Genomic DNA, 53,503 nt, shown 5'->3' on the forward strand with positions numbered 1-53,503 from the left:
TCTCACCGGCGGGTCCGGTGGCCTGGCGGCGGGGCATGTCGGCGCGCAGGACGGACCAGTGCGCGGGGTCGAGATCGAGTTCGGCGGCGATCTCGGTGGGTGTGGGGAAGTGGGCGTCAGGACCCTGGTTCCACGACCACGGCGCGGTGGAGCCGTGGTCGACGATCAGCAACAGGCCGCCGGGGTGCAGGGCCCGTGCGGCGGTGCGCAGGACTCGGTCGCGGAGCATCGGGAACGGGGTGTGGAAGTACTGGGCCGAGACGAGATCGAACCGGCCGGCCGGGAAGCTGCCGGCCAGGTCGTGCTGTTCGGTGGTGACCCGGTCCGCGACGCCGAGCTCGCGGGCGCGTTCCCGCACCCGTTCGACGGCGGTGGTGGAGATGTCCACGGCGGTGACGTGCCAGCCCCGCCGGGCGAGCCAGATGGCGTCGCCGCCGGCGCCGCAGCCCAGGTCCAGGGCCGAGCCGGGGCGCAGCGGGGCGGCGGTCTCAGCGAGCAGCGGGTTGGCGCGCGCGTCCCAGGTGCGCCGGGCACGGTAGTGCCGCTCCCAGAACAGCTCGGCGTCCTCGTCCGCCGCGCCGTGTCCGTCCGCACTGTGTCCACCCGCGCCGTGTCCGTCCGCGCCGTCGGACGTGGGTCGCCGGTGTCCGGTGGGATCCATCTGAGTCGCCCCTTCGTCGGCCGGCGTGCCGTACGCGATCCGATGCGTACGTCCGGCGCCGGTGATGTACCGACAGCATCGCCACCCCCGTTTCCCACTTGCAAGAAAAGTTGCGGATCCGCATTATCGAGGCATGGACCACCCCGCAGGAGACGTTCTGGCCGGAGTCGGACCCCGCTTGCGTGCCCTGCGCCGGGCGCGGGGCGCCACGCTGGCCACGCTGGCGGACGAAACCGGCCTCACCGCGAGCACCCTGTCCCGGCTGGAGAACGGCAAGCTGCGCCCCACGCTGGAGCAGTTGCTGCCGCTGGCCCGCGCCCACGGCGTCCCGCTCGATGATCTCGTCGCGGCCCCGCCCACCGGCGACCCGCGCATCCACCTGCGGCCGGTACGGCGATCCGGGCTGGTGCTGGTGCCGCTGACCAGGCGGGCCGGCGGCATCCAGGCCTACAAGGTGATCTATCCCCCGGCCGGCCGGTCGCCCACGATGAACCTGCAGACCCACGAGGGATACGAGTGGTTCTACGTCCTCAACGGGCACGTCAGGTTCGTGCTCGGCGAGCAGGAGTTCCGGCTCGGCGTCGGCGAGGCCGCGGAGTTCGACACCCGCATCCCGCACTGGATCGGCAGCGCCGGCAGTCAGCCCGCGGAGCTGCTCACCCTGTTCGGCGCGCAGGGAGAGCGTGCCCATCTGGCGCCGCTCGAGCACTGACCGACCCGGCCCCCACCGGCCGACCCCGCCCGTTCGGGCGCCGAGCAGCCCGCTCGCTCAGCTCGGAGCCGCTGGGCGCGTAGGCCGCGCCGGGGTCGTGGCCGCTGCCGAAAGTGCGGGTCGTCCCACCGGATGCCGGAGAACCGCCGTCTTGACGTCGGCGGCCATCGGAGGCCCTACCTTCTCACCGCCGGCCCGCCCCCGCGCAGGTGCTGGAGCGCGCGCACCGCATCGCTGACGTCTGCGAGGCCCACGGCGTGACACCGCCCGAGGCCGCGATGGCCTTCCTCTGCGGCATTCGGACGGCACGATGAGGGCGGTGCTCACCTGGCCGGCTGCCATTGGGCTTCCATCCAGACCGTGTCGTCGTAGGTCAACGCTTCGACGCGGACACCCGGCGTGGCCGGCGCCGGCACGTCGATCTCGCCGCAGTCGGCGACCACGCTGACCGACACCAGCGCGGCGCTGCCCACGACCGTGACGCGTGCCCGGGTGGCCGAGGTGGCGAGGACGACGAGGACCGCCTCGGTGAGGTCCCGCCTGACCGCGACCGGCGGTGCCGGCCACTGGCCGCGCGCGTCCAGCTCCACCACGACGCCCTTGCGGTCCGCCACGTCAATGCAGTGGCGCAGCTCGTGCAGCAGGGGGTTGGCGACGGTGTCGGACTCGGCGAACAGCCTGCGCATGCGTGCCGCCTCGACGGCGCAGCTCCGCTGGACCAGCTGGTCCTCAGGGTGGAGCGATCCGTCGGCCAGCCCCTCCAGCAGCGGCACCGTGGTGGCCGACAGCTCGGCGAAGCGCTGTTGCCTGCGGCGGTGCGACTCGGCGGCGACGGCTTCCGCGACGCGTACCCGCTCGATCTCCCTGCGCGCGGCCACCGCCGCCGCGCCGAGGCTGCGCAGCACGGTCGCCACCACCGCCACGCACAGCGGGAAGCCGATCACGGTCACCGACCCGGTCGCGAACCGGGCCAGCTCCCCACGGGAGGCCCCTTCGAGCAGGAGCAGGTTGAGCAGCGCGGTGAGCTCGTGGGCCAGCAGGAACAGCACCGCGGTGCGCAGCGGGCGGTCCAGCACCACGACGAGGCCCGCCCAGTTGGCCGCGCCGAACATCCAGTCCGTGCCGGTAGAGGTGCGGCCGTCCGGCAGGGTCGCGTACGACAGCATGGACGCGGCGAGCACGACCACGATGGCCACGCCGCGCAGCCGGCCCCACGACCGCCCGCGGACGAGCAGCACGGCCTCCGCGATCAGCACGACGCCGAGCACGGCGAATGCGCCCAACTGCGTGAGCGGCGTGTCGTAGGAGCCGAGGTGGCGCACCAGGTTGGTGAGCCCGAGCCCGAACACGATCGCCATGGCGATGACCAGCGTCGCCACCCGCAGGCCGCGCCGTAACTGCGCCCGCGTGGACTCCTCGACGGCGTCACCCGCAACGGCCGCGCTCGCCCCCGGCACGCCGTCCGGCCTCGCGCCACTCTTCCCGGGGCCACTCACGGCGTCGCCCAGAAAGGCGTCGCTCAGGAAGGCGTCATTCGCGGCGGCCTCTCTCACGCCGGTACGACTCGCGTCGGCGTCACGCATCGGCGGCGTCACCCGCCAGTGCCCGCCATTCGAGCCGGACCCGAGTCCCCTCGCCGGCGGCGGAGGTGACCGTGGCCGTGCCGCCGACGCGCTCCATCCTGCCGCGTATGGACTCGCGCACCCCGCGCCGGGTCCCCGGCACGGCGTCCGGCGAGAACCCCTTCCCCTGGTCGGCGATGTCGAGGCGGAGCGCACGCGCGTCCCCCCGGAGCCGGACGGTCGCGCGGGCGGTGCCCGAGTGGCGGCGTACGTTGGTGAGAGCCTCGCCCGCCGCGTCGGTGATCGCCCTGGCGACGTCGAACGGAAGGCGGAGCCGCTCGGGGCCGTCGAAGTCCACGGTCAGGTGCGTGACGGCGAGATCAGCACGCAGCAGGTCGACGAGGTCGGCCTCCTCGGGTGCCCGCCCGCTGACGGAGCGCAGCCTGTCCAGGTCGCGCCGCGCCTGCGGGGCCAGCCAGCCGGCGTCCGAGCGCACCTGCCCCAGGCCCACCATCAGCAGGGTCGTCGCCGCCGTGTCGTGCAGGGAGTTGACCTGCTCGCGTTCCTCGGCGCGTACGGCCTCGGCCACCGTGGCCTCGCCGCGCGCCCGCAGGGCCTCGGCCGCCATCAGGTCGGCCCGTTTCGCCGCATGGCGGACGAGGATCCAGGCCGCTCTGGAGAGCGCGGCGGCCGGCACCGCCCACATCGTCCCGGTGACCAGGCTCACGTCCACCTCCCACGCCCCCGCCTCAAAGAGGATCGCCACCGCCCCGCCCCCGCCGACGAACGCCGCCGTGCCGCCCGCCGCCGGTGAGGTGTGCCACTGGTAGGTCACGCAGGCGAAGGTGACCAGCAGCCGCAGCCACCCGGTGTTCCTGGCCTCCACGGCGTCGGTCCAGAAGATGCTGCCGAACAGTCCCAGCAGGACGGCCACGTCGAGGGCGACGAGCGCGTTGCCCCGCCCCGCCCGCAACCACCACGCGAACACACAGGTCCACACCGCCGCGACGCCGACCACGGCCGCGGTGCTCACCAGTTGCTCGGCCGGGGCCCGGAAAAGGGCGATGGCGCAGATCGGCACCAGCGTTGCCAGACGTACCGCGCAGGCGTACCTGCGCCCGAAGCGCACCAGCAGCCCCGCAGCCTCCCCTGCCAACCGCCACCTCTCGGACCGCCCACGTCCCTGCCGTCACGGCAGCCTAACGTCTCCACCATCGGGAGATGTCGTGACTTGGGGAATTCGCGCGGATCGACGGGTGGGCGTCCGCCGCCCCGGATGAGCCACGCGCCGTCAGGTGGGGAGAGCAGGCCGAGCCCTCCGGCGTTGGCGGCGTCGGAGCGGGGTTCCGGCTAGGGCTAGGGGGAGGCCGGGCCGAGGCTCCAGCCGGTGACATTGCCCTTGACGTCGCCCGCGGCCAGCCACGACGCCCCGTCGTCCTCGGCGATCGCCACCGAATAGACGCGCCCACCGGCGGACTTCAGCGGGTCGCCGAGTTGCTTGCCGCTGCGCAGGTCCCAGACGCGGACTGTTCCGTCGAACCCGCCGGAGGCGACGACCGCGCGGCCCTTCACCCTGCCCACCGCCAGGCAGGCGATCTCGGCGGTGTGGCCGGAGAACGCCGCGAACTCCGCGCCGCTGCGCGCGTCCCAGACGCGGACCTTGCGGTCGGAGCCGCCGCTGATCCCCACCGGCGTGCCGTCCATCGCGGTGGTCGCCACGGCGAAGACGTCACCGCTGTGGCCGCGGAAGGTGGCGCCCGCAGAGCCGGTCTCCAGGTGCCACACCTGCGCGGTGTCGTCGGCCGACGCGGTCACCGCGAACGGACGCCCGTCGATCGTGCCGGTCGCGACGCCGAACACCGGGTCGCCACCCGCCGCCTTGGGCTGGGGCCCGGAGTCCTTGCCCGTTGTGGGGTCCCAAACGTGGACCTTTCCGGCCTCATCACCGCTGATCAGGACCGTCTTGCCCGACACCTGCGCGGAGGCGATCGTGTAGACCATCTTCTGGTGGCCTCGGTAGGTGGGGCCGACCGGCTCGGTGCTCCCCGCGCGGGAGACGATGACCCCGCCGTTCCGCAGCCGCCTGAACGCGGCCGCCTGCCCGTCCACCTCGCCCACGTCGATGGCGGCGCCCGTCTCCTCGCCGCCGGCGGTCCTCAGCTCGGCGAGCTCGCTGGGGCGCGTGCCGAACTTCCACGCTCTGGCCACCCCCTTGGTGCTGCCGGCCAGCACCGCGCGCTGTCCGACGTAGGTGCTCACCGCCAGGCTGTTGACCTCGCCGCCGAGGGTGACCCTCGCCATCCTCCGGCCGTACGGCCGAGCGGCGACGCCGGCCGTCGCCGACGGTGTGCCCGCCGTCGCCGAGGACACGGGCGTCGCCGGCGAGTCGCCCGCTCCCCCTCGCAGGACCACCACCAGCACGCTCACGAGCACCGCCACGGAGACGGCCGAGCCCACCACCAGGAGCCTGGACCGCTTGCCGCGTGCGTCCGTGATGAGGGCGGCAGGCGGCGCCCCCTCCGCGGACGGCGCACCGAGGCCGGACGGCGCGCCGAGACCGGGCGTCGCACCGAGACCGGACGGCGTACCGGGACCGGGCGTCGCGGCGGGTCCGGCGAGGGGCGGCCCGGCCGGCGGCATGCCGGTGGACGAGGTCCAGGCGTGTGCCGCTCCAGCCGGTGGAGCCGCGCCCGAGTCACCGCCGACGGGCCTGGTCACGCGCTGGTCGTGGCCGAGGAGGAGATGCAGGGCCTCGGCCGACGTGGGGCGTTCCCGCGGTGCCTTGGCCAGGCAGCGGAGGAGAAGGGCGCGCAGGGGCTCGGGGACGCCGTCCAGCCGCGGCCGGTCGTTGAGGATGCGGTACATCACCGCGGGCAACGTGTCCTGGCCGAACGCCGGGCGCCCGGTCGCGGCGAAGCCCACGGTCACCGCCCAGCTGAACACGTCGGACGCGGGCAGCGCCGGCTCGCCGTGGATCACCTCGGGAGCCATGTACGCCGGGGTGCCCACCGAGCCGGCGGTGGCGGTCACGTCGACGGCGCGCGCGATGCCGAAGTCGATCACCCGGGGGCCGTCGGAGCCCAGCAGGACGTTCGACGGCTTGAAGTCGCGGTGGACGATCCCGGCCCGGTGGATGGCCGCCAGCGCGGTGGCCGTGCTGACCGCGATGCGGTCGAGCGCGCCTCCGGACCTGGGGCCGTGCTCGCGGACGGAATCCTGCAGCGACGGGCCGTCGACGAACTCCGACACGATGTAGGGCCTGTCGCCGTCGACCGCCACGTCCAGCACGCGGGCCGTGCAGAACGCGGCCACCCGCATGGCCGCGTCGACCTCGCGTAAGAAGCGTTCGCGCGCCTCGCTCCTGCCCGCCAGCCGGGCGTGCAGCACCTTGATCGCCACCCGCTCGCCCGAGGCGTGCTCGGCCAGGTAGACCACGCCCTGCCCGCCCTCACCGAGGCCGCCGACGACGCGGTAGTCACCCAGCCGGGTGGGTTCGCCGGCCTGCAGGGGGCGGAACATGGTTCTCGACGATACACGTTCCGCAGATAGAGGGCGATCCTGCACTTCACGGCCGCTGGACAGGGTTCTTCGCCGGGTCCCGACCGGCCGGATCAGGGGAGAGCCGAGGTGCCGGACGACCGCAGTTCCTCGGCCGTGATCCGTTCGAGCCGCTTGTGCCGGGTCTCCGGGCCGAACGCGATCAGGGCGATCAGGGCCAGGGCCATCGGGACGACGCCGACAGCGGCGGTCACCCGTACCGAGGGGACCGCGACGGCGGTGATCACCAGGGCCAGGATCAGAACCCCGCCGGCCTTGGTCGCGCCCGCGGACAGACCGCTCGTGCGCGCGCGGACGACGGTCGGATAGATCTCGGCGGTGTACGCGGCGAGCACGGCGTTCAGGATGCTGATCCCCCACACCGGCACGACGAGCAGGACGTACAGCAGGCCGCGATTGGCGGCCACCTGGTCGCCCAGCGCGGCGAAGGTGGCGAGCGATCCGCCCATCAGCGCGATCAGCAGGATGATGGTCTTCTTGCTGCTCCAGAACCCGTACAGCAGCGCGATCGGCACGCTGAACGGGAAGCCGATGATCGCGGCGTTGCGGAGGATCTCGCTGGCGTCCACCTCGGAGAAGCCGAGCCGCTGGAGGTTGGACGGCATCCACTGCTGGAAGCCGAACTGGGTGGTGCCGATGCTCAGCCCCAGCAGGACGACGACGGCGGTCAGGCCGAGGAACGGCTTGCTGAACGCCAGCCGGGTGCCGCGGTCCAGGTCGCGCTCGACGGCGAGCTCCGACTGCGTCTCGACGATGGTGGCGCCGTACTTGCGCATGACGGCCCTGGCCTCCTCGTCCCGGCCATGCATGATCAGGAAGCGGGGCGACTCCGGGATCCAGCGGTTCAGCAGGAGCAGGATGAGACCGGTGGGCAGGCCGACGAGCCACAGCAGGCGCCAGCCGAACGCCTCGGGCGCGGCCCAGGTGGAGGCGAGCCAGCTCACGATGATGTACGCGCCGGCGATGTCGCTGCCGATGAGCACGATCATCCAGCCGCGATGCCTCCTGGGCACCGTCTCCGAGAGCAGCACGAAGGTGAGGGGGAGCATGCCGCCCACGCCGAGGCCCATGGCGAGGCAGGTGACCAGGTTCATCCAGAATTCGGGCATCGTGCCGCACGTCGACGTCGCGATGAAGATGATCGCCGCCAGCAGGATGGACGCGCGCCGCCCGATGCGGTCGCCCAGCCAGCCCCAGACGAACGAGCCGATCATGATGCCGGTGACGCCGGACAGCGGGTAGAGGGCGATCGGCAGCGCGTCGGCCGTGGGGTTCAGCGGCCCGCGCAGCCCGTACTCGGCCGCGGCGCCGGGAACGAGGAACGCGAAGGCGGTCGGCTTCATCACGTCGATCGTGATGGCGGCCGCCATGACCAGGAGCAGCCCGACGTGGGCGGGTCTGATCCGGGCGTCGTCGAGAGGGGCGATGCTCACCCTGCTCAGCTCGGGCCGCCTGCCACCCGACCGTGGGAACAGGCTGTAGGCGGTGACGCCGACGCCGACGAACAGCAGGATCATGCCGATGGCCATCTCGGTCGTCACCGGCATGCCGGCCATGTGATAGTGCATGTCACGGGCCATGAAGTAGCTCGGCAGCTGCAACAGCACGCCGACCGTCGTGATCGTCACGCCCGACCAGAACGCCGGCGTATGTCCATGCGAGGCGGCCCTCATGGTGCGCACCTTCCAGCCGTTTCCGGCAGGGAGTCGAGTACGGATGGCGGAGCCTGGAGCGCCAGGACCTCGAGGGCTGTCCGCATGTGGTCCTTCAGCCGCGTCCGATCCGTGCCGGCGGCCGGCGGCGCGTGCCAGGCCCGGCGGATCTCGCGAATCCGGTTCCACCTGTGCCGAGCCGCGGCGACGAGCTCGGCGACCTCCGGCGGCGGGTCCGCGTCCGGCCGGAGAAACCCCTGGACCACGCCCATCGCCCAATGGGGTGCGACCCAGTCGTGATAGGCGCGCATCATGACCGCTCGCTGGCCCGCGAAGTCGTCCGGGTCGCGGGCGATGGCCTCGGCCAGCAACTCCGCCTGGACGAGGCCGAGCCCCGCGCCTCGCGAGGTGAGCGGGTTCAGCGCCGCCAGCGCGTCTCCGATCTGGTGGAGCCCGCACGGTCCGGAGAACGCGGACAGGCGGATTCTGCTCCGCAGAAATCCGAAATCCTGGATCGGCGCGAGCGGGACCGCGTCCCGCAGGCACGATCGCAGCCGCTCGGACGCCAGAGCCGCGCGGTAGGACTCGAGCATGACCTGCCGGCCGGGCGGATGCCGGTCGCCGCGCAGGGCGACCAGGACCGAGGCGAAGGGCGGATCGTGCACGAACAGCCGGACGTGCACGACATCCCTGGACGGAGCGGGGCTCCACAGCGCGACGGCGTCCCGCGCGGCGGCGAATCCCGCGTCGGTCAGCCGGAAGGGCTGGGAGGTGTAGTAGAGGTGCGACCTCATGCTGACGTACGGCGCGGCGGAGGCGAGCCGCGCGTGGATGCCCGTCGCGTCGATGACCAGCCGGGCGGGAAGGACGGCCTTCGCCGTGCGCACGCCGCGCACCCGCGCCCCGGGCTCGTCCTCGGTCACCACGTCGAGCACCCGCTCGCCGAACCGGAGCGTCAGGCTGGGGAGATCCCGCGCGCAGGCGAGGAGGGCCCGCTCCAGCAGGGCACGGCGAAGGGCCATGAAGGCGGCCGGTGAATCGCCGGGATGTTCGACCGCGTCGCGGGCGCCCAGCTCGTAGACCTTGCGCGTCACGTCGGGCAGCGATCGCCACAGGATGTCACGCGCTCCCGCCATGAGCTGGTGGGGGCGCCGGGCGTGTGCCGCTCCGGCGCGAAGGGCGGGATAGCCCTCGCGCCGGCCGAACGCGGCGCACTCGTCACGTTCGATGACCGTCACGGGCAGGCCGTGCCGGGCGAGCATCATCGCGACCGACATGCCGGTTGTACCGGCGCCGACAACGACGATTCCTTTTTCGACTTCATTGGCAACCGAGATATCGACCACGAATTTCACATTAGCCGGTGCATCGGCCGGGCCACAGGTCCGGAAAATGACATGGCGCATGTCCGCTTGCTGACCGGAAAAACTCTTTCGCCGCGCACCGGCGCCGGTAATGATGACCGGGCAAGTTCCGTGAATCCAGGAAGCGGGCTCACGGTGACCATCGATCGAAAGGATCACAGCATGAACGACGTGCTGAAGCTGCAGATGCAGGCCACTGTCGACGCCGGCGACTCCGGCATCGAAGAGGACGCGCCCATCAGCACGCTGAGCTGGTCGCACTGCTCGAACGAGAACTAGGTCGTCCCGGGCGCGGGACTCGTCGATTCCCGCGCCCACCCTTCTCGAATTGCTGGTGCCGTACGAAGTCAAAAACAAAGAATGGCGAGCTCCGACCATGGTGCACTTCAGACGTGTTTCCGACCTCCGGCTTTATCTGACCGGGCAGGCCGCCTCGGTCTTCGGCAGTAGCCTCACCGCCACCGCCTCCTCCGTGGTCGCCGTGATCAACCTGCACGCCACCCCCCGGGAGATCTCCCTGATCGTGGTGAGCGCGACCCTGCCGGCCTTGCTGTTCGGGCCGATCTGCGGTGTCCTGGCGGATCGGATCGTCCGGCCGCGCCGCATGCTCGTGCTGATCGACCTGCTCTGCGGTGGCGTGGTGCTCGCCTGTGCCGCCGCGGCCTTCACCGGCGCGCTGACGATCGCCTGGCTGTGCGCGGTGGGTTTCCTGATCGGCCTGGCGGAGATCGTCGTCTTCGCTCTGTACTTCACCCATCTGCGCAGCCTCGACGATGTGGAGAACGTGGGAGCGGCCCGTGGGCGGCTGCAGTCCTCCGAGATGATCTCGCGTGCCGTCGCGGGCACGATCGCCGGTCCCCTGCTGGCGACGCTGGGTGCTCCGCTGCTGTTCCTCCTGGACTCGTTGACCTACGCCTTCAGCGCCTCCTGCCTGCGCGCCCTGCGATCACCGGATCGGCGGTCGAGCAAACCGGAACCCAAGGCCGGGATCCTGCGCGAGATGCGCGCCGGGGTGTCGGTGATCCGCGCGCACCCGCTGCTGTCCGCCTTCGCGGCCTACGCGTTCCTGCTCAACGTGGCGACCCAGGGCACGCTCGCCCAGCGCTCCCTGTTCCTGCTGGACACGTTGCACCTTCCCGTCGCCCTGTACAGCGCCCCCATGGTGGTCGCCACGCTCCTCGGCGCGGTGGGCTCGCTGGCGGCGCCCAAGCTGCTGGAGCGCGGCCACTCGCCGCGTCGCCTCCTGCTGGCGTGCTCGCTGGCGGCCGTGCTCGCGACCCTCGCGTTGCCGCTGGCCGGCGGGCCGCTCTGGGCGGTGCTGGCCCTGGTCACGATCGGCATCGGGCTGCCCGTGTTCTTCGGGGCAGCGGGCAACCTGGCGCTCATCACCATCCTGTCCGACGACATCGGGGACGAGTACTTCGGCCGGATGACCACGCTGCTCACCACGGTCGTGACGCTCGCGAGCGCCGCCGGCGCCCTCCTGGGCGGCGTGCTCGGGGAGCGGTTCGGCGTGCGCAACGGTATCTGGCTGTGCCAGGCCATCGCCCTCGTCGCGGTGACCATGCTCCTCATCTCCGTGCGGCGGGGCCGTGCGCGCGCGGCCGGCGCTCCCGCCGGTACGACCGCGGGAGTGCCCTCGTGAGATATCCGGATGCGCGGCGGGACCCGGTGACGGAGCGCCGTCACCGGCATCTCGTCGCGGACCCGTACCGCTGGCTGGAGGACCCGGACTCCGAGGACACCCGGCGATGGCTGCGCGAGCAGCAGGCGCTCAGCGTCGGCTGTCTGGAGCGCCTGCCGGGCAGGCGACGGCTGAGCGCGATGTTGCGCGACCTCGCCCCCCGGCCGTCCCCGTCCCCGGCCAGGACCGCGGGCTCCCGCGGGTTCCGGGCCGGTCCCTTCGGGCCGGACGAGCGCTGGACGCTACAGGTGCGGGAGCGGGCGGGGTGGCGGACGGTCGTGGGCGTGACCGACCTGCATCCCCACGCCACCGTCGCGAGCTGGCAGCCGTCTCCCGCCGGGAGCCTCGTCGCGATCCAGGTCCTCGTGGCCGGAGCCGAGGACCGGACCCCCCTGTCGCTGGTGGACGTGACCACCGGACGCGTCGTGGAGACCGTGTCCGGGACCCGGTACTCCCCGATCGAGTGGCGCGCGGACGAGCAGGCGTACTTCTGCGCGCGCGGCCACCTCGACCGGCCGGGTACGGGCGTCTACCACCACAAGATCGGCGGCGACGTCACCGCGGACGAACTGGTCGCCGGCGACGAGGCGGCGACCACCCGCTATCACGTGGCGCTCTGGCACGACCGCTGGCTGGTCGTCACAGTCCGGGACGGGACCGCGCGCGACACGCGGGTGAGCGTCGCCGACGTACGAGCGGGCGGCCCGCTCCGCCCGCTGCCGCCAGGGGCCGGAGCCTCGGCCGTCGTGGTGGTGGACGACGACGACCGGCTGGTGGCCTCGTCCTCGACGGCCGGCGGCTTCGGGCAGGTGCTCGTCGCGGACCGCGCCGGCGACGGCTGGGGGCCCTGGCGGGTCCTGCTCCCCGAGGACACCTCCGGGGTCCTGGCCGGCGTGACCCTCGCCCGCACCGAGCGCGGCCGCCGCCTGGTCGCGCTGCGCAACCGGGACGGCGTCAGCCGGATGACCGTGCACGACGCGACGACGGGCGCCGCGCTCACCGAGGTCGGGCTGCCCGGTGACGGGACGGTGAGCTCGATCAGGCCGACGGGCGATCCGGCCGTCCTGGCCCTCACCTATGCCGGGTGGGACACCCCGCCGTCGGCATGGCGGCTGGATGTGCGTTCCGGCCGCGTGACCCCGTGCGACGGGGCGCCGGCACGTCCGGACGTCGAGGTCAGCCGGCACGTCTACCACTCGGCCGACGGGACCGAGGTCCCGCTGACCATCCTGGCCGGGTGCGGCGCGGAGCGTCCCCGTCCCACCCTGCTGGCGGTCTACGGCGGCTTCGGCATCCCGGCCCGCCCCTCGTTCCAGCCCGACCTGCTGGCGTGGGTGCTCAACGGCGGGTACGTCGCGGTCGCCGGGATTCGCGGCGGCGGCGAGCGGGGCCGTCGATGGCACCAGGAGGGCAGCGGGGCGAACAAGGGCAACGCTCTCGCGGACCTGCACGCGGCCGGTGACTGGCTCGTCCGGCACGGTTGGACGCGGCGGGACCAGCTGGCCCTGCTCGGCGGCAGCAACGGCGGCCTGCTGGCCATGGCGGCCGCGGTACAGCGGCCCGAGGCGTACGCGGTCGTGGGGTGCGCGGGTGCGCCGTTCGACATGATCCGCTATGAACGCTGGGGATTGGGCGAGGCGTGGCGCGAGGAGTACGGTTCCCCGGACGAGCCGGCGGGGCTCGAGGCGCTGTTGAGCTACTCGCCCTACCACAACGTGTCCGCCGGGCGCCGCCACCCCGCGACGATCCTGATCACGGGGAGCAATGACACGCGCGTGGACCCCCTGCACTCCCGCAAGATGGCCGCCCAGTTGCAGCACGCGACGACGGGCGGACCGGTCCTGCACTACGTGGTGGAGGGCGCGGGCCATACGGGGGCCCGCGGCGAGCAGGGGATCTGGAAGACGGCCGCCGCTCTCGCGTTCATCGCCCGGCATACCGGACTGGCGCTCGCGGACGACGGGTGACGGGCGGTGGAACACGGTGGAACGGACGAGTCACGCCTATACCGACGAGGGGGCTCATCGTCAAATATGGGGGTTACGTGGGTAAGGCCAATGACACCGGCGTGATGACGTTACGTGATCTCGGCTTCGACGAACTGGCGGAACGAACGTACCGCGCGCTGCTGCAGAAGCCCGAGCACGACCTGACGGCCCTGGAGGCCCAGGTCGGCGCGGTGGAAGACGATCTCAGGACTGCCCTGGCTCACCTCGTCGACCTGGGCGTCGCCCGGACGCACCCGGCCGCGCCGTCCGGGGTCGTCGCCGTCGATCCCACCGCGTCGCTGAGGCAGCTCATCGAGCACAAGGAAGACGAGCTGCTGCGGAAGTACCGCAAGGTGGCGGGGCTGCGAACCGAACTGGGGGCGCTCTCGGTGCTGGACGCGCGGGGGATGGCGGGGCTGCGCGGCGGTGGACCGGGGGTGGAGTGGGTCGACGGCATGCGGGACGTCCGCGAGCGGCTTGCTGAGCTGTCGTCCCTGACCCGGGCGAGCATGTACTGCGTGCTGCACGGCCGGCCTCGACCGGAGGTCTGCCAGGCACTCGACCTGCGCCTGCGCAGGGGGATCGAGCTGCGGCTGGTCCACGAGCGATCGGCGCTGGACGACGAGCGGACCCGCACCTACCTGCACCGGCTCATGGCCGAGGGAGCGCGGATCCGCGTGAGCGACCGGCGGCTCGACCCGCTGATCGTCATGGACGAGCAGGTGGCCGTCGTCCCCATCGACCCGGAGGACCACGGACAGGGCGCGCTCGTCGTCCGGCAGGTCGGCTTGCTGACCGGCTTCCTGCGGCTGTTCGACCGGCTCTGGGACGAGGCCCGCGAGCTGTCCCCGGATCTCCAGGACATCTCCCGGGAACCGGGACTGACCGACGATGATCGCCGGCTGCTCGACCTTCTCGCGTCGGGCAACACCGACGAGGTGGCCGCTCGCCATCTCGGAGTGTCGGTCCGTCACCTGCGGCGGCGGATCGCCCGGCTGACCGCGCGGCTGGAGGCGTCCAGCAGGTTCGAGGCCGGCGTCGCGGCGGTTCGACGCGGCTGGCTCTGAGAGAGGAATGTCGCCATGCTGCAGCATCTCGCGTTCGCCCTGGCTCACGCGGACTACTACGAGCCACTCGACCTCGTCCCGCCGGGCGTCCCGTACCGGCCCGCCGGGATGCCGGCGACCTGGGAGCGATCGAGCAGGGACGTCTGGACGGAATGGACGCCGCCCGGCGTCGTGCTCCCTGACCAGGGGTGGAAGATCCACGTCTCCAGCGCCATCGAGAACGCGCAGCGGGTGCTGGACATCGTCGCCGCCGCCTGCGTCGCGTTCTCTGTGCCGTTCAAGCATGTGAGCGGAAAGTCGTTCTTCCTCTGGGTCCACAACAAGCACGGGAACCGCGCGCAGAGCGGGAAGTTCTGCGCGGTGTACCCGCCGACCACGGAGGCCGCCCGCGAGCTGCTCATCCGGCTGGAGCAGGATCTCGCCGGCTTCACCGGGCCGTACATCCGCAGCGACCGGCGTTTCGGCTCCTCGTCCTGCGTCTCCTACCGGTACGGCTCCTTCCGCGAACGATCCCGGCTGCAGGCCGACGGCACCCGGCAGCTCACCCTGCTCGACGCCGCCGGCCGGGAGATCCCGGACGAGCGGCGACCGGAGTTCGTGCTCCCGCCGGGCGTGACCGACCCGTTCGCGGCCCCGCGCCACGACGAGGACGCCGGCGGACCGGCCGGCTTCGGCGGCTACACCTTCCAGGCGGTCCTCCAGCACAGCAACGCGGGCGGCGCCTACCGTGCCCGCGCGGCGGACGGACGGCCGGTCTTCGTCAAGGAGGCATGGGCCCACACCGGGTACGACGCGGACGCGCGGGACGCGCAACAGCGGCTGGAACAGGAACACGACACTCTCAGGGCCCTGCACCGCAGGCACCCGGGGATATGCCCGGAGCCGATCGAGCTCTTCGCGCACTGGGAGAACACCTACCTGGTCACCGAGCTGGTTCCGGGCACGACGCTGAACAGGTGGGTCGTCGCGAACTCTCCGGTGATCAAGGTCGGCCGGCCCAGGGCAGCGTTCGACGGCTACTACCGGAAGTGCCTGGCCATCCTCGGCCAGGTCGAGCAGACCATCGCCACGCTGCACGAGCTCGGGTACGTCTTCGTCGACCTCAACCCGAGGAACATCCTCGTCGACGACGAGCAGAGGGTCAGGCTGGTGGACTTCGAGGCCGCCCGCCCGATCGTCGACCAGGCCGTCACGCCGCTGGGGGCACCGGGCTATCTGCCGCGCGAGGCGTACGAGGGCGAGCGGCCCACCGGCACGGCCTCGCGCTCCCTCGACGCGTACGCCCTGTCGGCCGTGGCGCAGATGCTGCTGTTCCCGCTGCACCAAGTGGTCACCCGCGCGCCAGAGGTCCTCGACCACATGCGCCACGACCTCGCGGCGCTCGCGCCGGTGCCGGACCGGCTCTGGGCCGAGGTGACGCGCGTCCACCGGCGCCCCGCCCGGCCGGGGCTGCCCGCGCCGGAGGAGGTGGAACGCGAGCCGCTGGAATCGCTGCGCTGGCTGCGCGACCGGACGGCCGACGCGATCGGGGCGATGGCGCAGCCGGGAAATCCGCGCTGGGTCTACCCGACGACACCGGCCGGGTTCTCCTCCAACACCCGGTGCGTGGCGCACGGGACAGCGGGCGTGCTGCACGCCCTGCACGTCGCAGGGCGCGGGGTCGACCCGGAGGTCGTCGTGCGGCTGCGGGACGAGTCGCTGGCGCAGCGCCACGCCACCCCGCCGGGCCTGCTGTACGGCAACGCCGGCATCGCCTGGGTGCTGGCCGAGCTGGGCGAGCTGGACGCCGCCGGGGAGCTGCTCGCGGCCGCCGACGGGCATCCGCTGAGCCGCACCTGCGCGACCTTCGGCGGCGGCGCGGCCGGACTCGCCATGACACACCTGTCCCTCTACGGCCACACCGGCGACGACCGTCGGCTCGCCCGGGCCGGGGAAATCCTCAGCGCGATCCCCGACGGCGAGGCGCTGACCGGGCAGCTCGCCGCCGGCGACGCCTCCGGCCTGGTCGGCGGCCGCCCCGGCATCGCGCTCGCCCTCTACTACCTGGCCCGCCTGACCGGCGACCGCGAGCCGCTGCGGCGCGGCCTCGGGCTGCTCCGCGACGAGCTGCGCCACCAGCTCCCGGTGGAGACGGGGGCACTGGGGTTCCGGGTGTCCGCCGCCGACTCGCGCAACATGCCCTACCTCTTCGCCGGAAGCGCGGGCTACGCGTCCGTCCTGTCCCGATACCTGACCGTCGTCGAGGACGCCGAGCTCGCCGGCGTGCTCGCTCGCTGCCTGCGTTACTGCACGGTCCGGTTCACCGTCGGCGTGGGCCTGTTCCAGGGCCTGGCCGGGCTGACGCTCGCTCTCTCGCAGTCGGCGGATCTCCGCGGCGACGCCGGCCTGCGTGGCGAGGCGATCAGGTCCGGTGCCGCGCTGTTCAAGTACGCGATCCCCGGCGACGACGGCGTCCGCTTCGTCGGTGACAGATTCCTGCAACTGAGCGCCGATCTGTGGAGCGGCTCAGCCGGCGTGCTGCTGGCGGTGCACCACCTCCTGGCCGGCACTCCGGACCCGCTGTTCACGCTCGACGATCGGTGCTGATCGGTACTGATCGGCATGGAGGGCCACTGCGACGACTCCTTCCCGCGAGTTGGGCCCTCCTGAGCGCTCGTCACACTCTGTGCCTATACGGTGCCGGAATGGAGTCGTTCACCCCGACGCTCGACTGGGGCTCCGAGGGCTGGACATCGCTGGTGTGGATCGCCGAAGCGTGGGCGATCGCCGCGGTGTGCACCTTGGTGGTCCTCGTGCTGATCGGCCTCTCCACGACGTGGGGCCGGCAATTCTGGCGTATCACCGGCGCGTACTTCACCGGCCCGGAGAGCCTCAAGGTCTGGCTCTGGCTCGGCGCCCTGCTGCTGTCGGTGGTCACCGGTGTCCGCCTGGACGTGCTGTTCAGTTACCAGGGCAACGACATGCTGTCCAGCCTCCAGGTCGCGGTCCAGGGCATCGCCGTCAACAACGCCGCGGTGAAGGGCTCCGGCGAACGCGGCTTCTGGATGTCCCTGTGGGTCTTCTGCGTCCTGGCGGCGATCCACATCGCCCGGCTGCTGCTGGACCTGTTCCTGTTCCAGCGGTTCGTGCTGGCCTGGCGCCGCTGGCTCACCGACCGGCTGACCGGGGACTGGCTCGACGGCAGGGCCTACTACCGGTCGCGATTCATCGACGACACCATCGACAACCCGGACCAGCGTATCCAGTCCGACATCGACGTGGTCACCGCCGGATTCGGACCCCTGCCGAACCTTCCGAGCAACGGGGGGACGTCCAACACGCTGCTGTTCGGCGCGATCTCCGCGGTCACCTCGATCGTGTCGTTCACGGCGATCCTGTGGAGTCTCTCGGGCACGCTCTCCATCTCCGGGGTCGAGATCCCCAGGGCGATGTTCTGGATCGGGCTGGTCTACGTCCTCATCGCCTCCGTCATCGCCTTCTGGATCGGCAGGCCGATCATCTGGCTGGCCTTCCGGAACGAGAAGTTCAACGCGGCGTTCCGTTACGCCCTGGTACGCCTGCGCGACGCGTCGGAGGCGGTCGCGTTCTACCGCGGCGAGGTCGCGGAGCGCACAGGCCTGCGGCGCCTGTTCGCCCCCGTCGTCAGCAACTACAGGCACTATCTGAACAGGACGATCGGCTTCAACGCCTGGAACTACGCGATCAGCCAGAGCATCGTGCCCCTGCCCTACCTCCTGCAGGCGCCGCGGCTGTTCACCGGCGAGATCCGCCTCGGCGACCTGACGCAGTCGGCCTCGGCGTTCAACCAGATCCAGAACGGCCTGTCGTTCTTCCGCAACGCCTACGACGCCTTCGCCGGCTACCGGGCGGCGATCATCCGGCTGCACGGGCTGGTCGTCGCCAACGAGGAGGCCAGGGCGCTGCCGGAGGTGACGACGCTGCCCTGCGCCGACAGTACGGTTCAGCTCGAGGCCGTCGAGGTCCGCACCCCCGATGGCCGGCAGCTGATCAGGCCGCTCGACATGCGGCTCGACGTGGGGGACACGCTGGTCGTGACCGGGCCGTCCGGCAGCGGTAAGACCACGCTGTTGCGCAGCCTCGCCGAGTTGTGGCCGTTCACCACGGGCACGCTGACCCGGCCGTGCGGACCCAACGAGACGATGTTCCTGTCGCAGCTGCCCTACGTACCGCTGGGCGACCTGCGCGCTGTCGTCACCTATCCCGGCAAAGAAGGCGACATCGATGACGAGACCCTGCGCCGCACGCTGCGGAAGGTGGCGCTGTCGCACCTCGTGGACCGGCTCGACGAGGTGCAGGACTGGGCCAAGGTGCTCTCCCCGGGCGAGCAGCAGCGGATCGCGTTCGCCCGGATTCTGCTGACGAGGCCGAAGGCGCTCTTCCTCGACGAGTCGACCTCGGCGCTGGACGAGAACCTGGAGTTCGTCCTCTATCAACTGGTGCGGTCAGAGCTGCCCGACACCATCGTCGTCAGCGTCAGCCACCGCTCGACGGTCGAGCAGCACCACACCCACGAGCTCAAGCTGCTCGGCGAGGGCGCATGGCGCTTCAGCCCGCTGGGAGGCGACGAAACGGAACCCGCTCCGGCGTGACGGGGACGGAGCCGTACGCGCCCATGGAGGACGTGGTGCTCCTCGCGGAAAGGCGATCATCATGTGCCCGCCAGGCGCTCGAACCGGGGGATGCGGGCCAGGTCGCAGGCCACCGTGACGCGCGCGGGCCCTTCGACGACGGTGCCGCCGTCGCCGCGCCAGCGCCCCGCCGGGACGGCGACGCTCCGTTCCGTGGCGCCTTTCGCCGTCACGGGCGCCACGATGAGGTCCGGGCCGAGGAAGAACTGGTCGGTGACCTCGTCCAGCCCGCTCGCGTGGTAGGCCATCGGGCGCACGACCGGCTCACCGGTGGTGGCGGCGTCGTCCACCAGGTCGAGGATGAGGGGCAGCAGCGAGGCTCGGACGGCCAACGCCTCGTTCACGGCGGCGAGATGGACGTCGTCCAGGACGCGGAAGGGCAGGACCGAGAACTGCATCATCGGGCTGAGCGCGGCGATCTGGGCATACCTGACGAAGAACTCCTGGTCGGTCGCGCCCTGTTCGGTCATCGCCTCGATCTCGCCCCCGCCGATCATGTCGGGACAGACGAAGGGGTGGCCGATCAGGCCCTGGGCCAGCATCTCGGGGACGAGTGACCCGATCCCGGCAGGCCCCCACAGCGGCGGCTTGTCCTGGAGCCGCTGGCCCAGGGGCCGGCCGCCCATCCGCCAGCAGGCGCGGAACTCGTTGAACGGATACCGCAGCCCCACCCGCGCCCACGCCTCGCACAGGTCGACCGGCTCGGCCCGCCCGGCGGTGCGGTCGTCCGCCCGGTAGTCACGGACGTCACCGGCGTCGAACTTGAAGCCGTCGACGCCCGTCTCCTCCCTGAGGGTGTCGAGCTGGTCCGTCATCCACTTGACGGCGGCGGGTGCGGTGAGGTCCAGCAGGGCGCTGAGCCCGTTCCACCACCGCCGGATCGCGGTGTCCCCGGCGCGGTCGCGGATGAGCAGGCCCCGCCCTTCGAGCTCGCGGAACGCGGCGGAGTCGGGGCTGACGAACGGGACGACCCACAACATGACCGAGCAGCCCCACTCGTGCAGCTGCCGGATCATGGCCGCGGGGTCGGGGAAGCGGGAGCGGTCGAACCGCCAGGTGCCGTAGTCGTACGCCCACAGGTCATCGATGAACACGACGCCCGGCGGCATTCCCGCGTCCAGGAGGTCGCGGACGAAGCGCAGGACCGCCTCCTGCGTGGGCGTGTAGGGGTGCTCGATCCAGGTGTTGTACTGCGGGCCCGAGAACAGCTCACGGGCCGGCGTGCGCCCGGACGGGGGGAAGAACCGGCGCGAGGCCGACAGGAACGCCTCCCGCAGCGAGCCGCCCGCACGGCTGACGGAGATGTCCCGTCCCGACAGCCGCAGCAGGCCGTCCTCGAACGCGAACGCGAAGGGCCGCTCCGACCAGATCACTCGCCCGCGGTTCGACAGCAGCACCGGGCTGCTCTGGTTGGACGGCGCGGCGTCGCCGGACCCGTGCCCTACCGGCGAGCCGAGGTCGCGGGCGAACGGCCGTACGCCGAACGGCATCGCCAGGCCGTCCTCCGCGGCGCCTCCCCACCAGCGCTCGTCCGCCTCCAGAGCCAGCTCCAGCGCATCCCCTGCCTGCTCCAGGAGCGGGTCCGGCGGCAGGGCGGGCAGAGCGTGGGAAATCATCATCGTGCCTCTTCAGCGGGGTGGATCGACGAGACGCCACTCGCGATACGTATCGATCAGTCGGTACCGAAGCTAGAGGACTCCGCGGGCGAATGGCAAACAGGCGACCTGGCGGCGTCACCGGGCGGGCGGCGAACGCGACCGCCGTCGCGAGGGGGTCGACTACTGTATGGGGTCATGGCACGAGGAGCGGGCAGCGGTCGGACGGCCCCCACCAGCCGGGATGTGGCCGCGCTCGCGGGGGTCGCGCAGAGCACGGTCTCCGCGGTGATGAGCGGCAACCGCGCCGTCTCCGCCGAGACGCGCCGGCGCGTGGAAGAGGCCATGCGCGCGCTGCGCTACCAGCCCAACGCCGGCGCCCGGACGCTGCGCACGGCGAAGACGAACGTGATCGCGCTGATCGTGTACCTGGGACCGCAGATCGACGCGTCGGAGACGGTGCCGTACATCGACACGATCATCGAGGAGGCGCGCCGGGTCGACTACGACGTCGTGCTGAGCACCGTGCGCGAAGGGCCGGCGGGCCTCACCCGCCTGGCCGCCCGCTCGATCTGCGACGCCTTCATCCTCATGGACATCCAGACGTACGACGATCGGATCCCGGCGGCGGCCGAGCTGGGGCTGCCCGTCGTCCTCGTCGGCCGCCCGACGGACCCGCGGGGTCTCGACGTGGTCGACTTCGACACCCGGCGCTCGGCCGAGCTGCTCGTGGACGAGCTCGCCGCCACCGGGCACCGGCACGTCGCGGTCCTGGGCGAGCCCTCGGAGGATCCCGAGCCCTACCGGTTCGTGCAGGACTTCTACGCCGGGGCGCGCGAGCGCGCGGCCGGCCACGGCATCGGGCTGAGCGTCGTCCCGCGCCGGTCCAACACCTGGGACGGAGTCGTCGCCTGCGCGGATCGGCTGCTCGCCCGCCGCGACGACCGGCTGGGCCTGATCGGGCGTACGCCGCGGGTCACCGAATGGCTGGCCCGGCTGCTGCGGGAGCGGGATCTCGTACCAGGGCGGGACGTGTCGCTCGTGGGCGTCTGCACCGACGTCACCGCGCTGTCGTATGCCCGGCCGATCACGAATGTCTCACCTCGGCCCCGCGCGGTGTCGAGATTGGCGATGCGCCTGCTCCTCGAACGCCTCCAGGGCGCTGACGGGCCACCTCGCCTGGAGCTCGTCGAGCCCGAGGACCTGGTGCGGCGCGCCACGACGACCCTGTTCACGGACGTGCCATAGCCCCGACACACGATCGATACGTATCGCATTGATCGTGTCCTCGGACGAGTGGAGCGACAAACGCGGCGAACGCCTCGGCTGTGCCGGCACGGATGGCAGAAAATTTCCGGCATGTCCGTACACGTGAAGAATATTTGAGCAGAAGGCGCAAAAGTCTGGACCAACGACTCCCCGGCGGCGACGATTCGATCATCGATCGAAGACCGCGGATATGCCCGGGTGCCCGAAGTCCAGGGCGTGATCCCGGCTCAGAACGGCCGAGTGGCGGATCGTGTACCGGACGTCGATCGCGTCACGGTGGCAGGGAAGGGCTGGTCGCACCGTCGAGATCGTCTCCTCACCCAGCGAGACCCCCTGGGTTTTCGCGCCTCCGTTGGCACGCTGAGCACCGCACGGCTCGCTCAGCCAGCCGCCCCGTAAGCCCCTGGAGAAGCTTAATGGATCTGCCGGATGAGTTAGACCTGCCCGAATCCCGATGGAACGGCCTTCGAGAAACGCCACAGGAGCCGGATCGCCCGGACACGTCGTGGAATCGTTTCGCGAAGGAAGAGGCAAAGCCCGAATCGCGCTGGCCACGCAGGCTGGCGCCTGTTCTCTCGATCGTCCTGATGGTGGAGATGGCGTACGCCGTGCCCGCCTACGCGGCCCCGCGCTCGGCGCCGGCCGTGCAGAAGGAGGCGCCGGTGACGGGCACGAGGGTGCCCGTCAAGCCGCCGCTGGAGGATCCGGCCGGCAAGCAGGCGTGGAAGGCGCCACCGGGCGTCACCTGGCCCAAGCCGCAGAAGGCGGAGCTGGGCGGCGCCGCCGCCAGGACCCTGGCGGCCGGCTTCCCGGTGCGGCTGGCGCCGGGGACGGCCAAGGCGGCCCAGGCGGCGGCCCCGATCGGTGTCGAGCTGCTCGACACCGACCTGCTCGGCCTGGCGATGCGGGTCACGCCGGGGCAGGGGGTGGCGGCGACGGCCGCGGCCAAGCCGGTCAAAACCCGCGTGGAGGTGGACTACTCCGGCTTCCGGTACGCCTACGGCGGTGACTACGGCTCCCGGCTGCGCATGGTGAAGCTGGAGGAGTGCGCGCTCACCGGCGCGGCCGGCTGCGCTCAGCCGCAGCCGGTGAAGAGCGACAACGACGTCACGAGCGGCACGGTGAGCGCCGAGGTCGAGACCGGCGGCCTGTACGCGCTGACCGCGGCGGCGTCCGGCCCGTCGGGCGACCATGCCGCCACCTCGCTGGCGGCCTCGTCCGACTGGAGTGTGGGCACTCAGTCGGGCGACTTCACCTGGGGCTACGAGATGCGCACGCCTCCGGCGCTGGGCGGTGAGGAGCCGGGCGTGTCGCTGGGCTACTCCTCCCAGAGCGTGGACGGCCGCACCGCCTCCACCAACAACCAGGCGTCCTGGGCGGGGGAGGGCTTCGAGCTCAACCCGGGCGGCTACATCGAGCGCCGCTACAAGTCCTGCATGATCGACGGCAAGAAGACCGGCGACCTGTGCTGGGACCAGGACAACGCCACCATGTCCCTGGGCGACTCCTCGGTGGAGCTGGTCAAGGACGCCACCACCAAGCAGTGGCGGCCCAAGCGGGACGACGGCACCAGGATCGAGGCGCTGACCGGCGCCACGAACGGGGACAACAACGGCGAGTACTGGCGGGTCACCACGCCGGACGGCACCCAGTACACCTTCGGCCTGAACCGGCTGCCCGGCTGGGTCACCGGCAAGGCGGAGACCAGGTCGGTGCAGACGGTGCCGGTGTTCGGCAACAACAGCGGCGAACCCTGCTACAACAGCACCCCGGCCAACGCCTGGTGCCAGCAGGGCTACCGGTGGAACCTCGACTACGAGGTGGACACGCACGGCAACGCCACCACCTACTGGTACGAGCGCGAGACGAACTACTACGGCCGCAACATGAAGCCGGAGCTGGGCACCCAGTACGTGCGCGGCGCGTACCTGACCCGGATCGACTACGGCTACCTGAAGAGCGAGCTGTTCACCAAGGCGCCCGCGGCCCGGGTGGTGTTCGAGGTGGCCGAGCGCTGCCTGCCCAGCGGGACCGTCACCTGCGCCGCCGACCAGCTGAAGAAGGAGACCGCCGGCCACTGGCCGGACGTGCCCTTCGACCAGATCTGCGCCGCGGGGGTGACGTGCACCGACCGCCTGGCGCCGACGTTCTTCACCCGCAAGCGCCTGGCCAAGGTCACCACCCAGATCAGCAACGGCGCCGGCGCGTACAAGCCGGTGGACTCGTGGGCGCTGGCGCACCAGTTCCCCGCCTCGGGTGACGGCATGAGCCCGGCGCTGTGGCTGGCCTCGGTCCAGCAGACCGGTCACGTGGGCGGCACGATCACGCTGCCCCCGGTGAAGTTCACCGGCGTGCAGCTGCCCAACCGGGTGGACGCCCTTGAAGGGCGCGCCCCGCTGGTCAAGTGGCGCGTCCAGGCGATCAACAACGAGTCCGGCGGCGAGCTGCGGATCAACTACTCGGCGGCCGACTGCAAGCCGGGCGACGTCCCCACGGCGGACAAGAACACCAGGCGCTGCTTCCCGCAGCGCTGGGCCCCGCCGAACGAGGCCGAGGTCACCGACTGGTTCCACAAGTACCTGGTCACCCAGACCATCGAGGTCGACCGGGTCGCCGGCTCGCCGAACGTGGTCACCGACTACGAGTACCTCGACGGCGCCGCCTGGCACTACGCCGACAACATCCTGGTCAAGCCCGAGCACCGCACCTGGGCCGACTACCGCGGCTTCGGCCGGGTCCGCGTCCGCCAGGGCGACGGGCAGGACGGCAAGCGCACGCTGACGGAGTTCCGGTTCTTCCGCGGCATGCACGGCGACAGGCTGGCCGACGGCACCAGGCGGGTGGCCCAGGTCGAGGACACGGAAGGCGTCAAGCTGGACGACCTCGACCAGCTCGCCGGGTTCGAGCGGGAGGAGATCCTCTTCGACGGCGACGGCGGGGCGCTCCTGACCGCGACCGCGCAGGAGCCGTGGTCGGTCAAGACGGCCGAGTCCACGCAGGGCGGCGTCACCAAGGCCGCGCACGTGGTCCAGCCCAAGTCCATGGTCACCCGCACCGCGCTGCCCGGGGCCAGGTGGCGGCGTACCGGCGAGGACCGCTCGTACGACGCCAAGGGCCTGCTGCTCCAGGTGGACGAGAAGGGCGACCTGGCCAGCACCGAAGACGACGAGTGCACCCGCTACAGCTACGCCCGCAACGACACCTCCTGGATGCTCGACTACCCCAGCAGGGTCCAGACGGTCGCCGCCGGCTGCGGCACCGCGGTCTCCACGCTGGCCGCCGGTGAGGTGATCTCCGACGAGAAGATCCAGTACGACGGCCAGGCGAACGGCCAGCCGCCGACCAAGGGCGACGTGACCACGGTCCAGGAGCTCGTCTCGGCCGACGGCCAGACGATCACCGGCACCACCCGCACCTACGACGCCTACGGCCGCGAGACCAGCGAGACGGACCCGGTCGGCACCAAGTCCGTCACCACCTACAGCCCGGCCGCCGGGGCCCCGGCGACGGAGACCACGGAGACGAACCAGCTCGGCCACGTCGAGCGCACCCAGCTCGAACCGGCCTGGGGCGAGCCCATCGCCGAGATCGACGCCAACAACCGCCGCGTCGACATGGAGTACGACGCGCTCGGCCGCCTGATCAAGGTCTGGCAGGCCGACCGCAGCAAGGCGGCCGGGCAGTCGCCCAGCACCGAGTTCTCCTACACGGTGCGTACCGACGGGCCCAGCGTCGTCACCACCAGGACGTTGCGCGCGGACGGCGGCTACACCACCAGCCACGAGCTGTACGACGGCCTGATGCGCGAGCGCCAGACCCAGGAACCCGCGCCCACGGACGACCAGACGCAGGACCCGGCGCTACGCGACGGGCGCACGATCACCGACACCTTCCACAACTCCCAGGGCGAGGAGTACAAGGCCAACACCGGCTACTTCGCCACGGGCACGCCGTCCACCGACCTGCTGGCGGTGGCCGACTCCGCCGTCCCCAACCAGGTCGTGTCGTTGTTCGACGGCGCGGGGGAGGTCAACGCCGAGATCCTCAAGGTGAAGGGCGTGGAGAAGTACCGGGTGACGGCCAAGGAGGAGGGCGACCGGCTCCACGTCACCCCGCCGCCGGGCGGCACGGCGACGACCCGGATCGGTGACGCGCAGGACCGGCTGATCGAGCTGCGCCAGTACAAGGGCGCCACCCCGACCGGCGAGTACGACTCCACCAAGTACACCTACGACCACGCCGGCCGGCTGTCCACGGTGACCGACCCGGCGGGCAACGTCTGGCGCCACCACTACGACCTGCGCGGCCGGGAGATCAGGACGGAGGACCCGGACAAGGGCGTCACGACCACCACGTACAACGACGCCGACGAGATCGTCACCACCACCGACTCGCGCGGCAAGACCCTGTGGTACGGCTACGACGCCCTGGGCCGCAAGACGCAGATGCGCGAAGGCTCGGCGAGCGGCCCGCTGCTGGCCGAGTGGAAGTACGACGCGCTGGCCAAGGGAGAGCTCAACGCCAGCATCCGGTACGTGGACGGCCAGGCGTACACGGCCGAGATCAACGCCATCGACGCCGAGTACCGCACCCTGCGCCAGACCGTGACCATCCCGGCACGGGAGGGCAAGCTGGCCGGCTCCTACCAGCTCAACACCCGCTACACGCTCGACGACCAGGTCCAGTCGATCAGCTTCCCGGCCGCCGGCGGGCTGGCGGAGGAGCAGGTCGTCTACAGCTACGACGGGCTCAGCCAGCCGACCAAGGTCACCGGCCTGTCGGCGTACGTGAGCGCGGCCCGCTACTCCAAGCTGGGCGAGACCCTCCAGTACGAGCTGGGCGAGGGCACCAGGAAGACCTGGCTCACCTACACCCACGACGAGGGCACCCGCAGGCTGAGCAGCATGCGCCTGGACCGGGCCGGTGCCGCCGCCAGCGATCTGGACCTCAACTACACCTACGACGCGGCCGGCAACGTCACCAAGATCGCCGACAGGGCCGGCCAGGACACGCAGTGCTTCCAGCACGACCATCTGCGCCGGCTGACCTCGGCGTGGACGGCCACCGACGACTGCGCCAGTGGCAGCCCGCAGTCCGGCACGATCGGCGGCGTGGCCCCGTACGCGGTCAGCTACGCCTATGACGTCACCGGCAACCGTACCCAGGAGACCAAGCACGCCTGGGGCGGCACCGCGGGGAGCGTCCGCACCTTCACCTATCCCGCGGCGGGCGGCAAGCAGCCGCACGCGCTGCAGACCGTCGGGTCGGACCTGTTCGAGTACGACGCCGCGGGCAACACCACCAGGCGCAAGGTCGGCACCTCCGACCAGAGCCTGGTCTGGGACGCCGAGGGCAACCTGGAGTCGGTGACCGAGGCCGGCAAGACGACCTCGTTCCTCTACGACGCCGACGGCGACCGGTTGCTCCGCAAGACCCCCACCGACGCCACCCTCTACATCGACGACATGGAGCTGCGCCTCGACTACGCCAAGGACGCCGTCGAGCAGACCCGCTACTACACCATCGGCGGCGAGGCCATCGCGGTGCGCACGCCGGACAACCAGGTCTTCTTCATGGCCAACGACCACCAGGGCACCGCACAGGCCATGGTGAACGCCGGCACCGGAGACGTGGCCATCCGCCGGCAGACCCCGTTCGGCGAGGACCGCGGGACACCACCGTCCTGGTGGCCGGGACAACGCGGCTTCGTCGGCGGCACCAAGGACGCGACCACCGGGCTCGTCCACCTCGGCGCCCGCGAGTACGACGCCACGAACGGCCGCTTCCTGTCGGTCGACCCGATCATCGACGAGAGCGATCCGCAACAGCTCAACGCCTACGCCTACGCCAGCAACAGCCCCGTCACCATGAGCGACCCCGACGGTCAGCTGGTCTGGTTCGTCGTCGGCATCGCGGCGCGGCTCGCGGCGCGCGCCATCGCCAGGAAGCTGGCCCAGGCGGCGGCCAGGCGGGCCGCGCAGGCCGCCGCCAGGCGGGCGGCGCTCGCCGCGGCGCGGCGCAGGGCCGCGGAAGCGGCCAGGAGGCGGGCCCTGGAGGCGGCCAGGCGCAGGGCCGCCGAAGCGGCCAGGAAGAAGGCGGCTGAAGCGGCGAGGAAGAGAGCCGCGGAAGCCGCCAAGAAGAGGGCGGCGCAGGCGGCCAGGAAGAAGGCCGCGCTGGCCAGGCAGCGGGCGGCCGCCGCGGCGGCCAGGCGGCGGGCCGCGGCGGCAGCGCGCCGGGCGGCGGCGGCCAGGCGACGGGCCGCGGCCGCGCGCAGGGCGGTGACCAGGCGTGCGAGCAGGCCCCGGAGCACGGTCAGGCATCGGCCCGCCGTCCGTCCGACCAGCCGCAGGGCGGTCCAACGGCAGTCCCCGCCCAAGGCACAGCGGAACCCGCCGAACACCGGCCAGAGCCAGTCGCGCGGGCTGACCGACGCGCAGAGACGCTCGGTCGACGAGCAGTTGGGGAGGGTCCATCCCACAGGCTCCCACCAGGGGAGCGCCCGGAAATACACGGAAACGATAGCTGACCAGGGCACCGGGCACGGCCCGGCCTCCAAGCCGTACACGTCGGACACCCCGTCCTCGAAGACGCCGACGATCCTCTGGCGCCTCTGGCAGGTCCTCAGGCCGCTGGAGCCCCCGGGGTAGCCACGCCGGGTGGCCAGGCGTGATGAGGAGCGGAGCTCCCGCCCGGACGGTGTCGACAAGACCACCGTCCGGTGCGGGAGCTCCGTTGCCGTACGGCTCAGTCCACGAGATCCACGGGGGTGCCGTCATCGCGCAGGCCGGCGACGAACTCCGCCGCCCGGGTACTTGGCGCCGTAGTCGTCGCCGGGGAACAGGTAGGGGGCGAAGCCCTTCAGCGGCCGCCCCACCGGCGTGGGGGCGTAGGGGTAGGTGTGGGTGGTCAGCGTCGTGTCGGATATGATTAGGCCTTGACAAAATATCGATAGCTCGCATCATTATTACCGACGACCGGCCCCATGGAACGCCGGCGAGTGGCTGTCGACAGGGAGCGCCCATGCAAGCGGTTGGGACACGACTCGATGCCGGGACCGACCGGCGTCAAGGGTTTCTCGGCCGCCAGGGCCGCCAGGGCCGCCCGCGGCGACGGCGGGACGATCGCCGGGTCGCGTGGTTGTTCCTGCTGCCGGTGATCTTCGGTTTCGCGGTCTTCTACGCCTACCCGACGGTCCGGGGCGTCTGGTACTCGCTCACGGACTACAGCCTGCTGGCCGACCCGAAGTACGTCGGCGCGGACAACTACCGGCAACTGGTCAGCGACGGGCAGTTCTGGAACGCGCTCAAGGTCACGGGCTACTACGTGGTCGTGAACATCGTCTCGCAGACGCTGCTCGCGCTCGGGCTGGCCGCGCTGATGCACCGGCTGACCCGGTCGGTCGTCCTGCGCGCGACGCTGCTGGTGCCCTGGCTGGTGCCGAACGTGACGATCGGCCTGCTGTGGGCCTGGCTGCTGGATCCCGAGCTCGGGTTCGTCAACCACCTCGTCGGCCTGACCGGGCTCGACACGACCCTCTCCTTCAACTCGCCGGACTGGGCGATGCCCCTGGTGGCTCTGGTCAACACCTGGACCTACACGGGCTACACCGCGCTGCTGCTCTACGCGGGGATGCTGCAGATACCGCCACACCTGTACGAGGGCGCGGCGATCGACGGCGCGGGCGAATGGCGCATGTTCCGCTCGATCACGCTGCCGCTCCTGCGGCCGATCCTGGCGCTGGTGCTGGTGGTGTCGCTGATCGGCTCGTTCCAGATCTTCGACACGGTCGCGGTCGTGTACGGCGGCAAACCGCCCATCCCGGAGGCCCGGGTCATCTACTACTACATCTACCAGCGGGCGTTCACCTACTTCGACATGGGATACGCCTCCGCCCTGGCGATGGTCCTCGTGGTCATCCTCGGCGTGCTGACGACCATGCAGTTGCGGATGCTGCGCGCGTCGCGTTCGGACCTGGGTTAAGGAGCCTTCGGATGTTCTCCGGAATGAGAGTCGGCAGGAGGGCCGCCTGGCTCGCCCTCATCGTCGCGGTCGTGCTCACCGTCTTCCCCTTCTACTGGATGGTCCGCACGGCCCTGACCCCGGCGGGCGACCTCTACACCAACTCGACCGCGCTGTGGCCGGACAACCCCACGCTGATCAACTTCGCGCGGGTGCTGGGTCTGGTGGACGCCGAGACGGCCAGGGCCGCGGGCGGGTCGGGCGCGCAGCTGAACTTCCTGCTGTACACGATGAACTCGATCATCTACAGCGGGCTGATCGCCGCCGTGCAGACCTTCTGCTGCGCCATGGCGGGCTACGCCTTCGCCCGGCTGCGCTTCCCGGGCAGGGACCTGGCCTTCGCCGTCATCATCGCCGCGCTGATGGTGCCGCCGATCTTCACGATCCTGCCCAACTTCGTGCTGGTCAAGCAGCTGGACCTGCTGAACACCCTTCCGGGGCTGGTCCTGCCCAGCCTGCTGATGACGCCGTTCGCGGTGTTCTTCCTGCGCCAGTTCTTCCTGTCCATCCCCCGGGACGTGGAGGAGGCCGCGACGCTGGAGGGCATCAGCCGGTGGGGGATGTTCTGGAAGATCGTCCTGCCCATGAGCCGCGGCCCGCTGATCACCATCGGGCTCACCACGATCGTGTGGAGCTGGAAGGACTACCTGTGGCCGCTGCTGGTGGGCAAGGGTGAGGACACCCGGGTGCTCACCGTCGGGCTGGGCGTGTTCCTCCAGCAGTCGCCGAACCGGGGGCCGGACTGGACCGGGCTCATGGCCGGATCGGTGCTGTCCGTCATCCCGGTGCTCATCCTGCTCGTCTTCCTGGGCAAGCGGCTGGTGCAGTCGATGAACTTCTCCGGCATCAAGTGACGAAGCGGGGTGCGGCCGGCGCCGCACCCCTTTCGTGGTGACGTCAGGAGGCCCGGATCCGCCCGAGGGTCAGCCAGCCGGGAACGGTCGTGTCCTGGCCGGCGTTGGCGAAGCGCAGCGGCATGCCGTTCTGCAGCGGGTTGGCGGCCCGCAGGACCAGCGTGTACTCGCCCTTCCGCAACCCGTCGGCCGGTCCGTCGAAGGGCAGGGCGGCGGTGAGCTCGGCCGGCTCGCCGGGCATGACGCGGGTCAGCTTCCAGGACGTCGTCCAGGTGCGGGCGATCCGCCCGTCCCGGCCGACCGCGGCCACCTGGACGGGCCAGTCGTAGGAGAACGGGGCGACGCCGTCGTTGCGGATCCGAACGGCGACGTCGAGGCCGCCGCGCCGCTGCTCGGTCCGCACCGCGGTGACCCTGAGCTCGTAACCCAGTGACTTCGCGCCCTTCAGCGCCTGGTCGTAGGCGGCGCCGGTGTACCCGGGGCTGAAGGCGTAGTGGTTGAGCAGCCAGGTGGCGTGGGTCTGGGCGACGCTCGTAGCGAAGTCCTTGTCCCCGTCGCCGGGACAGTCCATCGGCGTGTTGAACAGGCAGCCCTGGAGCTCGGGCCGCAGCTCGCCGGCGACCGTGTTGGTCCGCCACTTGTCGGTGGTGCCGGCCTGCCGCATCAGGTCCATGAAGTGCCAGCCGGGGCCCGGCAGGGTGGAGTAGGCGAAGGAGTCGTCGTGGTAGCCCAGGTCGTGTTCCTTGTTGTCGGCACCGGGGTAGCGGACCATGAGCCTGGTCCGGTCGAACGCCTTGTCGTAGGCGTCCAGCACCCTGAGCTGCTCGGCCGGGGACGCGAACCAGTTCTCCGTGCCGGGGTCCCCGTTGTGCGGCCAGGTGTGCCACTCGCCCCAGAAGCCCAGCAGGCCGAGCTGGACGAACCCGATCCGCGGGTCACCGTCGTAGCGGCGGCCGAGCGCGGCGATGAACCGATCGAGCGCGGCGGTCAGATTCGGGTCGTCGTAGTCGGGCGACACGCTCTGCCCGTTGTTGCCGAAGTCGTCGTACGGCCGGGTCAGCAGGTTCTGGTCGAGCAGGAACTGCGGGATGCCGCTGGGCTTGCCCGGATAGTCCAGGTAGAAGCGGAAGGCCGCCTGGTGGCCACGGGCGGCGATGGCGTCCAGCTGCTCCTCCAGCGCCCGCCAGTCGAACCGGTGCGCACCGGTCATCACCGCGTTCAGCGGTAGGTAGAACCACTCCATCGAGTGGGGGAACGTCGTATAGGCGCCGGCGTAGGGGATGAAGCCCTCCAGCGGGTTGGCGTCCGGGGCCTCCGCCGCCGCCAGGTTCCGCCAGCCCGGCTGGGCGGCCGAGGCCGAGCTCGGGGTGGGCAGCGCCGTGACGGCCGCGGCCAGGAGGGCGACGAGCGCCATCCGGGCAGGTCGGCCGGTCGGAGAGTGGACCATCGAAGCCTCCACGTGACGATTGCCAAGGCATTATGAGCTGGCCTTGACAAATTTTCGATGAGCCACATCATTATTCGAGAGAGCCAACAAGGCAAGAGGGAACTTCTCGGGCCCTCGGCCCCATCCCCCAGGAAGAGGCACCTCGATGATCAATAGGAAGCGGGTCGGAGCGGCGCTGCTGTGCGCGCTGCTGGCGGGCACCACGCTCACCGCGTGCGGCGGTTCCGAGACGGGCGAGCCGGCGGGCGGTGACGGGGGCGGCAAGGTCACGCTCGACTACTGGCTGTGGGACGACAACCAGATGGCCTCCTACCAGGCCTGCGCCGACGCCTTCCAGAAGGCGAACCCGAACATCACCATCAAGATCACCCAGACGGCCTGGGCGCAGTACTGGCAGAACCTGACCACGCAGCTGGCGGCCGGCGAGGCCCCGGACGTGTGGACCAACCAGGTGTCGTACTACCCGCAGTTCGTCTCCAGCCAGCAGATCCTCGACATCCAGCCCTACGTCGACGCCGACAAGGTCGACCTGACCCAGTACCAGGACGGGCTCGCCGACCTGTGGACCAAGGACGGCAAGCGGTACGGGCTGCCCAAGGACTGGGACACCGAGGCGGTCGTCTACAACGCGGAGATGCTCGACAAGGCCGGCGTCAAGCCCGCGGAGCTGGCCGACCTGACCTGGAACCCCACCGACGGCGGCACCTTCGGGGAGATCATCGCCAAGCTCACCGTCGACGAGAAGGGCCGCAACGGCCTGGACCCGGCCTTCGACAAGGACAACGTCGCGGTCTACGGGTACCAGCCGGAGTGGAACGACGGCTCCCAGGGCCAGAACGGCTGGGGCGAGCTGGCCGCCGCCAACGGCTTCACCTACCTCGACAAGAACCCGTGGGGCACCCAGTACAAGTACGACGACCCCAAGCTGATCGAGACCATCAGCTGGTACAAGGCACTGACCGACAAGGGGTACGCGCCCCGCTTCGACAAGCAGTCGACGCTCGGCATCGACGCCGTGATGAACTCCGGGAAGGCCGCGCTCACCATCGCCGGCTCCTGGACCATCAACACGTACCTGGGTGACGGCGCCAAGCAGAAGTTCGCGCTCGCGCCGCTGCCCGTCGGGCCGGTCGGGACCCGCAAGAGCGCCATCAACGGCCTCTCGGACGCCATCTGGGCGGGCACCGAGAACAAGGACGCCGCGTGGAAGTGGGTGAAGTACCTCGGCTCGACCGACTGCCAGGACGTGGTGGCCGGCAACGCCGTCGTGTTCCCCGCGATCAAGACCTCGGCGGAGAAGGCGCTGGCCGCCCACAAGGCCAAGGGCCGGGACGTGCAGGTGTACGTGGACTACACCAAGACCCCCGGCGGCACGTTCCTCCTGCCGATCACCGAGCACGGCACCGAGATCAGCCAGATCGTGCAGGACGCCCTGCAGGCGGTCATCCTCGGCCAGATCGAGCCCGCCGAGGCGCTGAAGAAGGCCAACCAGCAGGTCAACAGCCTGTTCGCCTGATCGTTCCGTCCTCTGCCCCGTCCGGCGGGATCCGCGCCGCACTTCCGCCGGACGGGCACTGCTGCTCGAAGGAGAACCATGCCCCTGCTCGTCGACCTGGCCGGTCGTGAATTCGCGGTCGAGCTCACGGGTTCCGAGCCCCCCACGCCCGTCGCCGGCGGTCTCGTCCTGCCGCCCGGCCGGGTCGCGATCCTGCACGGCCTCGCCGACGCCCTGTTCTACCGGCACGGCCAGAACTCCTGGAGCCCGTGCGGGTGGCGCCGCCTCAGCGAGCCCCCCTTGCGGATCGCCGACCCCCAGCGGCGCCTGACCGCGGACGACACGGTCTGGGACGACCCGGCCCGCCACCACTCCTCGGCCGTGGCCGCGCTGCAGGGCGCAGACGGGCAGGTGCTGCTGCTGGGCTCACTCGGGCTGGGCACCCCGCGCCTGGCCGCCGACCACGACACCCTGGCCGGCTGGTGCGAGGACGACGGGGCCCCCTGGTTCCTCGCCTACGGTCCCGAGCAGGAGGTCTTCGCCCACTACACCGACCAGCTCGCGGCCCGGCTGGGCAGCAGCGACCGGCAGGCCGGCAACGTGTGGTGCACCTGGTACGCGTACTACGAAGGCATCAGCGAGGAGGCGCTGAACAAGGACATCGCCGCGCTGGCGGGCCTCCCGTTCGACGTCGTCCAGATCGACGACGGCTGGGAGCTGGCCGTCGGTGACTGGGAGCCCAACCACAAGTTCCCCTCCGGCATGCGCGCCCTGACCGAGCGGATCAGCGCCGCCGGTATGAAGGCGGGCCTGTGGCTGGCGCCGTTCATCGTGCTGCCCACGTCGGCGACGGCCCACGAGCACCCCGAGTTCCTGCTGCGGGACGCCGACGGGCAGCCGGTCGTCGCCGGGCACAACTGGGGCACCTCCTACTGGGCCCTGGACCTCACCCACCCCGGCGTCCAGGAGCATCTCAGCCGGATGATCCACCGGGTCGTGCACGAGTGGGGTTTCACCTACCTCAAGCTCGACTTCGTCAACGCCGGCGCGGTCCCCGGCGTCCGGCACTCCGGGGCGCCCCGCGAGCAGGCCTACCGGGACGCGCTCGCCCTGATCCGGCGCGTCGCGGGCCCGGAGGTCTACCTGCTCGGCAGCGGCGCCCTGCTGCTGCCCTCGCTCGGGCTGGCCGACGGGCTGCGCAGCGGCCCCGACGTCGCCCCGCTGTGGACCAACTACGCCAGCGACGACCCCTCGGACGCCATGGCCTACAACGCCGTCGTGAACACGCTGCACCGGCTGTGGCAGTCGCGCCTGCTCCAGGTCGACCCGGACATCGTGTACTTCCGCAGCCGGCTCAACCTGCTCACCGAGACGCAGAAGGGCTGGCTGCAGGACCTGGCCACGATCTGCGGCTTCAAGGCCGTCTCCGACCCGCCGTCGTGGCTCAACGCCGACGAGCTCGAACACCTGTCGGCCTACCTGGCCGAGCAGCCGGAAATCGTCCCGACCGGCCGGTACAGTTTCGCCATCGACGGCCGTGCCGTCGATTTCGCCACTGCGCTGGACCCGGGACAGCAGTATCCGATCACGTGACAGGGCCGTTAGAATTACGCTATAACGAAGCATAATTGGGGGGTTGGGGTGCCCGAGGCGGCCGGAGCCGACGTCAGCAGACTCCGCGAGATCAACTCGCTCAGCATCGTCCGGGCGATGCGGGGTCAGCCACCCGCCACCGTCACCGAGCTCGCCACCCGCACCGGCCTGTCCCGGCCCGGCACCGACGTCGTGGTCCGCGGGCTGGTCACCGACGGATGGGTGCAGGTCGTCGAGCCCGACGGCAGCAGCGTCGGCCGCCCCGCCCGCCGCTACCGCTTCAACGCCGGCGCCGGGCACGTGCTCGGCGTCGACGTCGGCGGCCACAAGATCCTTGTCCTGCTCGCCGACCTCGAAGGGCAGGCAGGTGCTGCACAGCCACCGGCTCCCGGTCGAGCCCGACGCCGACCCCGCCGCGCGGCTCCGGGCCGTCGACGCCGCCATCACCCAGTGCCTGTCGGACGCCGGGATGCGGCCCGACCAGATCTGGGCGGTGACGGTCGGCGTGACCGGCCCGGTCGACGCCACCGGTCGCACCACGCTGTTCACCCCGCTGCCGGGCTGGGCGAGCGTCTCACCCGCCGAGCACCTCTCGGCCCGCTTCAGCTGCCCGATCCTGGTCGAGAACGACTGCAAGCTCGCCGCCGTCGCCGAGCGGTGGAAGGGCGCCGCGCAGGACGCCGACGACATCGTCTACCTGCTGGCGGGCATGCGGACCGGCGCGGGCCTCATCCTCGACGGCACCCTGCGGCGCGGGTACGGGGGAGCGGCCGGCGAGATCGGCGCCCTCAAGGCGGTCCGCTGGCTCGCCGCCCCCTCCCACATCGAGAACTGCCCGGGGGTGCCCGAGGACATCCACCCCAATGACAAGGCCGCCTGGGTCTTCGAACGCGCCCGCGAGGGCGACCAGCACGCCCGCACCGCGCTCCGCCGCTACGTCAAGGACCTGGCGGTGGGCGCCGCGGCCCTCGTGCTGACCCTCGATCCGCAGGTCGTCATCCTCGGCGGCGGCTACTCCCGCTCCGCGGACCTCCTCATCGAGCCCTTCGAGCGCGAGCTGGGCCGCCTCTGCCTGCGCGTCCCCGAGATCCGGGCGTCAAATCTCGGCGCGGACAGCGTCGCCCTCGGCGCGCTGCGCGTCGCCCTGGACCAGGTCGACGCGCGACTGTTCACCGACGGGATGCCCGCCCCGATCACCCTCCAGGCCTGACTCGCACGTCCCGATCGCCGGATACCTGGCCTGGACCTCCTGCTCGGATCATGCCCGCCCGGCGCCGGGCCCGACCGGCTCGGCAGCGGCCGCGTCGGGCCGGAACAGCGCCCCGAGCGCCAGGCGGCCGGCCCGGCGACGACCGGCGCGCCGGTCCACAGCTCGGGCACGGCAGGCAGGCCGCCGCCGGTGGCCGAGGCGATGCCGATGCACAGCGACCAGGTGGCGAAGGCCGACAGCCCGGCGAAGGTCCAGTAGGCGGCGCGCCGCTCACCGACGGCCGCAGCAGTCGGATCAGCAGGTCGCTCACGAACCCGGATGAGGTCTCCGCGGGGTGGTGGGGGCCCGGCCCGCTGGGCGCCACCGCTGCCGACGCCTGCTGGGCGGGGCCGATCACGCTGTCTCGGCGCTGAGGGCCTGCGCCACCGGCCGGCGCGCCGCCAGGCGTGCGGGCAGGGCGGTGAGCACCGCCGTGGCCAGGAGGATCGCGAGCGCGGCGCCGCACATCCAGGAGAAGGGCGGTGCGGTCGCGTTCCTCGCGCTGAAAAGCCAGAACACGGCGATGCCCATGGGGATGCCGACGATGGCGCCGGGCAGGGCGGGCAGCAGCTGGGCGGCGGACAGCCCCGCGGAGATCTGCCCCGGGGTGGCGCCGAGCGTACGCGCGATGGCCATGTTCGCCCGGGCCTCCATGGCAGTGGTCCAGGTGAACGTGATGGTGTTCACGACGGCGAGTGCGATCAGCAGGATGGTGACGGCCAGCATCAGCCGGCGGTCGAGCTCGCCCCGCAGGTTGGGCAGGGCGGAGGAGCCGTGCAGGCCGTAGCCCCGCTCCGCCTGGGCGTAGAGGGCCAGCAGGGCGATGATCGCGATCACCGTCGTGGCGGTGGAGCACGCCTGCAGTACGGCGCGGCCCGGCCGGCGGGCGGTCAGCCGCAGCCCGAGCAGAAGCGGCGTGGGCAGCAGCGCGGACAGCGCGGTGAGCCAGGGCCGGTGACGGGGCTGGTGCGCGGTGGCGGTCAGCGCCGTGACGGTCGCCGTACGTACGGCCCGCAGCGTGGGACGCAGCGTGGACAGCACCGCCACCGCCACGGCGAGCACGGTCGCCGCGGCGACGGTGGCGCCGGTCAGCCCGGCGGCGTCGCCGATCCGGCTGGCGGTGGGGCTGGCGATGGCGGGCGCGGTCAGGCGGGCGATCAGCAGCCCGAGCGCGTCGCCGGCCAGCGCCAGCGCCAGGTACTCGGTGAGCAGGACGGTGGCGATCAGGCCCGGGGTGGCGCCGACGGCCTTGAGCAGCCCTGCCCGGCGCGTCTGCTCGACGGCGCGGCCCGCGGCCAGCGCCGCCACTCCGGTGATGGCCAGGAAGCTGAGCAGCCAGCTACCGATGACCAGGATCGGCTGGCTGTTCCTGAGGATGACCATGTCCTGTTCGGCCTTGAACTGCCAGGAGTGGAAGTTGATCCTGATGGTGGCGCCGCGGTGGGCTTCGCGGAAGGCGTCGGTGGCGGCGGGGTCGCGCAGCTTGAGGTCCAGGGCCGAGGTCACCGGGAGATCCTGGGACGACGCCAGCGTCCGGGCGTCTGATGCGGTCATCCAGGCCAGTCCGGTGTAGTCGCTGGGGCCGCCGCCCGGGCCGATCTGCGCCGCCCAGGGGTAGATGGAGGTGGCCGCGGTCACGGCGATCCCGACGACGGGGTACGACCGGCCGGCGATGGTGACGCGGTCACCGACGCCGATGCCCAGCGCGGTGGCGAAGCCCCGTTCGACCACCGCGCCGCCGGGCCGTACCCAATGACCCGAGGTCACCAGCGGCCGGTTGACCGTGCCGGGCGTCTCGGCGAAGCCGTGCACCACCACCGGGGACGACGTGGAGCCGCGCGTGGTGAGGTTGGCGTAGACGATGCGATAGGGGCCGTGGTGGGCGACCACTTCGGGAGCGTTCGCCAGCGAGGCCAGGGCCGAGGTCACGTCGGGGCCCGTGTCGCCGGAGACCGCCACCACGTCCGGCCCGGCGGTGGCCGCGCGGGTCTGCTCGTACAGCGCGTCGCTCACGCCGCGCAGGGACAGGCCCAGTGCCATCGTGGCGGTGGCCACGGTCACGGCGAGCAGGAGCATCACGGCCTGGACCCGGTGCCGCCGCACGTCAGCCAGCACCAGACGTATGACGAGCACGATGGAGCCCATGACGTTCAGCCCTCCAGCCCGATCAGCCCGCCGAGTCCGCGCGGGTGGGCGCCGGCCAGCCGGGTGTCGTCGACGAACATCCCGTCGCGCATCGAGATCAGCCGATCCGCCGTGGCCGCCACCCGCTCGTCATGCGTGACGATCACGAAGGTCTGCCCCGCGGAACGCAGCTCCTCGAAGATCCTCAGCACGTCGAGGGTGGCCGCGGTGTCGAGGTTGCCGGTCGGCTCGTCGGCCAGGATGACCAGCGGCTCGTTGACCAGCGCGCGGGCGATGGCGACCCGCTGACGTTGACCGCCGGACAGCTGCGACGGCAGATGCCGGGCCCGGTTGGCGAGCCCGACCCGTTCCAGCAGCAGGCCCGCGCGCCGCCTGGCCTGGCGGCGCGAGCGCCCGGCCAGCAGCGCGGCCAGCTCCACGTTCTCCGCCGCCGACAGCTCCTCCACCAGATGGAAGGCCTGGAAGACGAACCCCACCGACCGGCGCCGCAACCGCGCCAGGGCCCGCTCGCTCAGGGTGTCGACGCGCCGCCCGGCCACCCACACCTCCCCGCCGGTGGCCCGCTCCAGGCCGCCCAGCAGGTGCAGCAGAGTGGACTTCCCGCAGCCGCTGGGCCCCATCACCGCCAGCATCTGTCCCTGAGGCACCTCCAGGTCGACCTCGTCCACCGCGCGGACCCGGCTCTGCCCCTGACCGTGCGTCTTCACCAGGCCGCAGGCCCGGACCGCGGCACTCGACACGTTCATCCACCCTCAACTTCGTCATCGACCTTGGACCAGGCCCGCTCGCAGGCATCCAGCCAGCGCAGGTCCGCTCGCAACCGCAGCGCGACCCCTTCCAGCAGCAGGCCGGCGCCCGACCCCGCCGGCTCGGCCAGTGCCGCCTGCTGCGCCTCACGCAAGCGGCGCAGCAGCTCACGGCGCTGCGCCGCCACCAGCTCCACCGGGTCGGCCAGCCGGGCCGCCGCGGCGGCGGCGAGCTTGAGATGGAACTCCGCCAGGTCCGGTTTCGGCCAGCCCACCTCGGCCAGCCAGGCCGCCACCCGCTGCTGCCCGGCCGGCGTCAGCGCATAGACCTTGCGCTCCGGCCGCTCGGGCAGGCCGTCCGCCCGCTCGCAGACCACGAGCCCCGCTCGCTCCAACCGGGCCAACGTCACATAGATCTGACCGCGGTTCATCGACTCACCCAGCGGGCCTAGGCTGCGCCGCAGCCGAGCGTGCAACTGGTACCCGTGCGACGGCTCCTTGGCGAGCATCGCCAGCACTGCGTCCTGCACTCCTGCCCCCTAACGGTTGGCCAATAGATAGCGGTTATCCGTGGGAGGTGTCAAAACGGTACATCTGGCGATGTCCTGACCGGCCCGCCGTCAGCCGGGCTCCTGGTCCTGCCCGGACGCTCGCCTGACCGTGACCTGTCCTCGCGATGGCTCAGACATCGGCACTGTTCCGGGTGTGCCGGGTGACGGCGTGTTCCAGGCCGTCGAGGATGGCGCGCAGGCCGAACTCCTGCGTCGTGGTGGCCGAGGGGGCGGCCTGGGTGGTGGCCAGCAGCGGGAAACGGTCGGCGTTGAGGAGGAGCAGGTCGCGCATGATCGAGGTGGCACTGCCGCCCGTCCAGGTCTGAGTGCCGGGAGTGGCGGCCGCGTGGGTGGCGCGGATGTGGTTGGACACCAGCATGACCGCCTCCAGCCGTTCGCGTTCGGTCAGGGGGGTGTCGGCCAGGGCGCTGAGGGCGCTTTCCGGCCAGCCGGTCTCGCGTGGGCCCATGACGCGGTCGCCCACGGTGACCGACGGCAGCCAGGGGTGGCGCCGCCAGGCGGCGGACAACTGGCGCGCGTACTCTTCCAGCCTGGCCCGCCAGCCGGTCACCCCGCCCAAGTCGGGGGGTGTGCCGACCGCCGCCTCGATCATGACGGCTATCAGCTCTGACTTGCCGTTGACGTAGCGGTACAGGGCCATCTTGGTGAGACCGAGCTCGGCGGCCACCCGCTGCATGGAGACGGCCTCCAGCCCTTCGGTGTCGGCGACCTTCACGGCGATGTCGGCCACCTGGGCGACGTCGAAGGCGGGCCTGGGGCCTCTGCTACGCGGTTTCCGCTGGCCCCACAGCAGTTCGGCCACTGCCCTCGGATCCTCGTTGGCCGACATCGCGCCCTCCCACTTGTCATCTCCCCAAAACTGTATCTATGATACACAGTGTCCTAGAGACACAGTTACTCCCCGGAGCGTGGGAGCAGAATCTGGGGCGGCGATGACAGAATGCCGCGACCCGACCTTCGTTTCCGGACCGCCGACGACAACCGACCCCGATCACCGAAGGGGCATCAGTCATGTCACTCGCCCGCGTCCACAACTTCTCCATCTCACTCGACGGCTTCGGCACCGGTGAGGGTCAGAGCCACGACGCACATTTCGGTCACGCCGGGCAAAGGCTGCACGAGTGGATGTTCGCCACCCGGTGGTGGCGGCACAAGAGGGACGGCCAGTCCGGTGGCACCGGCGGAGTCGACGACGCCTTCGTCCACCAGCACAGTGCGGGAATCGGCGCCGAGATCATGGGTGCCGGGAAGTTCGGCCATCCCGGGTGGCACGAGGACCCGGAGTGGAAGGGCGCGTGGGGTCCCAACCCGCCGTTCCACACGCCGGTCTTCGTCCTCACCCATCACGTGCGCCCGTCCATCGAGATGGAGGGCGGCACGACCTTCCACTTCATCGACGCCTCGCCTGCCGAGGCGCTCGAGGCGGCCCGCAAGGCTGCGGACGGCCTGGACGTACGCATCGGCGGGGGCCCCACCGTGATCCGCGACTTCCTTGCCGCCGGGCTCATCGACCACCTGCACACGGTGGTGGTCCCGATCCTGCTCGGCCGAGGCGTACGCCTCTGGGACGGACTGGAGGGCCTGGAGAAGGACTACGAGGTCGAGTCCATCTCCTCCGCCAGCGGAGTCACGCATGTGACGTTCACCCGTGCGGGTGTCTGAACCGCCTCGGCCGAGAACCCGGGCGGCCGGCAGGGCTCCAGGGCCTCGCCACCACCCTGCCGGACCAGGCCATCGCCCGGAGCGCCGCGCTGAAGACCCTGCGCGGCCTGACCGCCCGCGGACCTTCATCGACGAGGCGAGGCCGCCGGCCCGGCGGGTCGCCTGCCCGGTGCCGGCCGTGTGCGCGGGGAACCAGACGGCCACCTCGTACGATCCGGCGGGCAGGCGCGCCGTCCAGGTGGCCGCCGAGCTGAACCGGGTGCCGGAGCCGTCGAAGCCCTTGTAGACGCCGGGGGTCGCGGTGAGGCCGGCCGCTCCGGTCAGGCTTCCGGCCGGCTGCCCGGAGACGGGATGGCCGCGGCGGCCCGCGGCGGCGTTCAGCCGGATCGCGCGGCAGACGGTGACGCGATGGACTCGCGGCTGCGCAGGGGCATGGGGACCCGGTGCACCTCGCCCGGTCGATCAGGGTCCGTGGCGTCGTTGTCGATCTCGGTGAACAGCACGTCGACGGCCTTGCGGCCGAGCTCGTAGTGCGGCAGCGCCACGGTCGTCAGCCGCGGCCGGATCCACGAGGCGATGGGGTGGTCGTCGAAGGAGACGACGGACACGTCGTCCGGAACCTTGAGCCCGGCATCGTCGAGCGCCTGGTAGGCGCCCATCGCGATGCGGTCGTTGAAGCAGATCAGCGCCCGTGGACGCGCGGTCTCCAGGAGTTCCCGCGTCGCGGTGAAGCCGTGTTCCGGCTGCCAGTCGGGGCAGGTACGACCGCCCGCCACCTTGACGCCCGCCTCGCCGAGCGCCTCCCGGATGCCGACGAGCCGTTCCACCGCCGCGACGCTTTCCGGGGGAACGTCGCGGATGCCGGGGCCGGCGCCGATCAGGTGGATGCCGTCGCGGTGGCCGGCGTCGAGCAGGACACGGGCCGCGCGGCGGCCGGCCTCGACCTCGTCAGGGAGGATGGCCGGCAGGGGAGTGGGCTGTTCGGGCAGCGCGTTGAGCAGCACGGCGGGGGCGGCCGTGATCGACTTGGGCACCTTGATGGTCCGGGTGAACATCGAGGCCAGAATCAGCCCGTCCACCTGGCGGTCGTGCATGGCCTGCAGCAGCAGGCGCTCGAGCTCGGCGTCCCCCTCCGTCTCGCCGATGAACAGCATGAAGCCACGCTCGCGGGCGGCCTCGAGCGCACCCTTGATCATGTCGCCGGCCAGCCGTGAGGTGGCGACTGTGTCGGAGATGAAGCCGATCGTCCGGGATGTGCCCGTACGCAGGCCCACGGAGACGATGTTGGGCCGGTACTGCAACTCGTCGGCGGCCCGCACGACACGCTGCTCGACGTCTTGAGAGATCCGCAACTCGCGCCCGCGGCCCGACAGCACCAGTGAGGCGGTCGTGCGGGAGACGCCCGCGGCTTTGGCCACATCGGCCAGCGTGACCCGTCGTGGGCTCACCCAGAACCTCCGATCGTCAAGAGTGCGTTACGGGGGGTTGACATCGTACGACGCGCGTGGTGAGACTATCGGGCGCTAACCCGATTTAGCAACGGAGTCGGGACATCAGCCCGGTGCCGATTGTCCCAGGCAGCAGAGGAGATGCACATGGCTCGTCGAGTCCGCCCCGGCAGGTCCGGGGCCGCGCTTGTGATCGCCATGGGGACGCTGGCCGCCGCCTGCGCGGCACCCGGCGGCAACAGTCCGCAGCCCGCGGCCACCAGCGCCGTGCCGCAGTCCGCCGCGCCCGCCTGCGGCACGGCGCAGATCACGATGAACGGCTACTTCGAGACCGGCTTCCCGCTGCCCAAGGCGCTGACGACCGAGTTCACCAAGCAGCACCCGAACGTCACCTGGAACATCCGCGAGGACCAGTTCGCGGTCATCACGCAGAACGCCCCGCGCGTCCTGGCGGACAACCCGCCCGACCTGATGCGCCTGCCCCAGGTCTCCGAGCTGGTCAAGGACAACCTGCTGAAGAATCTCGACGGCTACGCCCAGGCCTTCGGCTGGGACAAGTGGCCGGCCTCCCAGCTCGAACAGCTCCGCCTGGGCCCCGGCGGACGGCCGCGCGGCCAGGGCTCCCTGTACGCCCTGGGCCTCAACTTCAGCATGACCGGCGTCTTCTACAACAAGAAGCTCGCCACCCAGATCGGGATGTCCACGCCGCCAGCCACGCTGGCGGAGCTCGACGCCGCGCTGTCCAAGGCCAAGAGCGCGGGCATCACGCCGATCGTGCAGTTCAACGGCGGAGCCACCGGTGGGCTGGCGTTCCCGCTGCAGAACCTCATGGCCTCCTACGGCCCGGCCGGACCAATCAACGACTGGATCTTCCAGAAGCCCGGCGCCACCATCGACACCCCGTCGAACCTGCAGGCCGCCCAGCACCTGGAGAAGTGGATCAAGGCGGGTTACTTCCAGAAGGACGTGAACGCGGTCGACTACGCGACGATGATGAGCCGCTTCATCGACGGCCAGGGCCTGTTCATGTTCAACGGCGACTGGGAGTCGGGCAACCTCGACAAGCAGATGCCGGGCAACGTCGGCTTCACGCTGATGCCGCCCGCCCAGCAGGGCGGCAAGCTGGCCGCCATGTCGGCGCCCCTCACCTTCGGGATCGCCGCGAACGCCAAGAACGCCGACTGCGCCGCCTTCTTCCTCAACTGGGTGGCCACCGACCAGCGGGCCCGCGAGATCGGCGTCGAGGTCGGCGGATCGCGCCCGATGGGGCCGGCCGACGCGTACATGCCGGCCGTCGCCTCCGACAAGGTCACCGCGAGCACGCTGGCCGCCGGGGCGGACATCGCCGAGGACAACGGTGCGATGGACTTCATCGCCAACGCCACCGGCGCCATCTACGCCAAGAGCTGGACCCCGAACCTGCAGAAGCTGGTGGCCGGAGAGCAGACCCCGCAGGGGCTGCTGAAGGCGGTCCAGGCCGACTACGCCGGTCAGCTCGAAGGGAACTGAACGAGTTGACGCCCCGGTCCGCCGCCGCCCGGTCCGCGCACCGTCGGCCGGCCACCACCAAGCTGCGCGGCACCCGTGGCTTGGTCGGCTGGCTGTTCATCATCCCGGCGCTCGCCTTCTACGCGGTCTTCGTGCTGCGCCCGATCGCCTTGACGTTCCAGTACTCGCTGTACGAGTGGGACGGCATCGGGCCGTCCACGTGGGTGGGGGCGGCCAACTACGGCAGGGTCTTCACCGACCCCGACCTGTTCGACTCGCTGGTCAACGCCTTCCAGCTGATCGTCTTCTTCAGCGCGATCCCGGTCGTGCTCGGCCTGGCGATCGCCGCCACCATCAGGCGCATCGCCCAGAGCCGGCTCGCCCTCGTGGCCCGTACCGTGCTCTTCCTGCCGCAGGTGATCCCGCTTGTGGCGGCCGGCATCGCGTGGAGCTGGCTGCTGGCCTCCACCGGAGTGATCAACCAGCTCCTCTCGCTCATCGGCCTCGGCGGGGTCACCCGGGCCTGGCTGGGCGACTTCGCCACCGCCCTGCCGGCGGTCGGCATGATCGGCGCGTGGGTGCTGCTCGGCCTGTGCACGCTGCTGCTCCTGGCCGGCATGAGCAAGATCGACCCGGCGCTGTACGAGGCCGCCCGGCTGGACGGTGCCGGGCCGTGGCGGGAGTTCGTCTCCATCACGGTGCCCAGCCTGCGCCAGGAGATCGCGGTCTGCGTCACCGTGACCGTGATCGCGGCCCTGGCGAGCTTCGACATCATCTACATCTCCACCCAGGGCGGTCCCGGCAACACGACCATGGTGCCCGGCCTGCAGATCTTCTACCTGGCCTTCTCCGAACGCGAGGTGGGGACGGCCTCGGCCCTGGCCATGGTCCTCATGCTCCTCGTGATCGCCTGCGCCCTTCCCATCCAGTGGTTCGCAAAGGACGGCAACCGATGATCCTCGCGTGGCGGGAGGCCTGGACCGGCAGGCTGCTGCTCGTCGTCATGATGGCGGTCACGCTCCTGCCGTTCCTCAGCCTGTTCGTCACCGCCCTGCACCCCTCCGGCACCTACCCGGCCGGACTCGCCTGGCCCCGCGACCCGCAGTGGGGCAACTTCCTGCGGGCCTTCGAGGCCGCGAACATGGGCGAGCTGCTGAAGTCGAGCGTCCTCATCGTGCTGGGCGTGGTGCCGATCTCGATCCTGCTGGGCACGATGGCCGGCTTCGCCGTCGGCCACCTGCACGTGATCGGCGGGCGCGTGGTCTTCCTGCTGTTCGTGCTCGGCCTGACGCTGCCCTTCGAGGGCATCATCACGCCGCTGTACTACCAGATGCGGGACATGGGACTGCTGAACACGCGCTGGGCGATCATCCTGCCGCTCATCGGCCTGTTCATGCCGTTCTCGGTCTTCTGGATGCGCGCGCACTTCGTCAACATGCCCGCGGAGCTGTCCGAAAGCGCGCGGATGGACGGCGCCAACGTGTGGCAGCTGTTCCGGCGCATCCACGTCCCCCTGGCCATGCCGGCGATCTCGTCCCTGGGCATCCTGCTGTTCCTGTGGACCTGGAACCAGTTCCTGCTGGCCATCGTCCTCGTCGACGATCCGGCCAAGCGCACGATGTCCGGCGCGCTGGGCGCCTTCCAGGGCCAGTGGGGAACCGACATCCCGCTGCTGTGCGCCGGATCGCTGCTCATCCTGACACCCACCCTGGCGATCTTCCTCATCTTCCAGCGGCACTTCGTCAAGGCCCTGCTCCAGGGCTCCCTGAAGGGCTGACGGCACCGCGCCCGGCCCCACCAGGGCCGGTGGAACCCGCACATCCCACCCCACGAGTGAAAGCAGAGGTCGTTCATGGTCCTACGAGGAAGGTCCGGCGGCGCACGGAAACCGGCGAGCGGATCCAGCCCGTTCGCCGGACATGCCCACGTCCCCGGGCGGGGCGGCGCGTGAACGGCGGCCGACCGGCGCTCTGGACCAGCCGGCACCTCGATCTGCTCGCCGGGACCACCGCGACCACCGCGCCAGTCTTCGACCCCACGGCCGTGCCCCGGCTCCTGCCGGGTCACGATCTCTGGGATCTGTGGCCGATCCAGGAGGAGGACGGCTCGACAGCCCTGTTCGGCGGCCACGAGGTGTGGATGGTGCTGTCCGCCCCGGCTCTCGGCCACCCCGAAGAGCGCCACGACCACGCCCGGATCCGCCTGTTCGCCAGGCACGGCGACGGATGGGAGGACCTCGGGAACGCCTTCGCCGACGGCGCCTCGCCCGGCAGCCGGGAGTGGTCGGGATCAGCGGTCCGGCGGCCGGACGGGACGGTGTCGGTGTTCTACACGGCCGCCGGCCGGCGGGGCGAAGCGCGTCCCACGTTCCGGCAGAGCGTCATCGAGACGCGCCTCCGCCGGCTCGCCGGCGGCGACAGGTTCCTGCCGCACGAAGCCGCCGGACATCGGGAGATCCTCCGCTCCGACGGCCGGATGTACCTGCCGACGGAGGAGGCCGACGGGTCGCCGGGGAGCATCAGGGCATTTCGCGATCCCGGCTGGTTCCGCGACCCGGCCGACGGGCGCGACCACCTGCTCATCGCGGCCTCCATCGCCTGGGGCGACGGCTTCACCGGCGCCATCGCCCTGGCCGAACCGCGGGCCGGCGGCTGGTCGCTGCTCCCGCCTCTCCTTGTGGCCGAGGGCGTCAGCCGGGAGCTGGAACGGCCGCACGTCATCGTCCACCAGTCGCGGTACTACCTGTTCTTCACCACCCAGCGCCACTCCTTCCAGCCGGCCGATCGCGCACCCACCGGGCTCTACGGCTTCGCCGCGCCCAGCCTGACGGGACCGTACGAGCCGCTCAACGGCTCCGGGCTGGTGATCCGGAACCCGTCTTCCGAACCCGATCAGGCCTACGCGTGGCTGGTGCTGCCCAGCCGCCACGTGGTCAGCTTCGCCAACTACCGAGCGCGGCGGGGCGGAAATCCCCTGGATGCGGAGCCGGCGCAGGCACGAGCCGCCTTCGGCGGGACCATCGCGCCCATGCTCGAACTCGATCTGGACGGGATGACCACGTCCGTCGCCCCCGCCTCGGAAGATCCAGCGGAGCGCCGCGGCGTGCCCTTGACGGACGGCCGGGCGTGAGCCACCCCGGCTCGCCCCGCTGATCCTCGGAGGCCGCGCTCCGGCTCAGGCGGGCGGGAGCGCGGGCGGCGCGGTGCTCTCGCGTACGACGAGCTCGGTGGCCAACTCGACGCGGCTTTGCGGCAGCTGCTCGCCATGGGCCAGCTTCAGCAGCATCGAGGTGGCCGCCGCGGCCATCTCGGCGAGGGGCTGGCGGATCGTGGTCAGCGGCGGGATGGCCCACCGCACCGAGGGCATGTCGTCGAAGCCGATCACGCTGAGATCGTCCGGTATGCGCAGGCCGAGCTGGTGGGCCGCGTGGTAGACGCCGATGGCCTGACCGTCGTTCGTGGCGAAGATCGCGGTAGGCCGGTCGCGCAGGCGCAGCAGGCGGTGGGCCTCGGCCAGACCGCCCTCGATGAGGAAGTCCCCCCGGCCGACCAGCTCCGGATCCGCGGGCACGCCGGCCATGTCGAGGGCGGTCCGGTAGCCGTCGAGGCGGGCCCGGCTGGACAACGCGGAGTCCGGCCCGGTGATGATGGCGATGCGGCGGTGCCCGAGCTCCAGGAGGTGGCGGGTCGCCATGAGCCCGCCGTTCCAGTTCCCGGCGCCGACCGACGGGACGTTCCCGGCAGGAGCGTCGGCCGGATCCAGCAGGACCAGCGGGATCTCGCGGCGGGCGAGCTGTTCGTGCTGGCGTTCGGTCAGGCCGGAGAACACCGCGATCACGCCGCTCGGCCGGCGCCGCAGCACGCTCTCCAGCCAGGCGTCCGCGGCGGTGTGGTCATGGCACAGGTCCGCTATCGCCACCGTGAGCTCGTGCTCGCGCGCGACCGCGGCCACACCCTTGGTGATCTCGACGGGATAGTCGCCCTCCAGCGCGTGGAAGACCAGCTCCACCAGGGCTGTCGGCGTGGAGCGGCGGCGCTGTCGCCGGTAGCCGTGCCGGCGGATGAGCTCCTCCACGGCTGCGCGGGTTTCGGACGAGACCTCGGAACGGCCGTTCACGACTTTGGAGACCGTCGCGGTGGAGACTCCGGCCAGCTCGGCGAGCTGGGCGATGGTGAGGGGGGACGACTCCGTGGTCATGGCGGCAGTCTAGTCACGGAGCGCTGACAGGCGGGCAGCGCCGGATCGCCGTGGACCGGCCGTCCGTGCCGTCACCAGCGGTCGATCCGTACGGCCGTTTTCGGGAGGATCGCCGTAAGTTTCGTCAGCCCGCCGGTGGAGCCGTGCTCTCCCGGATGATCAGTTCGGTGCCCAGCTCCACGCGGTGTTGTGCCAGGAGCTCGCCCTGTGCCAGCTTGAGCAGCATGTCGGTGGCGGCGGCGGCCATCTCGGTGAGCGGCTGGTGGACCGTGGTCAGGGGCGGGTTCATCCACCGGACCGCGGGCAGGTCGTCGAAGCCCACGACGCTCACATCGCCGGGGATGCGCAGGCCGAGCCGATGGACGGCGCGGTAGACGCCGGTGGCCTGCCCGTCGTTGCAGGTGAAGATCGCCGTCGGCGGGTCGGGCAGCCGCAGCAGGCGTTCGGCCTGGGCCAGGCCGCCCTCGACGAGAAAGTCACCCTGGCCGATGAGCTCCGGATCGACGGGGAGGCCGGCCATGTCGAGGGCGGTCCGGTAGCCGTCGAGACGGGCCCGGCTGGCGAGGGCGTAGTCGGGCCCGGTAATGGCGGCGATACGCCGGTGTCCGAGGCCGAGCAGGTGGCGCGTCGCCATGAGCCCGCCGTTCCAGTTGCTCGCGCTCACCGAGGGCACCTGGGGTGCGGGGTCGCCCCGCGGGTCGAGCAGGACGAGCGGGATGCCGCGGGTCGCGAGCTGCCGGCGCTGCGCCTTCGTCAGGCCGGAGAACACGGCGATCACGCCGATGGGACGGCGGCTCAGCACGCCTTCGATCCAGCCCTTGCCCGGGGTGTCGCGGTGCTGCAGCTCCGACAGCACCAGGGCGAGTTGGTGCTCGCGCGCCACCTGCTCGACCCCCTTGGCGATCTCGCTGGGATATTCGCCCTCCAAGGCGTGGAAGACCAGCTCCACCAGGGGCGCGGAGGTGGCGCGGCGCCGTTGCGGCCGGTAGCCGTGCTCGTGGATGAGCCGCTCGATGAGGGCACGGGTCTCGGGTCCCACCTCGGAGCGCCCGTTGACGACCTTCGACACGGTGGCCGTGGAGACCCCGGCCAGCTCGGCGAGCTGCGCGATGGTCATCGGCTGGGACAGGGTGGCGCCGTCGTCGGACGGGCCTTCGGCCGTGGTCATGGCGGCAGTTTAGCGAGCAGGTTTCGGCGAACTGTCCCGCTCATTTCGGCGATCTTACGGGAGGTTCTTGACGAGTTTCAGAATCCGCACGTAGGGTCCGGCGTTAACGATCGCTCTTGACTCCGAAACTTTCTGATCCGCGGGTGTCCAGTAAATCAGCTCCTGATCAGCCGGCCACTCCCGGATGCCCGGCCTTCTTCCGGATCACCTCCGCCCTCCGCTCCTGAACCCAGGAAGAGATCATCTGTGAAGCTCCGTGAAGCCACACCGGTCGTGCTCGCCACGGCTCTCGTCCTGACCGCCGCCGCCTGCGGAGGCGGCGGCCCAGCCCAGCCGTCAGGCGACGGCAGATCATTCGAGTTCTGGTCGTTCACCGGCATCAACCAGAAGGAGTCCGTCGAGGACTACCAGAAGGCCAACCCGGGCGTGCAGGTGAAGCTCACGGAAGTGGGCACCTCGGTGGAGACCGCTCAGGCGCTCACCACGGCGCTGGCCGGCGGCAAGGTGCCCGACCTCGTGCTCATCCAGGGCGACGATCTGCCGAAGTTCGTCCAGCAGCCGCAGAACTTCCAGGACCTGCGGCAGTACGGCGCGGACAAGGTCAAGGGCGACTACCTCGACTGGGTGATCAGCCAGTCGGTGGCGAAGTCCGGCGAGATCATCGGCATCCCCACCGACGTCGGCGGCATGGCCGTGGCCTACCGGACCGACCTGTTCAAGGAGGCCGGGCTGCCCACCGGCCGCGACGAGGTGAGCAAGCTCTGGCCGACCTGGGACGCCTTCATCGAGACCGGCCGGAAGTACACCGCCGCCACCGGCAAGGCGTTCATCGACAACGCCGCGACCAGCGTCTTCTTCCAGGCCGTCAACCAGGGACCGCAGAAGTACTACGACCCGTCCGGCAACGCCGTCTACGCCACCAGCCCTCAGGTCAAGACCGCGTTCGACCTGGCGATCAGGACCGCCCAGGCCGGGATCACCGCGAAGCAGAGCTCGTTCTCCGAGGGCTGGAGCGCGGGCATGGGCAAGGGCGACTTCGCCGTGATCTCCGCGCCGTCGTGGATGCTCGGCTCCATCCGCGACAACGCGCCCGACACCAAGGGCAAGTGGGACATCGCCACGATCCCGGGCGGCGCCGGCAACTGGGGCGGCAGCTACCTGGCCATCCCCAAGGGCGCGGCCAACCCGAAGGCCGCCTGGGACTACATCTCCAAGACCCAGTCGCCGCAGGGCCAGCTCGAGCACTTCACCGGCTCCGGCGCGCTGCCCACCACCCCGTCGGTCTACCAGGATCCGAAGCTCACCGGGCTCAAGGACCCGTTCTTCTCCGACGCGCCGACCGGGAAGATCTACACCGACTCGCTGCTCGGGCTCAAGCCGTTCCTCATCGGCCCGGACAGCTCCGCCATCGGCCAGGAGTTCCTGAACGCGATCACCAACGTCGAGCAGGGCAAGGGCGACCCGGCCAAGGCGTGGGACGCGGCGCTGGCCAACATCAAGACCGCGATCGGCACGTGACGTGGCCACGACGCTCAGCCCGCCTCGGGCGATGCCCGAGGCCGAGACGCGGGTGCGGCAGGGCCTGGCCGAGCGGCTGGCCCCGTACGCCTACATAGCCCCGTTCTTCCTGCTCTTCGCGGTCTTCGGGCTCGTCCCGCTGCTGTTCACCTTCTACGTCGCGCTGTTCGACTGGAACCCGATCGGCGAGCACGTCTTCATCGGCTTCGACAACTTCGCCCGCCTGTTCGGCGACACCCGGTTCTGGAACGCGGCCTGGAACACGATCAGCATCTGGCTGCTGTCGACCGTGCCGCAACTGCTGATCGCGTTGGGGCTGGCGCACCTGCTCAACCACGCCCGGCTGCGGCTGGCGGTGTTCTGGCGGATGTCGATGCTGGTGCCGTACATCACCTCGGTGGCGGCCACCGCGATCGTCTTCGCCCAGATGTTCGACCGCGACTACGGCCTGCTCAACTGGCTGCTCGGGCTCGTCGGCGTGGGGCCGATCGACTTCCTGCAGTCCGGGTGGGGGAGCCATGTGATGATCGCCGCGATGGCGACCTGGCGCTGGTTCGGCTACACCACGCTGCTCTACCTCGCCTCGCTGCAGGCCGTTCCCCGAACGATCTACGAGGCCGCGGCGGTGGACGGCGCGGGCGCGTGGAAGCAGTTCCGGCACATCTCCATCCCGTCGCTGCGCCCGGTCATCGTGTTCACCATCGTCACCTCCACCATCGGCGGCCTGCAGATCTTCACCGAGCCGCTGCTCGTCTCCCGCACCGCCCCGCTCACCTGCGGCCCCGTCCGGCAGTGCCAGACCCTCACGCTCTTCCTGTACGAGCAGGGCTTCGGCCGGTTCCAGTTCGGCTACGGCGCCGCCATCGGCGTGGCGCTGTTCGTGCTGATCATCGCCGTCGCGGCGCTCAACTACGTCCTGTCCACCCGTATCCGCCCGGAGCGATGATGAAGAAGGCCGACCGGGTCCGGTGGTGGACCTATCTGTTGCTCGCGGTGGCCACGCTGGCCTGCGTGTTCCCGCTGTACTGGATGTTCGTGGTGGCCACGACGGACACGGCGACCGCCACCCGGCTGCCGCCGGAGATCGTCCCCGGCGGGAACTTCTTCCACCTGGCCGGGCTCGTCTTCTCGACCGTGCCGTTCGTCCGCTCGATCCTCAACAGCCTCGTCGTGGCCGGCACGATCGGCGTCGGGCACGCCGTGCTGTGCTCGCTGGCCGGGTTCGCCTTCGCCAAGCTGCGGTTCCGCGGCCGCAACGCGCTCTTCCTCATCGTCGTGCTGACCATGACCGTGCCGACCCAGCTCGCCGTCATCCCGCAATACATGATCATCTCTTCGCTGGGGTGGGTCGACACCCTGCAGGCGCTCATCGTGCCGGGGCTGGCCAGCGCGTTCGGCATCTTCTGGATGCGCCAGCACCTGGCCACCACGATCAGCGACGAGATCCTGCAGGCCGCCCGCATCGACGGGGCCACCACCTGGCAGATCTTCTGGCGGATCGCGTTCCCGCTGGTGCGGCCGGCCGCGTTCGTGCTGGGGCTGCTCGGGTTCGTCACCGCCTGGAACGACTTCCTGTGGCCGTTCATCGTGTTGAAGTCGCCCGAGATGTACACCGCGCAGATCGCCATCAAGGCGCTGCAGAACAGCCTCTCGGTGGACCTCGGCCTGGCCATGTCGGGCTCGTTCCTGGCCACGCTGCCGCTGGTGGTGCTGTTCGTCTTCGTCGGCAGGCGCATGGTCGCCGGGATCATGGACGGCGCCTTCAAGGGCTGACCTTCCGTGCCGCTGCTTCGCTCCGACGTACCGGACGTGGGCGTGGAAGGCGTCCCGGCCGCCCGGGGCCGGGACGTCTGCCTTCGTGCTCGGCGACACACTGACCGCGCAGGGCCGGCCACTCGACGCCGGTACGGGTGCCGCCGGGCCGCCCCGAGGCGATCGGCGCGGCAGGGCCCTGGGCACGGCGGATGCTCCCAGACGCCGTACCCAGGACCCGGTTCACATGGTGATCACCGCATCAGCGCTGCAGTGTCAGCACGCCTGGCCGGTAGGGCAGCAGGCCGTAGTCGCCGCCGGAGTTGGGGCTGCGGCCCTGGTAGAGCAGTTGCAGGTTGCAGGGGTCGATGGTCATGGTCTGGTCGGCG

General features: G+C 71.2%; 36 protein-coding genes and 2 pseudogenes. 22 read left to right on the top strand and 16 right to left on the bottom strand.

The features are described 5' to 3' along the window. The coding region (locus ACTWPW_RS43270) for a class I SAM-dependent methyltransferase (protein ID WP_443172123.1) at window positions 1-661 on the bottom strand (661 nt) is incomplete at its 3' end. 133 nt (window positions 662-794) lie between these two features. Between ACTWPW_RS43270 and ACTWPW_RS43275 the strand changes: the two genes are divergently transcribed. Next, complete coding sequence (locus tag ACTWPW_RS43275; RefSeq protein WP_443172124.1) at window positions 795-1,373, top strand: helix-turn-helix domain-containing protein; 579 nt, start codon at window positions 795-797, stop codon at window positions 1,371-1,373. Window positions 1,374-1,696: 323 nt separating this feature from the next. On the opposite strand, the gene ACTWPW_RS43280 is transcribed toward ACTWPW_RS43275, so the two are convergent. The 6 genes and pseudogenes from ACTWPW_RS43280 to ACTWPW_RS43305 form a co-directional block, all read right to left on the bottom strand. Continuing rightward, on the bottom strand, window positions 1,697-2,956 hold the full coding sequence (locus ACTWPW_RS43280) for a hypothetical protein (RefSeq protein ID WP_443172125.1): 1,260 nt from the start codon (window positions 2,954-2,956) through the stop codon (window positions 1,697-1,699). After that, complete coding sequence (locus ACTWPW_RS43285) at window positions 2,949-4,091, bottom strand: sensor histidine kinase (RefSeq protein WP_443172126.1); 1,143 nt, start codon at window positions 4,089-4,091, stop codon at window positions 2,949-2,951. Before ACTWPW_RS43285 ends, ACTWPW_RS43280 begins: the two co-directional genes overlap by 8 nt. Window positions 4,092-4,291: 200 nt before the next feature. Further along, a complete protein-coding gene (locus ACTWPW_RS43290) occupies window positions 4,292-6,454 on the bottom strand; it encodes a WD40 repeat domain-containing serine/threonine protein kinase (protein WP_443172127.1) in 2,163 nt (720 codons plus the stop codon). A gap of 92 nt (window positions 6,455-6,546) precedes the next feature. Then, complete coding sequence (locus tag ACTWPW_RS43295; protein WP_443172128.1) at window positions 6,547-8,166, bottom strand: MFS transporter; 1,620 nt, start codon at window positions 8,164-8,166, stop codon at window positions 6,547-6,549. Continuing rightward, on the bottom strand, window positions 8,163-9,422 hold the full coding sequence (locus ACTWPW_RS43300; protein WP_375114494.1) for an NAD(P)/FAD-dependent oxidoreductase: 1,260 nt from the start codon (window positions 9,420-9,422) through the stop codon (window positions 8,163-8,165). Before ACTWPW_RS43300 ends, ACTWPW_RS43295 begins: the two co-directional genes overlap by 4 nt. Then, window positions 9,423-9,887, bottom strand: a pseudogene (locus tag ACTWPW_RS43305) (hypothetical protein); the annotation flags it as partial. Here ACTWPW_RS43305 and ACTWPW_RS43310 point away from each other — a divergent pair. The 5 genes from ACTWPW_RS43310 to ACTWPW_RS43330 all read left to right on the top strand — a co-directional run bounded on the left by ACTWPW_RS43310 (window position 9,886) and on the right by ACTWPW_RS43330 (window position 18,858). Beyond that, the gene (locus tag ACTWPW_RS43310) at window positions 9,886-11,154 is read left to right on the top strand and encodes an MFS transporter (RefSeq protein ID WP_443172129.1); all 1,269 of its coding nucleotides are present in this window, start codon (window positions 9,886-9,888) and stop codon (window positions 11,152-11,154) included. The pseudogene ACTWPW_RS43305 and the gene ACTWPW_RS43310 sit on opposite strands and share 2 nt — an antisense overlap. Further along, window positions 11,151-13,160, top strand: a complete 2,010-nt coding sequence (locus ACTWPW_RS43315; RefSeq protein WP_443172130.1) for a prolyl oligopeptidase family serine peptidase — start codon at window positions 11,151-11,153, stop codon at window positions 13,158-13,160. The genes ACTWPW_RS43310 and ACTWPW_RS43315 overlap by 4 nt, the downstream gene beginning before the upstream one ends. A gap of 77 nt (window positions 13,161-13,237) precedes the next feature. Then, window positions 13,238-14,248 (top strand): hypothetical protein, encoded by a 1,011-nt coding sequence (locus ACTWPW_RS43320; protein ID WP_443172131.1) that lies wholly within the window; start codon window positions 13,238-13,240, stop codon window positions 14,246-14,248. Between the two features lie 15 nt (window positions 14,249-14,263). Further along, the gene (lanKC, locus tag ACTWPW_RS43325; RefSeq protein ID WP_443172132.1) at window positions 14,264-16,834 is read left to right on the top strand and encodes a class III lanthionine synthetase LanKC; all 2,571 of its coding nucleotides are present in this window, start codon (window positions 14,264-14,266) and stop codon (window positions 16,832-16,834) included. 98 nt (window positions 16,835-16,932) lie between these two features. Further along, window positions 16,933-18,858: an ABC transporter ATP-binding protein/permease gene (locus ACTWPW_RS43330; protein WP_375114226.1), complete on the top strand. Its 1,926-nt coding sequence runs from the start codon at window positions 16,933-16,935 to the stop codon at window positions 18,856-18,858. 59 nt (window positions 18,859-18,917) lie between these two features. On the opposite strand, the gene ACTWPW_RS43335 is transcribed toward ACTWPW_RS43330, so the two are convergent. After that, window positions 18,918-20,516: a glycoside hydrolase family 31 protein gene (locus tag ACTWPW_RS43335; protein ID WP_443172133.1), complete on the bottom strand. Its 1,599-nt coding sequence runs from the start codon at window positions 20,514-20,516 to the stop codon at window positions 18,918-18,920. A 174-nt stretch (window positions 20,517-20,690) separates the two neighbouring features. On the opposite strand from ACTWPW_RS43335, the gene ACTWPW_RS43340 reads away from it, so the two are divergent. The 4 genes from ACTWPW_RS43340 (at window position 20,691) to ACTWPW_RS43355 (ending at window position 30,634) form a co-directional block, all read left to right on the top strand. Continuing rightward, complete coding sequence (locus ACTWPW_RS43340) at window positions 20,691-21,740, top strand: LacI family DNA-binding transcriptional regulator (protein WP_443172134.1); 1,050 nt, start codon at window positions 20,691-20,693, stop codon at window positions 21,738-21,740. Between the two features lie 608 nt (window positions 21,741-22,348). Next, on the top strand, window positions 22,349-28,408 hold the full coding sequence (locus ACTWPW_RS43345; protein ID WP_443172135.1) for an RHS repeat domain-containing protein: 6,060 nt from the start codon (window positions 22,349-22,351) through the stop codon (window positions 28,406-28,408). Between the two features lie 373 nt (window positions 28,409-28,781). Beyond that, window positions 28,782-29,741, top strand: a complete 960-nt coding sequence (locus tag ACTWPW_RS43350; RefSeq protein ID WP_443172136.1) for a carbohydrate ABC transporter permease — start codon at window positions 28,782-28,784, stop codon at window positions 29,739-29,741. Between the two features lie 23 nt (window positions 29,742-29,764). Next, window positions 29,765-30,634 (top strand): carbohydrate ABC transporter permease, encoded by an 870-nt coding sequence (locus ACTWPW_RS43355; RefSeq protein ID WP_443172137.1) that lies wholly within the window; start codon window positions 29,765-29,767, stop codon window positions 30,632-30,634. Between the two features lie 43 nt (window positions 30,635-30,677). On the opposite strand, the gene ACTWPW_RS43360 is transcribed toward ACTWPW_RS43355, so the two are convergent. After that, complete coding sequence (locus ACTWPW_RS43360; protein WP_443172138.1) at window positions 30,678-32,081, bottom strand: DUF4832 domain-containing protein; 1,404 nt, start codon at window positions 32,079-32,081, stop codon at window positions 30,678-30,680. A 145-nt stretch (window positions 32,082-32,226) separates the two neighbouring features. Between ACTWPW_RS43360 and ACTWPW_RS43365 the strand changes: the two genes are divergently transcribed. The 4 genes and pseudogenes from ACTWPW_RS43365 (at window position 32,227) to ACTWPW_RS43380 (ending at window position 36,379) form a co-directional block, all read left to right on the top strand. Beyond that, entirely contained in the window at window positions 32,227-33,597 is a 1,371-nt protein-coding gene (locus ACTWPW_RS43365; protein ID WP_443172139.1) for an ABC transporter substrate-binding protein, read from the top strand. A 78-nt stretch (window positions 33,598-33,675) separates the two neighbouring features. Continuing rightward, on the top strand, window positions 33,676-35,169 hold the full coding sequence (locus ACTWPW_RS43370) for a glycoside hydrolase family 36 protein (RefSeq protein ID WP_443172140.1): 1,494 nt from the start codon (window positions 33,676-33,678) through the stop codon (window positions 35,167-35,169). Between the two features lie 117 nt (window positions 35,170-35,286). Continuing rightward, window positions 35,287-35,337: pseudogene (locus ACTWPW_RS43375) on the top strand (hypothetical protein); the annotation flags it as partial. Window positions 35,338-35,536: 199 nt separating this feature from the next. Then, entirely contained in the window at window positions 35,537-36,379 is an 843-nt protein-coding gene (locus tag ACTWPW_RS43380) for an ROK family protein (protein ID WP_443172141.1), read from the top strand. Between the two features lie 393 nt (window positions 36,380-36,772). Here the strand turns inward: ACTWPW_RS43380 and ACTWPW_RS43385 are convergent, their stop codons facing one another. The 4 genes from ACTWPW_RS43385 to ACTWPW_RS43400 all read right to left on the bottom strand — a co-directional run bounded on the left by ACTWPW_RS43385 (window position 36,773) and on the right by ACTWPW_RS43400 (window position 40,710). Beyond that, window positions 36,773-38,551: an FtsX-like permease family protein gene (locus ACTWPW_RS43385; protein ID WP_443172142.1), complete on the bottom strand. Its 1,779-nt coding sequence runs from the start codon at window positions 38,549-38,551 to the stop codon at window positions 36,773-36,775. 17 nt (window positions 38,552-38,568) lie between these two features. Next, the gene (locus ACTWPW_RS43390; RefSeq protein ID WP_443172143.1) at window positions 38,569-39,309 is read right to left on the bottom strand and encodes an ABC transporter ATP-binding protein; all 741 of its coding nucleotides are present in this window, start codon (window positions 39,307-39,309) and stop codon (window positions 38,569-38,571) included. Beyond that, window positions 39,306-39,839 (bottom strand): PadR family transcriptional regulator, encoded by a 534-nt coding sequence (locus ACTWPW_RS43395; protein ID WP_375114214.1) that lies wholly within the window; start codon window positions 39,837-39,839, stop codon window positions 39,306-39,308. Before ACTWPW_RS43395 ends, ACTWPW_RS43390 begins: the two co-directional genes overlap by 4 nt. 151 nt (window positions 39,840-39,990) lie before the next feature. Next, the gene (locus tag ACTWPW_RS43400) at window positions 39,991-40,710 is read right to left on the bottom strand and encodes a TetR/AcrR family transcriptional regulator (protein ID WP_375114213.1); all 720 of its coding nucleotides are present in this window, start codon (window positions 40,708-40,710) and stop codon (window positions 39,991-39,993) included. A gap of 182 nt (window positions 40,711-40,892) precedes the next feature. Between ACTWPW_RS43400 and ACTWPW_RS43405 the strand changes: the two genes are divergently transcribed. Then, window positions 40,893-41,543 carry a dihydrofolate reductase family protein gene (locus ACTWPW_RS43405; protein ID WP_375114212.1) on the top strand — a complete coding sequence of 217 codons (651 nt, stop codon included), beginning with the start codon at window positions 40,893-40,895 and terminating at the stop codon, window positions 41,541-41,543. 377 nt (window positions 41,544-41,920) lie between these two features. On the opposite strand, the gene ACTWPW_RS43410 is transcribed toward ACTWPW_RS43405, so the two are convergent. After that, complete coding sequence (locus ACTWPW_RS43410) at window positions 41,921-42,991, bottom strand: LacI family DNA-binding transcriptional regulator (protein WP_375114211.1); 1,071 nt, start codon at window positions 42,989-42,991, stop codon at window positions 41,921-41,923. 147 nt (window positions 42,992-43,138) lie between these two features. On the opposite strand from ACTWPW_RS43410, the gene ACTWPW_RS43415 reads away from it, so the two are divergent. The 4 genes from ACTWPW_RS43415 (at window position 43,139) to ACTWPW_RS43430 (ending at window position 47,608) form a co-directional block, all read left to right on the top strand. Continuing rightward, window positions 43,139-44,500: an ABC transporter substrate-binding protein gene (locus tag ACTWPW_RS43415; RefSeq protein WP_443172144.1), complete on the top strand. Its 1,362-nt coding sequence runs from the start codon at window positions 43,139-43,141 to the stop codon at window positions 44,498-44,500. Between the two features lie 5 nt (window positions 44,501-44,505). After that, entirely contained in the window at window positions 44,506-45,435 is a 930-nt protein-coding gene (locus tag ACTWPW_RS43420) for a carbohydrate ABC transporter permease (protein ID WP_375114209.1), read from the top strand. Then, complete coding sequence (locus ACTWPW_RS43425) at window positions 45,432-46,256, top strand: carbohydrate ABC transporter permease (protein WP_443172145.1); 825 nt, start codon at window positions 45,432-45,434, stop codon at window positions 46,254-46,256. The genes ACTWPW_RS43420 and ACTWPW_RS43425 overlap by 4 nt, the downstream gene beginning before the upstream one ends. A 170-nt stretch (window positions 46,257-46,426) precedes the next feature. Then, window positions 46,427-47,608 (top strand): glycoside hydrolase family 68 protein, encoded by a 1,182-nt coding sequence (locus ACTWPW_RS43430; RefSeq protein ID WP_375114207.1) that lies wholly within the window; start codon window positions 46,427-46,429, stop codon window positions 47,606-47,608. A 45-nt stretch (window positions 47,609-47,653) separates the two neighbouring features. Here the strand turns inward: ACTWPW_RS43430 and ACTWPW_RS43435 are convergent, their stop codons facing one another. Further along, window positions 47,654-48,676 carry a LacI family DNA-binding transcriptional regulator gene (locus ACTWPW_RS43435; protein WP_375114206.1) on the bottom strand — a complete coding sequence of 341 codons (1,023 nt, stop codon included), beginning with the start codon at window positions 48,674-48,676 and terminating at the stop codon, window positions 47,654-47,656. A 124-nt stretch (window positions 48,677-48,800) separates the two neighbouring features. Next, window positions 48,801-49,844 (bottom strand): LacI family DNA-binding transcriptional regulator, encoded by a 1,044-nt coding sequence (locus ACTWPW_RS43440; RefSeq protein WP_375114205.1) that lies wholly within the window; start codon window positions 49,842-49,844, stop codon window positions 48,801-48,803. 246 nt (window positions 49,845-50,090) lie between these two features. Here ACTWPW_RS43440 and ACTWPW_RS43445 point away from each other — a divergent pair, with 246 nt between their 5' ends. The 3 genes from ACTWPW_RS43445 to ACTWPW_RS43455 are packed head-to-tail and all read left to right on the top strand — an operon-like array spanning window position 50,091 to window position 53,135. Continuing rightward, window positions 50,091-51,362 carry an extracellular solute-binding protein gene (locus tag ACTWPW_RS43445; protein WP_443172146.1) on the top strand — a complete coding sequence of 424 codons (1,272 nt, stop codon included), beginning with the start codon at window positions 50,091-50,093 and terminating at the stop codon, window positions 51,360-51,362. Between the two features lies 1 nt (window position 51,363). Beyond that, window positions 51,364-52,308, top strand: a complete 945-nt coding sequence (locus ACTWPW_RS43450) for a carbohydrate ABC transporter permease (RefSeq protein ID WP_375114203.1) — start codon at window positions 51,364-51,366, stop codon at window positions 52,306-52,308. Next, window positions 52,305-53,135: a carbohydrate ABC transporter permease gene (locus tag ACTWPW_RS43455; RefSeq protein ID WP_375114202.1), complete on the top strand. Its 831-nt coding sequence runs from the start codon at window positions 52,305-52,307 to the stop codon at window positions 53,133-53,135. The genes ACTWPW_RS43450 and ACTWPW_RS43455 overlap by 4 nt, the downstream gene beginning before the upstream one ends. The last annotated feature ends 368 nt before the right edge of the window (window positions 53,136-53,503 follow it).

Origin of the sequence: Nonomuraea sp. KM90, assembly GCF_052246675.1 — a bacterium.
GTDB lineage: Bacteria > Actinomycetota > Actinomycetes > Streptosporangiales > Streptosporangiaceae > Nonomuraea.

Bases quoted from the DNA above. Each gene is read 5' to 3' on its own strand.
- ACTWPW_RS43275 (WP_443172124.1), top strand. From the start codon at position 795: ATGGACCACCCCGCAGGAGACGTTCTGGCCGGAGTCGGACCCCGCTTG.
- ACTWPW_RS43280 (WP_443172125.1), bottom strand. From the start codon at position 2,956: ATGCGTGACGCCGACGCGAGTCGTACCGGCGTGAGAGAGGCCGCCGCG.
- ACTWPW_RS43290 (WP_443172127.1), bottom strand. From the start codon at position 6,454: ATGTTCCGCCCCCTGCAGGCCGGCGAACCCACCCGGCTGGGTGACTAC.
- ACTWPW_RS43295 (WP_443172128.1), bottom strand. From the start codon at position 8,166: ATGAGGGCCGCCTCGCATGGACATACGCCGGCGTTCTGGTCGGGCGTG.
- ACTWPW_RS43300 (WP_375114494.1), bottom strand. From the start codon at position 9,422: ATGTCGGTCGCGATGATGCTCGCCCGGCACGGCCTGCCCGTGACGGTC.
- ACTWPW_RS43310 (WP_443172129.1), top strand. From the start codon at position 9,886: ATGGTGCACTTCAGACGTGTTTCCGACCTCCGGCTTTATCTGACCGGG.
- lanKC (WP_443172132.1), top strand. From the start codon at position 14,264: ATGCTGCAGCATCTCGCGTTCGCCCTGGCTCACGCGGACTACTACGAG.
- ACTWPW_RS43330 (WP_375114226.1), top strand. From the start codon at position 16,933: ATGGAGTCGTTCACCCCGACGCTCGACTGGGGCTCCGAGGGCTGGACA.
- ACTWPW_RS43335 (WP_443172133.1), bottom strand. From the start codon at position 20,516: ATGATGATTTCCCACGCTCTGCCCGCCCTGCCGCCGGACCCGCTCCTG.
- ACTWPW_RS43340 (WP_443172134.1), top strand. From the start codon at position 20,691: ATGGCACGAGGAGCGGGCAGCGGTCGGACGGCCCCCACCAGCCGGGAT.
- ACTWPW_RS43345 (WP_443172135.1), top strand. From the start codon at position 22,349: ATGGTGGAGATGGCGTACGCCGTGCCCGCCTACGCGGCCCCGCGCTCG.
- ACTWPW_RS43350 (WP_443172136.1), top strand. From the start codon at position 28,782: ATGCAAGCGGTTGGGACACGACTCGATGCCGGGACCGACCGGCGTCAA.
- ACTWPW_RS43355 (WP_443172137.1), top strand. From the start codon at position 29,765: ATGAGAGTCGGCAGGAGGGCCGCCTGGCTCGCCCTCATCGTCGCGGTC.
- ACTWPW_RS43360 (WP_443172138.1), bottom strand. From the start codon at position 32,081: ATGGTCCACTCTCCGACCGGCCGACCTGCCCGGATGGCGCTCGTCGCC.
- ACTWPW_RS43365 (WP_443172139.1), top strand. From the start codon at position 32,227: ATGATCAATAGGAAGCGGGTCGGAGCGGCGCTGCTGTGCGCGCTGCTG.
- ACTWPW_RS43370 (WP_443172140.1), top strand. From the start codon at position 33,676: ATGCCCCTGCTCGTCGACCTGGCCGGTCGTGAATTCGCGGTCGAGCTC.
- ACTWPW_RS43390 (WP_443172143.1), bottom strand. From the start codon at position 39,309: ATGAACGTGTCGAGTGCCGCGGTCCGGGCCTGCGGCCTGGTGAAGACG.
- ACTWPW_RS43400 (WP_375114213.1), bottom strand. From the start codon at position 40,710: ATGTCGGCCAACGAGGATCCGAGGGCAGTGGCCGAACTGCTGTGGGGC.
- ACTWPW_RS43405 (WP_375114212.1), top strand. From the start codon at position 40,893: ATGTCACTCGCCCGCGTCCACAACTTCTCCATCTCACTCGACGGCTTC.
- ACTWPW_RS43415 (WP_443172144.1), top strand. From the start codon at position 43,139: ATGGCTCGTCGAGTCCGCCCCGGCAGGTCCGGGGCCGCGCTTGTGATC.
- ACTWPW_RS43425 (WP_443172145.1), top strand. From the start codon at position 45,432: ATGATCCTCGCGTGGCGGGAGGCCTGGACCGGCAGGCTGCTGCTCGTC.
- ACTWPW_RS43435 (WP_375114206.1), bottom strand. From the start codon at position 48,676: ATGACCACGGAGTCGTCCCCCCTCACCATCGCCCAGCTCGCCGAGCTG.
- ACTWPW_RS43440 (WP_375114205.1), bottom strand. From the start codon at position 49,844: ATGACCACGGCCGAAGGCCCGTCCGACGACGGCGCCACCCTGTCCCAG.
- ACTWPW_RS43455 (WP_375114202.1), top strand. From the start codon at position 52,305: ATGATGAAGAAGGCCGACCGGGTCCGGTGGTGGACCTATCTGTTGCTC.